General features: G+C 61.4%; 43 protein-coding genes and 4 pseudogenes. 22 read left to right on the forward strand and 25 right to left on the reverse strand.

Going from position 1 to position 42,622, the window contains the following annotated elements:
- Window positions 1-62: 62 nt before the first annotated feature.
- From Q9295_RS16740 to Q9295_RS16750, 3 genes are read right to left on the reverse strand one after another with little or no spacing between them, the layout of a single operon-like run.
- The gene (locus tag Q9295_RS16740; protein WP_306681740.1) at window positions 63-170 is read right to left on the reverse strand and encodes a DUF6079 family protein; all 108 of its coding nucleotides are present in this window, start codon (window positions 168-170) and stop codon (window positions 63-65) included.
- Between the two features lie 14 nt (window positions 171-184).
- Window positions 185-643, reverse strand: coding sequence for a BREX-3 system P-loop-containing protein BrxF (gene brxF / locus Q9295_RS16745; RefSeq protein WP_038069156.1), 459 nt, complete (start codon window positions 641-643; stop codon window positions 185-187).
- Complete coding sequence (locus tag Q9295_RS16750; RefSeq protein WP_306681741.1) at window positions 640-1,536, reverse strand: WYL domain-containing protein; 897 nt, start codon at window positions 1,534-1,536, stop codon at window positions 640-642. The genes brxF and Q9295_RS16750 overlap by 4 nt, the downstream gene beginning before the upstream one ends.
- Window positions 1,537-1,740: 204 nt before the next feature.
- On the opposite strand from Q9295_RS16750, the pseudogene Q9295_RS16755 reads away from it, so the two are divergent.
- Window positions 1,741-2,510: pseudogene (locus Q9295_RS16755) on the forward strand (IS5 family transposase).
- A gap of 177 nt (window positions 2,511-2,687) precedes the next feature.
- On the opposite strand, the gene Q9295_RS16760 reads toward Q9295_RS16755, so the two are convergent.
- The 3 genes from Q9295_RS16760 to Q9295_RS16770 form a co-directional block, all read right to left on the reverse strand.
- Window positions 2,688-3,794 (reverse strand): Fic family protein, encoded by a 1,107-nt coding sequence (locus tag Q9295_RS16760; RefSeq protein WP_306681742.1) that lies wholly within the window; start codon window positions 3,792-3,794, stop codon window positions 2,688-2,690.
- Window positions 3,795-4,057: 263 nt separating this feature from the next.
- Window positions 4,058-4,693 carry an SMC-Scp complex subunit ScpB gene (gene scpB / locus Q9295_RS16765; RefSeq protein WP_306681743.1) on the reverse strand — a complete coding sequence of 212 codons (636 nt, stop codon included), beginning with the start codon at window positions 4,691-4,693 and terminating at the stop codon, window positions 4,058-4,060.
- 2 nt (window positions 4,694-4,695) lie between these two features.
- Complete coding sequence (locus tag Q9295_RS16770) at window positions 4,696-5,613, reverse strand: DUF1403 family protein (RefSeq protein WP_306681744.1); 918 nt, start codon at window positions 5,611-5,613, stop codon at window positions 4,696-4,698.
- 305 nt (window positions 5,614-5,918) lie between these two features.
- Between Q9295_RS16770 and Q9295_RS16775 the strand changes: the two genes are divergently transcribed.
- The 9 genes and pseudogenes from Q9295_RS16775 to Q9295_RS16815 all read left to right on the forward strand — a co-directional run bounded on the left by Q9295_RS16775 (window position 5,919) and on the right by Q9295_RS16815 (window position 16,284).
- On the forward strand, window positions 5,919-6,944 hold the full coding sequence (locus Q9295_RS16775) for a site-specific integrase (protein WP_306681772.1): 1,026 nt from the start codon (window positions 5,919-5,921) through the stop codon (window positions 6,942-6,944).
- Between the two features lie 294 nt (window positions 6,945-7,238).
- Window positions 7,239-8,420 carry a plasmid partitioning protein RepA gene (gene repA, locus Q9295_RS16780; RefSeq protein WP_306681745.1) on the forward strand — a complete coding sequence of 394 codons (1,182 nt, stop codon included), beginning with the start codon at window positions 7,239-7,241 and terminating at the stop codon, window positions 8,418-8,420.
- Window positions 8,410-9,372: a plasmid partitioning protein RepB gene (gene repB / locus Q9295_RS16785; protein ID WP_306681746.1), complete on the forward strand. Its 963-nt coding sequence runs from the start codon at window positions 8,410-8,412 to the stop codon at window positions 9,370-9,372. Before repA ends, repB begins: the two co-directional genes overlap by 11 nt.
- 193 nt (window positions 9,373-9,565) lie before the next feature.
- Complete coding sequence (locus tag Q9295_RS16790; protein WP_306681747.1) at window positions 9,566-10,765, forward strand: helix-turn-helix domain-containing protein; 1,200 nt, start codon at window positions 9,566-9,568, stop codon at window positions 10,763-10,765.
- A gap of 105 nt (window positions 10,766-10,870) precedes the next feature.
- A complete protein-coding gene (locus tag Q9295_RS16795) occupies window positions 10,871-11,551 on the forward strand; it encodes an SOS response-associated peptidase (protein WP_306681748.1) in 681 nt (226 codons plus the stop codon).
- Window positions 11,552-12,059: 508 nt separating this feature from the next.
- Window positions 12,060-13,535: a Y-family DNA polymerase gene (locus Q9295_RS16800; protein WP_306681749.1), complete on the forward strand. Its 1,476-nt coding sequence runs from the start codon at window positions 12,060-12,062 to the stop codon at window positions 13,533-13,535.
- A pseudogene (locus Q9295_RS16805) lies at window positions 13,532-14,752 on the forward strand (PHP domain-containing protein); the annotation flags it as partial. The gene Q9295_RS16800 and the pseudogene Q9295_RS16805, both read left to right, overlap by 4 nt.
- 63 nt (window positions 14,753-14,815) lie before the next feature.
- Window positions 14,816-15,745 carry an IS5 family transposase gene (locus tag Q9295_RS16810; RefSeq protein WP_306681750.1) on the forward strand — a complete coding sequence of 310 codons (930 nt, stop codon included), beginning with the start codon at window positions 14,816-14,818 and terminating at the stop codon, window positions 15,743-15,745.
- A 137-nt stretch (window positions 15,746-15,882) separates the two neighbouring features.
- Entirely contained in the window at window positions 15,883-16,284 is a 402-nt protein-coding gene (locus Q9295_RS16815) for a hypothetical protein (RefSeq protein WP_306681751.1), read from the forward strand.
- On the opposite strand, the gene arsJ is transcribed toward Q9295_RS16815, so the two are convergent.
- Genes arsJ through Q9295_RS16830 form a run of 3 tightly spaced genes read right to left on the reverse strand, consistent with a single transcriptional unit; the run spans window position 16,271 to window position 19,406 of the window.
- Window positions 16,271-17,542, reverse strand: coding sequence for an organoarsenical effux MFS transporter ArsJ (gene arsJ / locus Q9295_RS16820; RefSeq protein ID WP_306681752.1), 1,272 nt, complete (start codon window positions 17,540-17,542; stop codon window positions 16,271-16,273). The two genes, Q9295_RS16815 and arsJ, sit on opposite strands and share 14 nt — an antisense overlap.
- A complete protein-coding gene (locus Q9295_RS16825; RefSeq protein WP_306681753.1) occupies window positions 17,539-18,546 on the reverse strand; it encodes an ArsJ-associated glyceraldehyde-3-phosphate dehydrogenase in 1,008 nt (335 codons plus the stop codon). Before Q9295_RS16825 ends, arsJ begins: the two co-directional genes overlap by 4 nt.
- Window positions 18,547-18,551: 5 nt before the next feature.
- Complete coding sequence (locus Q9295_RS16830) at window positions 18,552-19,406, reverse strand: metalloregulator ArsR/SmtB family transcription factor (RefSeq protein WP_088234153.1); 855 nt, start codon at window positions 19,404-19,406, stop codon at window positions 18,552-18,554.
- 142 nt (window positions 19,407-19,548) lie between these two features.
- On the opposite strand from Q9295_RS16830, the gene Q9295_RS16835 reads away from it, so the two are divergent.
- The 6 genes from Q9295_RS16835 (at window position 19,549) to Q9295_RS16860 (ending at window position 23,339) form a co-directional block, all read left to right on the forward strand.
- Complete coding sequence (locus Q9295_RS16835) at window positions 19,549-19,839, forward strand: ArsR/SmtB family transcription factor (protein ID WP_068767516.1); 291 nt, start codon at window positions 19,549-19,551, stop codon at window positions 19,837-19,839.
- Window positions 19,836-20,834, forward strand: a complete 999-nt coding sequence (locus Q9295_RS16840) for a permease (protein WP_306681754.1) — start codon at window positions 19,836-19,838, stop codon at window positions 20,832-20,834. The genes Q9295_RS16835 and Q9295_RS16840 overlap by 4 nt, the downstream gene beginning before the upstream one ends.
- A gap of 14 nt (window positions 20,835-20,848) precedes the next feature.
- The gene (locus Q9295_RS16845) at window positions 20,849-21,076 is read left to right on the forward strand and encodes a thioredoxin family protein (RefSeq protein WP_198838658.1); all 228 of its coding nucleotides are present in this window, start codon (window positions 20,849-20,851) and stop codon (window positions 21,074-21,076) included.
- A complete protein-coding gene (locus tag Q9295_RS16850; RefSeq protein WP_306681755.1) occupies window positions 21,073-21,477 on the forward strand; it encodes an OsmC family protein in 405 nt (134 codons plus the stop codon). The genes Q9295_RS16845 and Q9295_RS16850 overlap by 4 nt, the downstream gene beginning before the upstream one ends.
- A 4-nt stretch (window positions 21,478-21,481) precedes the next feature.
- On the forward strand, window positions 21,482-22,366 hold the full coding sequence (locus Q9295_RS16855) for a cation diffusion facilitator family transporter (RefSeq protein WP_306681756.1): 885 nt from the start codon (window positions 21,482-21,484) through the stop codon (window positions 22,364-22,366).
- Window positions 22,367-22,556: 190 nt separating this feature from the next.
- The gene (locus tag Q9295_RS16860; RefSeq protein WP_306681757.1) at window positions 22,557-23,339 is read left to right on the forward strand and encodes a sulfite exporter TauE/SafE family protein; all 783 of its coding nucleotides are present in this window, start codon (window positions 22,557-22,559) and stop codon (window positions 23,337-23,339) included.
- A gap of 1 nt (window position 23,340) precedes the next feature.
- Here Q9295_RS16860 and arsH read toward each other — a convergent pair whose 3' ends face one another.
- From arsH to Q9295_RS16875, 3 genes are read right to left on the reverse strand one after another with little or no spacing between them, the layout of a single operon-like run.
- Entirely contained in the window at window positions 23,341-24,057 is a 717-nt protein-coding gene (gene arsH / locus Q9295_RS16865; RefSeq protein WP_123130458.1) for an arsenical resistance protein ArsH, read from the reverse strand.
- Window positions 24,054-25,073: an ACR3 family arsenite efflux transporter gene (gene arsB / locus Q9295_RS16870; RefSeq protein ID WP_306681758.1), complete on the reverse strand. Its 1,020-nt coding sequence runs from the start codon at window positions 25,071-25,073 to the stop codon at window positions 24,054-24,056. Before arsB ends, arsH begins: the two co-directional genes overlap by 4 nt.
- Window positions 25,070-25,393 (reverse strand): ArsR/SmtB family transcription factor, encoded by a 324-nt coding sequence (locus Q9295_RS16875; RefSeq protein WP_123130460.1) that lies wholly within the window; start codon window positions 25,391-25,393, stop codon window positions 25,070-25,072. The genes arsB and Q9295_RS16875 overlap by 4 nt, the downstream gene beginning before the upstream one ends.
- Window positions 25,394-25,767: 374 nt before the next feature.
- Between Q9295_RS16875 and Q9295_RS16880 the strand changes: the two genes are divergently transcribed.
- Window positions 25,768-26,382 (forward strand): PhnD/SsuA/transferrin family substrate-binding protein, encoded by a 615-nt coding sequence (locus Q9295_RS16880; RefSeq protein ID WP_306681759.1) that lies wholly within the window; start codon window positions 25,768-25,770, stop codon window positions 26,380-26,382.
- Between the two features lie 710 nt (window positions 26,383-27,092).
- A pseudogene (locus tag Q9295_RS16885) lies at window positions 27,093-27,293 on the forward strand (sensor histidine kinase); the annotation flags it as partial.
- Window positions 27,294-27,308: 15 nt separating this feature from the next.
- Here Q9295_RS16885 and Q9295_RS16890 read toward each other — a convergent pair.
- The 13 genes from Q9295_RS16890 to Q9295_RS16950 form a co-directional block, all read right to left on the reverse strand.
- Window positions 27,309-27,830 carry a sodium:calcium antiporter gene (locus Q9295_RS16890; RefSeq protein ID WP_306681760.1) on the reverse strand — a complete coding sequence of 174 codons (522 nt, stop codon included), beginning with the start codon at window positions 27,828-27,830 and terminating at the stop codon, window positions 27,309-27,311.
- Between the two features lie 220 nt (window positions 27,831-28,050).
- Window positions 28,051-28,695, reverse strand: a complete 645-nt coding sequence (locus Q9295_RS16895) for a nitroreductase family protein (protein ID WP_306681761.1) — start codon at window positions 28,693-28,695, stop codon at window positions 28,051-28,053.
- Window positions 28,696-28,720: 25 nt separating this feature from the next.
- Window positions 28,721-29,122: a CBS domain-containing protein gene (locus Q9295_RS16900; RefSeq protein WP_020952717.1), complete on the reverse strand. Its 402-nt coding sequence runs from the start codon at window positions 29,120-29,122 to the stop codon at window positions 28,721-28,723.
- Window positions 29,119-29,280 (reverse strand): (Na+)-NQR maturation NqrM, encoded by a 162-nt coding sequence (nqrM, locus tag Q9295_RS16905; protein ID WP_306681762.1) that lies wholly within the window; start codon window positions 29,278-29,280, stop codon window positions 29,119-29,121. The genes Q9295_RS16900 and nqrM overlap by 4 nt, the downstream gene beginning before the upstream one ends.
- Window positions 29,281-29,292: 12 nt before the next feature.
- Window positions 29,293-30,246, reverse strand: coding sequence for an FAD:protein FMN transferase (locus Q9295_RS16910; RefSeq protein WP_306681763.1), 954 nt, complete (start codon window positions 30,244-30,246; stop codon window positions 29,293-29,295).
- A complete protein-coding gene (nqrF, locus tag Q9295_RS16915; RefSeq protein WP_112313380.1) occupies window positions 30,227-31,444 on the reverse strand; it encodes an NADH:ubiquinone reductase (Na(+)-transporting) subunit F in 1,218 nt (405 codons plus the stop codon). Before nqrF ends, Q9295_RS16910 begins: the two co-directional genes overlap by 20 nt.
- Window positions 31,441-32,043 carry an NADH:ubiquinone reductase (Na(+)-transporting) subunit E gene (gene nqrE, locus Q9295_RS16920; RefSeq protein ID WP_112313381.1) on the reverse strand — a complete coding sequence of 201 codons (603 nt, stop codon included), beginning with the start codon at window positions 32,041-32,043 and terminating at the stop codon, window positions 31,441-31,443. Before nqrE ends, nqrF begins: the two co-directional genes overlap by 4 nt.
- Window positions 32,040-32,687, reverse strand: a complete 648-nt coding sequence (locus tag Q9295_RS16925; RefSeq protein ID WP_112313382.1) for an NADH:ubiquinone reductase (Na(+)-transporting) subunit D — start codon at window positions 32,685-32,687, stop codon at window positions 32,040-32,042. Before Q9295_RS16925 ends, nqrE begins: the two co-directional genes overlap by 4 nt.
- Window positions 32,684-33,463 (reverse strand): FMN-binding protein, encoded by a 780-nt coding sequence (locus Q9295_RS16930; protein ID WP_306681764.1) that lies wholly within the window; start codon window positions 33,461-33,463, stop codon window positions 32,684-32,686. The genes Q9295_RS16925 and Q9295_RS16930 overlap by 4 nt, the downstream gene beginning before the upstream one ends.
- Window positions 33,456-34,235: an RnfABCDGE type electron transport complex subunit D gene (locus Q9295_RS16935; RefSeq protein WP_306681765.1), complete on the reverse strand. Its 780-nt coding sequence runs from the start codon at window positions 34,233-34,235 to the stop codon at window positions 33,456-33,458. Before Q9295_RS16935 ends, Q9295_RS16930 begins: the two co-directional genes overlap by 8 nt.
- Window positions 34,232-35,440: a hypothetical protein gene (locus Q9295_RS16940; RefSeq protein ID WP_306681766.1), complete on the reverse strand. Its 1,209-nt coding sequence runs from the start codon at window positions 35,438-35,440 to the stop codon at window positions 34,232-34,234. The genes Q9295_RS16935 and Q9295_RS16940 overlap by 4 nt, the downstream gene beginning before the upstream one ends.
- Window positions 35,441-35,943: 503 nt before the next feature.
- Window positions 35,944-36,396 (reverse strand): universal stress protein, encoded by a 453-nt coding sequence (locus Q9295_RS16945; protein ID WP_306681768.1) that lies wholly within the window; start codon window positions 36,394-36,396, stop codon window positions 35,944-35,946.
- The gene (locus Q9295_RS16950; protein ID WP_306681769.1) at window positions 36,389-38,305 is read right to left on the reverse strand and encodes a heavy metal translocating P-type ATPase; all 1,917 of its coding nucleotides are present in this window, start codon (window positions 38,303-38,305) and stop codon (window positions 36,389-36,391) included. The genes Q9295_RS16945 and Q9295_RS16950 overlap by 8 nt, the downstream gene beginning before the upstream one ends.
- Window positions 38,306-38,598: 293 nt before the next feature.
- On the opposite strand from Q9295_RS16950, the gene Q9295_RS16955 reads away from it, so the two are divergent.
- The 4 genes and pseudogenes from Q9295_RS16955 (at window position 38,599) to Q9295_RS16970 (ending at window position 42,351) form a co-directional block, all read left to right on the forward strand.
- The gene (locus Q9295_RS16955) at window positions 38,599-39,300 is read left to right on the forward strand and encodes a VIT1/CCC1 transporter family protein (protein WP_306681770.1); all 702 of its coding nucleotides are present in this window, start codon (window positions 38,599-38,601) and stop codon (window positions 39,298-39,300) included.
- A 57-nt stretch (window positions 39,301-39,357) separates the two neighbouring features.
- Window positions 39,358-39,957, forward strand: a pseudogene (locus tag Q9295_RS16960) (transposase family protein); the annotation flags it as partial.
- Window positions 39,958-40,047: 90 nt separating this feature from the next.
- Window positions 40,048-41,416, forward strand: a protein-coding gene (locus Q9295_RS16965) for an IS3 family transposase (protein ID WP_306681773.1) whose coding sequence is annotated in 2 segments (ribosomal slippage) — window positions 40,048-40,403 and window positions 40,402-41,416 — 1,371 coding nt in all. Because the reading frame shifts where the segments join, the coding sequence is not laid out codon by codon here.
- Between the two features lie 320 nt (window positions 41,417-41,736).
- Window positions 41,737-42,351 carry a class I SAM-dependent methyltransferase gene (locus Q9295_RS16970; RefSeq protein WP_306681771.1) on the forward strand — a complete coding sequence of 205 codons (615 nt, stop codon included), beginning with the start codon at window positions 41,737-41,739 and terminating at the stop codon, window positions 42,349-42,351.
- Window positions 42,352-42,622: the final 271 nt, after the last annotated feature.

The raw sequence follows: 42,622 nt of genomic DNA on the forward strand, positions 1-42,622 counted from the left end.
TCTGTCAGTCTCCTCGCGGAGCCTGAATCACGCCGCGAGTGGATAATCAATGGGTCCTGACCCTAGGTGGACACAAGCTTCTTGGCTTCATCAGGACGATCAGCATCGAGAAGCTGAATAACCGATTCAATGGGCTCAAATTGAATGAGATCGCCGTAACGCATTGCCATCTCGAGATTTCCTTTCAATTTACTCTGAACGGAACCACGCCATCACAGCTGTAGTCCTGATATTCTGGATGTCCTGTCGTTGCATACGACAGCCTGTTGTCTGTGAGCGTCCCCGGCCAAGCCGCAACAACGCGTCGCGCCTGGGAATGCCGCCGGAGCAAATCGAGCGGACTTAGCTTCAACTCCTGATCGAACAGGAGTTCGAGATTGTCCATGAGGAGAAGCCCTTCCCGCGAAAACTCATCCGCTAACCCTTTCAGAAGGTCGGCTGCTTGAAGGTGTCTCCTGGGGCTCGGGATTGTCAGCAGTTCTCGTCCGAGGGCAGCTCCAATGTTGAGGATGTGCAGCTTTCGACGTCCAGCCAGCTGGCGTAGCAAGTCGCTCTTTCCGGAATTTGGCGCGCCAATCAGCAGCAATAGTTTGCTGTTCACCACAGCAAGATCGTCAACAACGCGTTCAAGTGCCTCGATCATCCGTTTACGCCTCCGCTCACAGGCGCCGAGACCCTCGGTGTCGAGTGCCCGATTTCGGGGGCGTTCATAAGAACAATCTGTTGGTCTTGCGGGCGCCGTGCGGCGGGATCTGTATCCAATCCCAAGCGCCTCAGCGCATAATAGAGCAGCGCGCGGCGCACCTTTATCTTCGCGCTGCCGCCACGCATCCCGTAGTCGAGGGCAATGACTTTAGCCTGCGTTTCTGACAGTTCGGGATGAGGAGCCACTTCGAGTACGACTTCAGAATTCCAGTCGAGATCATCATCGGCCGATGTCCCACTTTCGCGTGAGCCACGAATCTCAATCATCCGGGAAAGAAGGAAATCCTTGAAACACTCGTCGGTTCGACAAAACGCGCGGGCGTGCCAGCGAAATCCATCGAAGGCAATCGCGTGAGGCGCAATCCAACGCCACCGCGGATCTGGGCTGGAAAGGGACTGGTATCGTATCTCTATCTCTTCGGATCGCCTGATCGCTCCCACAACGGACCGAAGCGTCACGGGGTCAACACCACGGACCGGCGTCGGCGCAGAGGCAAAGGACGGAAGATTAGCAATCCAGGAGTCTTCGCGGTCAAGAATGTTTTCGGCCACGGACCGTAGCTGAGCTAAATAGCGACTGGCATCAGGTTCCAGAAATTGTGGTTGGAAAGCACTGCCTCGCACATAACTCCGCGCACTCTTGTCGTAGACCATGTTCGCTGGAGCAAAGCCAATGTAGCGATTCAGGTCAGTGGACGCTTGGTTGACCGAGACACCGAATTGATCCATGAGGTCACTCCGGTTTACATGCCCCTCCCAAAACAAGCGGAACTCTATGAACTCGAGACGTTGCTCGACTCCCCATCGCAGTTCTGACCTGTCGCTATCCACCCTGGCCTCCCGGTATCCCAATGCGCATTGTAACTATGCGCGCCCACTTTCTGGGCCTGCGAAAACATTAGGGAGTGACACCGAGATTATCAATCGAATTTCAAGGCGTTGCCTTGGAAGTTGACCATTCAGGCGTAGGTCGTTTTGACAAAAGGGATTCCGCTGTCAGTCGTGCTATGATTCAAGCTCATCTCTACGTGGGAGATGAACTTGGCAGGCAACCTGATATCCGACGATGAGTGGACCTTCTTCGAGGGCTTCATTCGTGCCGTCCGGCGCCCTAACGTGCGGAAACCTGCGGACCATCGTCTTGTTCTCGATGGGGTTTTCTGGACCGCAAGGACTGGTGCGCCATGGCGTGATCTGCCCGAAGAGTTTGGAAAGTGGTCCTCGGTCTACCGTCAGTTCCGCCGGTGGACTTTGGCGGGACTGTGGGAGGATATCCTGGATGCGCTGAACCACGCTGGGATCGCGCCAGACAAGCTCCAGATAGTTGATAGCACTGTGATCTGCGCTCATCATGCGGCGGGTGCAAAAGGGGGACACCGAAAGAGGCTCTTGGCCGCTCGAGAGGTGGATTCTCGACCAAGATCCATATGCGCGTCAACGGTGCTGGCCTCCCGATGAGGACCGAGATAACGCCGGGGCAGGTTTCCGACTACACCGGCTACGATCTGGTGATGGCCGGCAATCTGCCACAGCCCGCCATCCTGGTGGCCGACAGGGGCTATGACACTGATAAAATTCGGGAAGACATCGAGAGCCGCAACGCCCTGCCCATGATACCGATGCGAAAGAATCTAAGGGTGCGCAAGGTCGTCGACATGAGCATCTACACCCTGCGCAACATGGTCTAGCGCTGCTTCAACAAGCTGAAAAGCAACCGTCGGCTGGCAACCCACTACGACAAAACCGCCGAAAGCTTCGTCTACGTCGCCTTTATCAGGCGACGGCTCCTCCATTTGCCAACATGACCTAGGGGGTGTTATTGCGACAATAAAATGCTCTACTCGGCTGAATGTCAATGATGTATAGCCGACGAGTATTTGTGAACCGTCGTTGGCTCAGCATGGCCTGCCCTGCTCGTTCGGGCCAATCAATGTCGGCGTCTGCGTGGAAGACCACCCTGCCCTTCCCCAATGAACAGCCAGTTATCCCGCATTCAGCAACCAATACCGGGTATGACGCCGCTCGCCTGTTCGCGTCAGGGCACCCATCTCCACGAGGTCCTGAAGGTCTCGGGTCGCTGTCGCCCGTGATGTGCCGGTGATGGAGATATAGTTCTCGGCACTGAGCCCCCCTCGGAAACCTTCCGGCCCTTCACGGAACACGCGCTCGACCACTTTCGCCTGCCGCACGTTCAACCTGCCCCGCAGCCGATCATAGAATCTAGCCTTGGAAATGAAAAACGCGACACGTTCCAGCGTTGCTTGCTGCGCCTTGAGGACTGTCTCGCCAAACCAAAGCAGCCATGGCGTCACGTCCAAAACCTTCTGATGGGTTTCAAGCTGCTCGTAATAGGCCCTTCGATCGCGTTCGATCGTATAGGCGAGCGCGATCAGGCTGGGCTGACCGATGTTCTGAGCCAGCGACTTCTCCGCCAGAGCGCGGCCAAGACGACCGTTGCCATCCTCAAAGGGGTGAATGCTTTCGAACCACAGATGCCCAAGTGCAGCCCGGGTCAGCGCCGCCACAGGCGCGGCGCCCTCCGGCGCGGATGCGTTGAACCAGGCAACGAACCTGTCCATCTCGGCAGGCACCTGAGCGGATGGCGGTGCCTCAAAATGTACGCGCTGCCGGTCGATACGGCCGGACACGATCTGCATCGCGTCGCTGTGTTTGCGATAGGCACCGACGATTTCAAGGTGTCGGTCATGGGACAAGAGCATCCCATGCCAGCGGCAAAGCGTGTCGTGATCCAACAGTTCGGCATAGCGCGAGTAGACATCGACCATCATCTCGGCGATGCCCTCCTCACGTGCCTTAACAAGCGTGCCATCGATCGCCAGCCCAAACTGGCGCCTCAGCGAGGATTGGACGCTTGAACGGTCCAGGACCTCGCCCTCAATCGCGCTTGTCCGCATAGCCTCTTCGCTCAGAAGCTCGATCCGCAGGCGATCCCGATCATCGCCCGTGACATGGCGAACAGCGCCGACGATCTCGCCAGACGAGATCAGGAACTTCTCCTCAAGAGGCTTGACTGCCTCGTCGTCATATCGAAAAAGCGGCCAGTTTTCCTGGGTCCAGTTCCAGCGCATGAGTTATAGATCCTCCATCTATCGCTCACGCTATAGAAATTTTGTGAGTTATAGAAGGATGATCTATGCGTCATCTTACATCACCCGAGCTGCCGCGCGCGTTGCGCAGACACATCAGCTTTGTCTTCTGCGAACCCTGAGCCGGCATCATGTCACAATTCCTCCACTCAATCTCGATGTTCTCAGAGGTATTGCCGCTCGCATTCGCGGGGCACGCCCCCCCCCCCCAAACCTATCACCCATACTAACGTGTGGACGAAGGGTCATTCGACCTCGCCCGAAATCGGCAGATCCAGCGCGATGTCAGCCGCGGGCTTCAGCAGTCCCGCATCTTCGAGCGCCTCAAGGTCCGGCAGGTCACGCAGGGTTACCATACCGAACTGCACCAGAAACCCGGGCGTGGTGACGTAAGTGTAGGGCGCGCCGGGCTCTGGGCTGCGCGGACCTCGGGCGATCAGGTCCTGGCGGTGCAGGCGGGCGATCAGATCTCGGCTGATCTCGCGCCCCGTGAGGCGCGAGATCGCGCCGCGGGTCACCGGCTGCATATAGGCGATGATGGTCAGGACGAGGGCTTCGTTCTGCGTGAATTCTCGGACAGCGTCATCCTCGCCGCGCGCGACGCGGATCGCCACCGCATGGTGCGGCCGCGTGCGGAACTGCCAGCCTCCCGCAACGCGCGCGATCTCATAAGGACGCCCCGTAAGCTCAGCGGAAATGTCCTCGATCAACAGATCAAGCGCGCAATCCTTACCGACCACTCGGGCGAGCACCTCCCGCCCCACCGGCTCGGAGGCGGCGAACAGCACCGCCTCGACCCGCGCCATCCATTCGCGCCAGCGCAACCCCCACGGCAGGTCGGCGAGTTCGGTGTCCAGCGGCTCGGCGGTTTTCGGGGCCATGGTCACAACCCATAGAGGCGAAAGGTCGCCCGCCCGGTCAGTTCACGCACCAGACCGAGCGAGATCAACCGATCAAACAACCGCCTCGCAGCGCGGTCGCTAGCCTCGGCCCCCGCCTGGGCCGCCAGCGCATCCTCAGTCAGGAGCCCGGTGATAATAGAGGCGGCGTCCTTTCCCGGCCGCCGCAGATGTGCCGCGCGCAGGGCATCGGCCCGGCGGGTCAGATCGACGTGAATATCAACGGCAGCAATCGCGCCCCTGCCCCAGGCGCTCGCGCAGGCCGCAAGCCATGCCTCGCCCTCCAGTCGGAAGGCTGCCCGCGGAAGATGGGCGGCGAGCAGTGGCACCGGTCGATCCCAGCCGAGAGCGCGCGCCAAAAGCGCATCCGCCAGCCAGAGCGCCAGGCCGCGATGGGCTGGTCCAAGGGCGAGCACTTCCCGCGCGGCCTCCGCCGCGAAGCGTAGAGGCGAGGAGCGGCCGACAAATCGAGCACCGAGGTCGCGCAAAATCTCCGCGCTCGGCTCGGGTGGCAGGTCAAAGAAGCCGGGCAGACTCGCGGGCCACTCCGCCGATCTCAGCGCCCGTGCCTCGCCCAGGGCACGCCAGCCGATCAGCATCCGCCCGGCGGGTCCGGGATCATCACCGGGTTTCCGAAGGGCGAAATTATCTCGGAGCTGCGCCTCACCCTCCCGGCGCCCTTCCAACTGGGAAACTGCCACTGCGCTCGAGAGCGCCAACCGCTTGCGCCAGAGGATGCCGACCGGATCCTCGGACCGGGCTATCGGGTCCAGCACAGCAAGGACTGCTCCGGCGGAAAACATCGCTGTTTCATGATCATCGCGACCAGCGCCCTGCCGCATCCATCGCGGCAGGGCCGGAGGATTTGAGGGAGGCAGGGGAGATTTTGTGCCAACTTTCATGGCGGAACGCTAGCAAGTATCGGCGCTTTATACTAGATAGGTTCTCATTATCCGCCGCGCCTGTCACTCCCACATAATGTCCAATAAGATTGCATTATCGGTCATTATGTTCTTCTATAGAAAAATGCGCTCCAGGACCCAGAAAATGCCCCGAAATCCCACCCAAGACGCGCCAGCGAGGCCGTGCAGAACGCGAGCTTCTGTCTGGGATTCTGCGGCGGCATCACGCTTCAGCGCGCACACGCCGGCACGTGCCGCCCGTGGAGATCGCCATGACAGATGAGGCATCCGCTCTGGAGGGCGCGATGCAGGACGCCCCCTACCCTGCCCCGCTCGGCCACCAGCCCCCTGCGCTGCGGGATCTGGCCGAACGGGCGCGCGGCTATGCCGAGGCCGCAAGCTCAGCCAACACCCGTAAGGCCTATGCCGCCGACTGGAAGCATTTTGCCGGTTGGTGTCGGCGCGAGGGGTTGGATGCGGCTCAGCCCGATCCGCAGGTCGTGGGCCTCTACATCACGGCCTGTGCTTCCGGCGCGAAATCTGTCGGCGGACGCAAGAACGTGGTCTCGACCATCGAGCGGCGGCTCTCGGCACTGGTCTGGGCCTATAATCAACGCGGCCTGGCCCTCGACCGGCGCGACCGCCACATCGCCACCGTCCTGGCTGGCATCCGCAACAGCCATGCCGCGCCACCGCGTCAGAAGGAGGCGATCCTGCCTGAAGATCTGCTGGCCATGCTGGAGACCTGCGACCGGGGCTCACTGCGGGGCCTGCGCGACCGGGCCATGCTGTTGATCGGCTTCGCCGGCGGGTTGCGGCGGTCCGAGATCACCGGGCTGGATGCGGGCCAGGATCAGACCGAGGACGGGCGCGGCTGGATCGAAGTTTTACCCGGCGGGTTGCTCGTCACTCTGCGCGGCAAGACCGGCTGGCGGGAAGTCGAGATCGGACGCGGATCCTCGTCCGCCACCTGCCCGGTCGAAGCGCTGGAACTCTGGCTGAAGCTCGGCCGCATCAGCCAGGGACCGCTGTTCCGTCGTGTCACCGGCGGGGGAAAGGAACCGGGGCCGTTTCGCCTCAATGACCGCGAGGTCGCAAGGCTGGTCAAGCGGGCCGCTCAGACCGCCGGACTGCGGGGTGATCTGCCCGAGAAGGACCGCCCTGCCCTCTTCTCCGGCCACTCGCTTCGCGCCGGTCTCGCCTCCTCGGCCGAGGTCGATGAGCGGCATGTCCAGAAGCAACTCGGCCATGCCAGCGCCGAGATGACCCGCAGGTATCAGCGCCGCCGCGACAGGTTCAGGGTGAACCTGACCAAAGCTGCTGGATTGTAAGCCAAACCTGTTCGCCACGATCAAAGCGCGCGTTCCTCTCTGGGGAAGCAAGATTCGGCCAAAGCCAGAAGCCGCTGCCAGGCGACTTATCCACAGAAGCCACCGGACGCTGGCAGCTGCGTTGTCACCTCTTAAGGTGAAGCGCGAGCTTTTCTCGTTAAGCTGGTGATTTATATAATTATTTTTTCACCAGAAAATCACTCTCTAAACGCAATTTTAGGCATCAACGGTTTTGGCTGGATTAATCGAGCAAAACTGTTAAAGTGACGGAAAATAACAACATCGAGGGCAGCCATGAGTGCGATACAGGCATCTCAGCGGTTCGAAACCATGTCTACGCGGCTCGGCAACCGTTTGCGAGAGCATGCCGAAGAGACGTTCCCCCCGGATGCTCAAAAGGGCCTTCGGCGCTTCGCCATGCGCGAAGCCGCTGATCTGTTGCGCATCAATCAAAATACCTTTCGCCATCATGTGTCAAACTTGGAAGGTTTTCCGGAGGGCATACTGGAGGGTGGCAATCGGCGATCTTTTACTGCCAGCGAACTGGTTGAGGCGCAGCGTATACTTCTGGACACGGGGCGCATTCGCCGTGACGACCACCCCCATCGAACGGACGGTGAAGCCTGCCAGGTTGTCACTGTCTTCAATCTGAAGGGTGGTTCTGCCAAGACCTCGACGGTGACCCACCTCGGGCAGCTTCTTGGCTTGCGCGGCTATCGTGTGCTTCTCATCGATCTAGACAGTCAGGCCAGCCTGACCAATCTCTTCGGTATCACACCCGAGCTCGCACCTGACATGCCGACCTCCTACGATCTTATTCGTGCGGAGAACCCCCTGCCCGCTACAGAGATCATCAGGAAGACCAACTTCCCGACCGTGGACCTCATCCCCGCGTCGATGGACATTATGGAGTATGAGTTCGAGGTTGCGCTAAGCTTCCGAAGCGGGACGACGACGTTCCACACCCAGCTCAAGGAAGCGCTCGAGCCCGTTCTCGGCAACTACGATATCGTCCTCATCGACACGCCACCACAGCTCAACTTCTCGGTGATCTCTTCCATCTTTGCGTCAACGGGCGTCCTGATCCCGCTCAATGCCTCCATGCTGGATGTGATGTCTCTTGCCAGCTTTCTCAAAATGGCAAGCAGCCTGATGGGCGTGGTCGAGAGCCACGCCCCCGAGCATGGGCTGAACTTCGTTCGTCTTCTCTTGACCCGTTATGAACCGACAGACGGACCACAGGTGCAGATCTCGTCTCTTCTGCGCACAGTGCTCGGGGATTCGGTCCTGCCTGCCGAGTTTCTCAAGTCGACCGCCGTCGGCGATGCTGCGAACACGCAGCAGAGCATCTTCGAGGTAGAGCCGAAGGACGTGAACCGTCGGACATACGAGCGTGCAATCGAATCCGTCTCTCGAATTACCGACGAGATCGAACGGGAAATCCGTAAGGCATGGGGACGGACTGATGGCGCGTAAGGTATTCGGCTCCACGCTCAAAAAAGCGATGGACCAAGGTGTTTCTCTCGATGCCATTGAGGCCCAGGCGGTGCAGACCCGCACCAGTCCGACTGTTACACGGGCCCAGGCTTCGGTCATCGAGGAAGACAAGCATGCCACCCGGCTGCTCGACCCAAATCTGATCCGCATGTCCGCTGTTCAGGATCGCCTCGATCCGTCAGACGGTCTCGAAGAGCTGGTGGAGTCTATCAAGGAGCACGGCCAGAAGGTCGCCATCCTTGTCCGCCGCCTGGCAGACGGGGCCTATGAGATCGTCTATGGCAGGCGACGCCTTCTCGCCTGCCGAGAGCTGGGACAAAAAGTCCGTGCTACGGTCATGGAGCTTTCGGACGAAGAAGCGCTGATCGCCCAAGGCGTAGAAAACAATGCGCGCCAAGACCCTTCGTTTATCGAGCGGGCGGTTTTCGTTTCAGGCATCATCGCAGAACTCGGCAAGACCGAGGAGACCCGGAAGAACGCCCAGACGGTTGCCTATCGTGCCTTGCAAATCGATGAGTCTCTGGTTTCGCGGATGCACCGGATCGCATCAGCAATCCCGATGGTCCTGATCCGGGCCATTGGACCTGCGCATGGCTCCGGGCGGCGGGTCTGGGAGAAGCTCGCAAAGCTTTGCGAAGCAACCCCCGATCTCGCAGGTGCGGTGGCAAATGGTTTACCGAAGGACCTTGCCAGTGCCGAGCGGCTGGAGTTGGCCATAAACCGCATGAGTCCTCCCCCTGCCCCCGCCACAAAACCGGCGAGTTCAGATCGGATCACGATCAAGCGGAAGGGCAACAAAATCACTCTCGAAGCCGATCCCATGATGCTGCCTAAGCTTGAAGACGCAGTTCGCAATCTGGTCGCCGAGCTTCTTGACCGCGGTCAAGAAGAAGCGCCGGAACCCGCCACAAGCACAGCCACACCGTCTTGACCGCGGTCAAGACGGACAACTCATAACAACGATAACGAGCAGAAAGGAGGACAGGACCGAAAAAGAAAGACCCCCCGAAAGCGGTGCTTCCGAAGGGCCTCAATTAGTCTCGACACCTGATTGATACCCTACATACGAATCGGCATCAACATCGCTTGCGGTGATCGGGGATACTTTTTCTTCCTAAATCACAATGAAACACATCACATCCACGGCCCTTGCGGCCGAGGCACAGGAGACTTGTGCCAAATCCGCGGAGCACTCGCTCCCCGGCATGGGTTCAATCACCCTGCAGCCAGCATTCCGACCGATTTCGCGTCGTGACATCATGGCTGCGGTCAACACATGCAGCCGCGATCTCGGCATCCGGCAAGGGGCCGTGGTCGTTCTTGACGCTCTCCTGAGCTGCCTGCCCTGCCAGGGCGTGGATGGTCGCGAGACACCGGTCTCGCCGACCACCCTGCTCACGGTCTATGCCAGCAACGAAACCCTGTGCTTCCGCGCCAAGGGCCTCACCGACCGTCAACTGCGTCGGCATCTGGAGACACTCGAAGCCGCTGGCCTGATCCGGCGCCGTGACAGTGCAAATGGCAAGCGCTTCCCTGTGATGCAGCACGGCAAACCGATCGGCGCTTTCGGGCTGGACCTGTCCCCTCTCTTCGCGCAGTCCGACGGGCTTCTCGCCCTTGCCCTACGTCGCCGCGAGGAAGCAGACGAGTTGCGCGGGCTGCGGGCCCAGATCCTCAGACTGCGCGCGGCATGTGCTGAACTCCAGCTGAGCGACACTGTCGCCACCTTCATCGACGGGCTACGCAACCTCGTGCGGCGCACATCTCTGACCCTCATTGAAGCTCGAGCAGCTCTCTCGCAACTGACCGCGGTCCTCTCTTCTCATGCAGCCATTCAGGTGCCGGCTGTTTGCGAAGCCGAACAGGTTAAGCAACGCATGCCTACCAAGGCGGAAGCCGCCCATACTGCCTCCTGCCCCGAGCCCGCCACCGACGAAGCAGTCCCTGAAGCGTTTCAATCCCTCACCACAGAAACCTGCGACATCGCGCAAACCAATCAAAAGCCCGCCTCTGACGGACGGAATGTCCGCCACATAAAGCAAGACTCATATACAAAAAAAAGAAAGCAAGAAGCAGAGGAACTTCCTAGTTGGGCAGCCCTGACCGAGGTCAACGCCTTTTATAAAGAGCCCACCAGCGCCCAAGAGGCCACACGGATCGCTTTCGAATTCGGAAAGATGCTGAGAATAAGCCAGGAAATCCTCGCCAGCGCTGCGAGCAAGCTAGGGCTTTGGGAACTTCTCAAGCTTGAAAACCGCATGGCAAAGCAGATCGGAACCATCCTCAACCCTGATGCCTATGTGAGATCCGTACTACGAGCGTAATCCCTGACCGCGGTCGCATGGCTCTGAAACGCCCGATAGACCGCTCAAGAGGAATCAGATAGGTTCGTTGATTGTTCTCATATCGGAACTCTGCGAGGCGAGATCATGTGCAACCTTTACGCCCAGACGAAAAGCCAGGACGCGATGCGTCAGGTCTTTCGTGACGTGCTGGAACAGGATGAGGAACTGATCGATGCCGCAGGTAACCTCGCGCCCGCAGCCTGCATCTTTCCCGACTATGCCGCGCCAATCATTCGCCGCAGTGAAGGACGCAACTGGACGCTGACCACGGCCCGTTGGGGGATGCCAACCCCTCCCGTCTATCTTACGGCCAAGCGCACAGACCCCGGCGTAACGAACATCCGCAATGTCAGCTCGCCCCATTGGCGCAGATGGCTCGGGATCGAACACCGCTGTCTCGTCCCGTTCACAAGCTTCTCCGAACTCGATGCCCGACCCGGCGCGCCTCGCAACAACCCGGTCTGGTTCGCCCTCGGCCAGGATCGCCCGCTCGCTTTCTTCGCCGGCATCCGCACCGAATGGACCTCGGTCAGAAAACTGAAGGAGGGCGAAGTGACAGCTGAGATATTCGGCTTCCTGACCTGTGAGCCAAATGATGCAGTTCACCCGGTGCATCCAAAAGCCATGCCAGTGATCCTCACGCACCCAGATGAATGGCGCTGCTGGCTGACCGCGGACACGAGCGAAGCTTTGAAGCTCCAACGGCCACTGGCGAATGGGCTTCTCGATATTGTCGCGGAGGGCACACGTGCGGACCCTGCGTGAACAGCTGAAGGCCGGAAGTGATCAACCGTTTCATCTGGTGAAGGGCCGCGTCCACGAAGTCGAAGGACGGGGGCGAAACGGCTTTGCACTGTTCCAGACCACGAGATTGCCAGGGCCGGTTTTCTGGATCGTGCTGGCGCATGATCGCGATCGGCCAATGCCGGGATCCCTGTCAGACGGCGTCAGCGAGCGGTTGCACTTCATAAGGCGAGGGGCGAGACCGATCTGCTCTGGACGGTCGAGGAAGCGCTACGGGCGCGGCCGGTCTCTCTGGTCATAGCGGCTCCGGAAAAGCCGATCTCACTGACCGCGGGCAGGCGGCTCCAACTCGCGGCCGAGGCTGGGGACACTACGGGCCTGATGCTGATCCAGGAGGGCAGGGGAAGCAATGCCGCCGAGACCCGCTGGAAATGTGATCCGCTGCCGTCACCTCTGGACTCGACTCGTCATCGCTGGATCCTTAATAAGAACAAAAGAGGAACAATCGGAATCTATGATGTGAGCTGGAATGGCACGACGGCTGCTGTCCATCTGGTTCCCCAGGCTGGCGAGCGACATCAGCCTGAGGGCCCGCCCCGTTGAGGGGCCTTTCGCGTTGACGCTCCGGGCGTCGAACGCGGAACATCTGCATTGTCTGAACAGCATCGCAAGCGCGGCAGGGCTTCATCGCGGCATGGCACTTGCCGATGCACGCGCCGTCTGTCCAGTGCTCTCGACACGGCCCGCTGATCTGATCCGCGAGGGTAGGGCGCTTGAAGGTCTGCGCAGATGGGCCAGCCGCCATGGACCGCATGCGGCGAAAAACGGATCGGACGGGCTGATTGTCGATGTTTCGGGCGTGCCGCATCTCTTTGGCGGTGAAGTCGAGCTTCTGGCCGATCTCGAGGCGCGACTCGAGAGGGCAGGAGTGTACTCGAAAAGTGCCATTGCCGAAACCCGTGGGGGTGCCTGGGCACTTGCCCGCCGCGGTGGTGGCGTGATCCCCGAGGGCGGGCTTCTGGCCCGGCTCGGGCCGATGCCGATCAGCGCGCTTCGGATAGAGGTATCGGTCGCTGAAGGTTTGACACGTCTCGGGCTGCACAAGATCGCCGATCTGACCACGGTTGCACGGGCACCACTGGCGCGCCGGTTTGGCGCGGAGCTTCTGCGCCGTCTCGATCAGGCGCTCGGGATGCAGGCCGAGCCGGTGGCCGCCGAGGCCGATGCGCCGCATTTCGGGGTGCGGATTACCTTGCCCGAGCCGATCGGGCTCACGGCCGATGTGATGGGAGTGCTGGACCGTCTTCTGATCCGGCTTTGCGACAAGCTGACATCCGCCCAGATGGGGGCCCGGGCTGTCCGGCTGGAACTGCAGCGGGTGGATCACTCGGCCGCCGTGGTCGATGTGGGTCTCGCTCGTGCAATGCGTGACCCGGTCCGGATCTCGCCCTTGTTCCTCAAAGGCGTGGATGAGGTGGATTCCGGTTTCGGGATCGACGGTCTGCGCCTGACCGCCACGGTGACAGAGCCGCTGGCGCCCGAACAGATCGGCAACGCAGAGACCCGGGCCGAGGATGAGCTTTCCGACCTAATCTCCCGGATCGGCAACAGGCTCGGGTTCGATGCGGTGCAGCGTTACCTGCCGGCAAGCAGCCGCATACCAGAGCGCAGCTTCCTGACCGTCCCTGCCGCCTATGCCGCACCGGAGCCGTTTCCGCCAAAGCGCCGTCCCCGCCGTCCCATCACCCTCTTCCCGGCGGAAGCCCTGGCCCAGGTCTCGGGTAGCCCTCCCGCCCGCTTCACCTGGCGCCGGATGGGTTTTACCACCCTTCGGGCACATGGCCCCGAGCGGATCACCCCGGAATGGTGGTTCGATGATCCGGCATGGCGCAGCGGCGTTCGCGACTATTGGCGGATCGAGACCAATGAGGGGCCCCGGCTTTGGCTCTTTCGCACCCCACAGTCGGGATCTCGGGACTGGTATGCGCAGGGAGTGTTCCTGTGATTCCTCACGCCGAGCTTTGCGTGACCTCGAACTTCACCTTTTTGCGCGGTGCTTCGCATCCCGAGGAGCTGGTGAAGCGGGCGGCCGAGCTTGGCCTCACGGCCATAGCCATCACTGACCGGAACTCCGTTGCCGGAGTGGTGCGGGCGTTTTCTGCGCTGAAGGAACTGGCACGGATCGCGGAGGAAGCGGGGCAGGGGTCGCCCTTGCCCCGGCTGATCCCGGGCGCGCGCCTCGTGCTGACCGACAGCCCTGTGGAATGGGTGGCGCTGCCGACCGATCTGGCAGCCTGGTCGCGGTTGACCCGGCTTCTGTCGCTCGGCAAGCGGCGCGCCGAAAAGGGCAGCTGCCATATCGGCCTCGCCGATCTGGAGGAATGGGGCAGGGGGATGGTGCTGATCGCTCTGCCGTCCGACCCGCTGGAAGCGACGGGCTTCGAGCGCGATCTGCGCCGGATCGCAGCCCGCTTCGCGGGTCAGTGCTTCCTTGGCGCGGCCCCCCTCTATGACGGACAGGATCAGGAGCGCCTGGACCGGCTGGCGGAGATTTCTCAGGCAACCGGCATGCCCAAAGTCGCTGTAGGTGATGTGCTGATGCACCGATCAAACCGGCGGCCGCTTGCGGATGTCCTGACCTGCATCCGTGAGGGATGCACCATCGACAGCATTGGCGACCGGAGGCTTGCCAATGGCGAGCATCGGCTCAAATCCGGCGAGGAACTCGCCCGTATCTTTCACCGCTATCCGGCTGCCCTTCGCCGCACGGTCGAGATCGCCGACCGCTGTGCGTTCCGCATGGATCAGCTGTGCTACCAATATCCCGACGAGGCCCGGGACGGGGAAACGGCCCAGATCCGGCTCGAGCGGCTGGCACGCGAAGGGCTGCACTGGCGCTATCCCGGCGGCCCGCCACCTAAGATCGTCTCTCGTGTCGAGAAGGAGCTGCACCTGATCGCCGAGGTGGAATACGCTCCCTATTTCCTGACCGTCTATGACATCGTCAGCTTCGCGCGCTCGAAAGGCATCCTGTGTCAGGGCCGGGGATCGGCGGCGAACTCGGTGGTCTGTTACCTGCTCGGCATCACCGAGGTGCCGCCCGAGAGCATCACCCTCATCTTCGAGCGCTTCATCTCGAAGGAACGCGGCGAGCCGCCGGATATCGACGTGGACTTCGAGCACGAGCGCCGCGAGGAGGTGATCCAGTGGATCTATGAGCGCTAGGCCTTGTTGCATAAAATTCGGTGGATTCAGTATCTTGTCTGATCATGCTACGTTGGCTGCATGAGCTCCCCATCCAAACCCCGCTACAAGACCAGCAACTGGCGTTCCTACAATCAGGCGCTCAAACATCGAGGTCCTCTGACCGTATGGTTTGATGAGAGGATGGCGTGGGATGCAAGACCCTCCGGCAAGCGGGGCCGTCAGCAGATCTACAGTGACGCTGCCATTCAAGCCTGCCTTACCTTGAAGGTTCTTTTCGGATTGCCGCTGCGTCAGACCACGGGGTTCATGGAGAGCCTTTTGGCTTTATCGGGTCTGTCCTGGTCGGTGCCCGACTTCAGCACATTGAGCCGACGACAAAACACGCTGAATGTGGCGATACCCTACCGTGCAAAAGAGGGCCTGCACCTCTTGATTGACAGCACGGGGATCAAGGTTGAGGGCGAAGGTGAGTGGCTACGCCGCAAGCATGGCAGCTCTAAACGCCGCATCTGGCGGAAGATCCATATCGCCGTTGATGAGCAAACATTGGAGATCCGTGCCATTGAAGTCACTTCCAGTGCCATCGGCGACGCGCCAGTTTTGCCTGATCTGCTCAATCAGATTGCCCCGCAAGAGCAGATCACATCCGTGACAGCAGACGGCGCCTACGACACCCGGTCTTGCCACGATGCAATTGCCGCCAGAGGTGCTGCCGCGGTCATACCGCCCCGCAAAAATGCTCGCTTATGGAAACCCACAACCGACGGTGCCAAGGCTCGCAATGACGCCCTCCAGGCGTCTAAGCGTCTTGGGCGTGCACTCTGGCGCAAATGGAGCGGATATCATCGCCGAAGCCGCGTAGAAGCCAAGATGAACTGTATCAAACTGCTCGGTCAAAGACTCATGGCCCGAGCCTTCGACAGGCAAGTCGCAGAAGTTCAGATCCGTGCGGCCATCCTAAACCGGTTTACGGCGCTCGGCACGCCAGTAACCGCTGCTGTGGCATGAAACGCGGCTGGCCGAGCGAACCTCTAACCGAAACACGATTTACGCAACAAACCCCGGGTGGATCGCGCCGGTCCAGCTGATGGTCAAATCGCTGCTGGCCCGGGGCCAGCACGGCGGTTGCCATTGCGGCAGGGGCGATGATCGGTCCCGCACAGGTCGCGGCCCGGGTCCTGGAGTTCGGGCTGTTGCGCAGGGTGCATCCCCTGATTTCGACGCGGATCGCCGCGACGGCGCATCCGGTTGCGGCGGTGGTGTTGGTGGGTTTTGGCGCGCCTGCGGCCTATGCATTCACGCTCCTGCACGGGGCGGAGAACGGCATCCTGACCATTGCCAAGGGAACACTGCCGCTCGCTCTGTTTGGCCCAGCGGGATACGGGCGTCGGATCGGCTGGCTCAACGCGCCCGCCCGCATCTTGCAGGCGGCCGCCCCGCTGATCTTTGGCGCTGCCCTGACTGCATGGGGCCTGCACGCCATCTGGTTGACTGCAGCAGTTGGTCTGCTGGCAACGATTGCGCTGCTCGTGCTCAGACGGACCTGAGCCGCCGGGCGGCCAGCCAACTGGCCAAAGCCATCAGGCCCGCCGTGGCAAGGCACAGCGTCAGCCCCCCGATCTGGTAGCTGAGGCCCGAGAGCAGCGTGCCGATCAGCCGACCCGCCGCATTGGCCATGTAGTAGAACCCCACATCCCGTGTGATCCTCTCTGCCGATCCGAAAGCCAGGATCAGGTAGGAATGAACCGAAGAGTTGATCGCGAAGACGAAGCCGAAAACCAAAAGTCCCCCTATGAGCGTCGCCGTCAGCCATTCCGCTGGGTCGCCGGCTACCCAGGTTGCTGCAGCAAGAGCAAACGGGATCGGGACGAGCAGCCCTGCCCAAAGGATCGCCTTTCGGGTGGTCTCGGCCTCGGGCTGACCCTTGCCACCCAAAAGTCGGGGGGCAAAGGCCTGCACTGCGCCGTAGGCGATGATCCAGAGCGCGAGGAAACTGCCGATAAGAAAGAATGCCTCTCGCCGGCCTTCGGGTGTGCCATCGGACAGGACCGCTTGGAAATAGACCGGGATGCCGACCACGAACCACACGTCGCGGGCGCCGAACAGGAACATACGTGCCAGCGAAAGCCGATTCACGCGCGGTTCCTTTGACCGCCAGCCACCCCAGGCCTCTTCGGATTTCATCCGCCCTGGTAGGCCTGCGGGCAGAAACAGCACTACGGCGATCAGGATCACCGCCAGCACGGCCGCCATGCCCCAGACCGCCGCCTGAAATCCCGCCAGCGCGAGCAGCGCCGCGCCGAGGAAGAAGCCCAGCCCCTTTACCGCGTTCTTCGACCCTGTAAGGAGCGCCACCCAGCGGAACAATCCGCCGTCCTCTTTGGGGGCTAGAAGCTTGACAGCGGATTTCGAGGACATCTTGGCAAGGTCCTTGGCCACGCCCGACACGCCCTGAACGGCCATCACGAAGGCGACCGATGCGGCGACACCCCATGTCGGATCAAGCTGTGCCAGCGCCACCAAAGCCCCGATCTGCAACGCGAGCCCGCCGTAAAGCGTGGCCGCCAAGCCAAAGCGCGCCGCCAGCCAGCCCGCAGCCAGGTTGGTGACGATGCCCGCGACTTCGTAGAGCAGGAACAGCCAGGCAAGCTGGATCGGCGTGAAGCCTAGGCTGTTGAAGTGCAAAAGCACCAGCATCCGCAGCGCGCCGTCCGACAGCATGAAGGCCCAGTAAGCCGCTGTCACGGCGGCATAGGCGCGGAGAGGATTCGGCGGCGGGGCGACGGGGCTTGCGGCGTCCGTCACAGCGAGCCTGCGACCATCCGCGCGATATCTGCAAGTCGGCAGGCATAGCCCCATTCATTGTCATACCAGGCGTAGATCTTCACTTGGGTGCCATTGATGACCATGGTGGACGGCCCATCGACGATGGAGGAGCGCGGATCGTTGGTGAAGTCGCAGGACACCAAAGGACGGGTTTCGAACCCAAGGATCCCCTTCAACGGCCCGTCAGCCGCGGCGGCGAACAGGGCATTTACCTCCTCGGCCGTGGTCGCCCGCTCCACCTCGAACACGCAATCCGTGAGGGACGCATTCAAGAGCGGGACGCGCACGGCATGGCCGTTCAGGCGGCCCTTGAGTTCGGGATAGATCAGCGTGATTGCCGTGGCGCTGCCCGTTGTCGTCGGGATGAGGTTCATCAGCGCCGACCGCGCGCGGCGCATGTCCTTGGCCGGACGATCCACGATGGTCTGGGTGTTGGTCACATCATGGATCGTGGTAATCGACCCGTGCCGGATCCCAAGACTTTCGTGGATAACCTTGACCACCGGTGCAAGGCAGTTCGTCGTGCAAGACGCGGCGGTCACAAGGGTCTGCGTGCCGTCATAAAGGCGATGGTTCACCCCATAGACGAGGTTCAGCGCGCCCCCATCCTTGACCGGGGCCGAAACGACCACCTTCTTCGCCCCTGCGGCGTAGTAGGGCGCCACCTTCGCGGCTGTCTTGAAGACGCCCGTGCAGTCGATCAGCAGATCGACGCCCAGTTCCGCCAAGGGCAGCGCTTCGATGGACTTTTCATGCGTCAGACGGATGGTCTGGCCGTTCAGGATCAGTGCGCCATCGCCTGCCGCGACCGGCGTGCGCCAGCGGCCATGGACGCTGTCGAATTCCATCAGCAGCGCATGCTGATCAGCATCGCCGACGGGATCGTTCAGGAGAACGATCTCGCCACCCGCGCCGGTATCGATCAAATCTCGCAGGACAAGCTTTCCGATCCGGCCGAGGCCGTTAAGAGCGATACGGGTCATGAAGATCAGGCCTTTGCGTGTGCGTCAGTGCCGATAGAGTCGACACGGGATTGGAGGGACATCCGGCTCAGCGACTCGAATGGCAGCTCGACGAAAGTCATGATCCGCCGGCGCAACGCCGCGTAGGTCTGGGCGAAAACCAGAGCCTTCTCTGCATCTGTTCCTGTTGCTTTCACCGGGTCGGGCAAACCCCAATGGCCAGTGATGGGCTGGCCGGGCCAGGGCGGGCATTCCTCGGCCGCTGCCGTGTCGCAGACGGTGAAGACGAAATCCATCACGATGCTGCCCGGCTGCTGGAACTCCGAAATATGCTTGGACCGCAGACCGGCGATGTCATGTCCGTTTCGCTTCAGGATTTCCAAAGCGAAGGGGTTCAATTCGCTGTTGGGCCGAGTGCCAGCAGAGAAAGCCTGAAACTTGCCCTTGCCCAGATCGCGCAGAAGCGCTTCAGCAAAGATCGAACGGGCAGAATTGCCCGAGCAGATGAAAAGCACGTCGAAGTCGGTGTCGGGGATATTCGGATCCATTTGGGTGGCGTCCTTTGGGGCGGAGAGTAAGGGGGCAAGGAGATCGGGTCGCGCACGGCCCACATCGAGGGCGAGGTAGCCGATCAATCCTTCCGTCGTGTCGAGATCGACAGCGTAGTAGAGCGACCGACCGGCCCGTGTGACCTGGACAAGACCCGACGCCGCAAGGTCAGCGAGGTGATGCGACAGCGTGTTCTGTTTCAGACCCAAAGCCTCGGCGATCTCGGTCGGCCGCACGCCTTGCGGCGCAAAGCGCATCAGCAAGCGGAAGACCGCCATCCGGCCGGGGTGGCCGAGCGTGGCGAAAGCGTGGATGGCGCGATTCTGTTCCATATTTCCCGATTAACGGAAATAAAAAACTGCGTCCAATGAAGGTTTCATGACATCAGACGCTCAGGCACCTGCGCTGATTGATCCAGATCACGGCAGTGATCGCCCGCCCATGCGCAGATGCGCATGAAGTGGAGCGCCGCCGATGATCCTAGCCGTTCTGTCTGCCCTTGCCGAACCGACCCGTCTTGAAGCCATGCGCTTGCTGGCGGATGGGTCGGAACACTGTGTCTGCGAGCTGATGCGAAAGCTGGGAGCCACCCAAAGCCGGATGTCGCGGCACATGCAGGTGCTGAAGCAGGCGGGGCTGGTGCTGGACCGTCGCGACGCGCAATGGGTGCGCTACCGGATCAGCCCGGAACTGTCGCCATCCCTCGCCCGTCTGGTCGAAGCTGCGCTCGAGCGGCCAATCATGGTCACGGAACGGGCAGCATGAGCGTGTTTGGCTGGCTGAACGACCAACTGCTGCGGATGACCTGGCTCAACGATCTGGTCGGCGCGGGCGTGGCGGCCGTCGGGCTGGACCCCGCCTCGCGCATTGGCGGGTCGGTGCAGTTCTTCGTCTATGACGTGATCAAGATCTTCATCCTGCTCTCGGTGCTGATCTTTGCGATCTCCTATGTGCAAAGCCATTTTCCGCCCGAACGCACGCGCGCCATGCTGGGCGGACGGTCCGGCCTTGGCGCCAATACGCTCGCGGCCCTTCTGGGCACGCTGACGCCCTTCTGTTCCTGTTCGTCAATCCCCTTGTTCATCGGCTTCACCGCCGCGGGCCTGCCTCTGGCAGTGACGTTCTCTTTCCTGATCTCCTCGCCGCTGGTGGATCTGGCCTCGGTCATCCTGCTGGCCTCGATCTTCAGCTGGCCCATCGCCCTCGCCTATGTGGCGGTCGGGCTGGTGGTAGCCATCGTGGGCGGGACGATCATCGGACGCTTGGGTATGGAGGGTCAGGTCGCGGATTTCGTCCGCACGGTCCCTGTCTCGGGCGAGGTGGCGACCATGACGCGGGGCGAGCGCTTGGCCTATGCGCGCGATCAGGTGATGGAGATTGTCCATCGGGTTTGGCCCTATGTGCTTGTCGGTGTGGGCATTGGTGCCGCGATCCACAACTGGGTGCCCGCAGACGTCATTTCGGCCATGCTCGGGCAAGACAAGTGGTGGTCGGTTCCCGTGGCGGTGCTGGTGGGCATCCCCATGTATGCCGATATCTTCGGCACCTTGCCGATCGCCGAGGCGCTGGTCGGCAAGGGCGTGGGTCTTGGCACGGTGCTGGCCTTCATGATGGCGGTGACGGCCCTGTCGTTGCCCTCGCTCATCATGCTAAAGCGGGTGGTGAAGATGCCGCTCCTCGTCACCTTCACCGGCGTCGTCACCCTTGGCATCCTGTCCATCGGGCTGATCTTCAACGCGATTTCCAACTGGTTCGTCTGAGAAAGGACCGCATCATGATCATCAAGATACTTGGCTCGGGCTGCAAGAAATGCGTCACCTTGGGCGAAAACGCCAAAGCCGCTGCGGCGGCTGCGGGCAAGCAGGCCGAGATCGTTAAGGTCACCGATTTCGCTGAAATCGCCGCCTATGGGGTGATGTCGACGCCGGGGCTGGTGGTGGACGAGAAGGTCGTCTCGACCGGCAAGGTGCTGACGGTGGAAGAAATCGGACGGCTCATATGATGGAATATCGCGTCCACGCCCGCCGGATCGATGCGCATGGGAGCCTCGCCGTGGCCAAGGAGGCCGAAGTCACGCTCGACACCGATTTGGCGGGGCGGCGCGATGCGATGAACCCCGTGGAATTGCTGCTGGCGGCGCTGGCCGCTTGCATGCTGAAGGGTATGGAGCGGGTGACGCCGATGCTTAACTTCCAGATCAATGGCGCAGAGATTGCGCTGGAGGCGATCCGGCAGGACGCCCCGCCCAAGCTGACGCTGATCCGCTATGAGATTACAGTCGACAGTGCCGAGACGGACCAGCGGCTGGACCTTCTTCATCGCAACATCCTCAAATACGGCACGATCTCGAACACGCTGTCCGGCGCAGTGCCGATGGAAGGGACGCTGACCCGGAAGGTCTGACATCATGGCTCACGACCACACCCAAGATCATCGCCCGCCCACGGACCTTGGCCCCGCGTTCCGCTGGGCCGTAGGCCTGAACACGGGCTACGTGATCGTGGAAGGTGCAGCGGGCTGGATCACCGGATCGCTGGCCCTGCTGGCGGATGCCGCGCACAACCTGACCGACGTAGCCGGTCTGCTGATCGCCTGGGGGGCAGCGGTGCTGGCCAAGCGAGCGGTGACGGCACGGCATACCTGGGGTCTGGGGCGGGCCACGATCCTTGCCGCGCTGTTCAACGCCATCGCCATTCTGGTGGGTGTCGGTGCGGTAACGTGGGAGGCGGTGCAGCGGCTTTCTGACCCAGTCGCCGTGCCCGGCCTGACGGTGATGTTGGTCGCGCTGGTCGGGATCGGGGTGAACACGGGCTCTGCGCTCTTGTTCATGTCTTCACGCAAGGGCGATCTGAACGCGAAGGGCGCGTTCCTGCACATGGCGGCAGATGCAGCGGTTTCGGGCGCGGTTGTTCTGGCGGCGGTGGGAATCATGGTCACTGGCTGGGATTGGCTTGACCCCGCCGTGGCCATCGCGGTCAGCCTGCTGATCGCCGTTACCGCCGCCGGATTATTCCGCGAGGCGCTGCACCTGAGCCTTGATGGTGTGCCGTTCGAGATTGATCGTGCTGCCATTGCAGACTGGCTGGAGAGACAGGATGGCGTGCAGGGCCTGCACGACCTGCACATCTGGCCGCTGTCCACGATGCGCACCGCGCTGGCTGTGCATCTGGTCTGGCAGGGGGCCGACCCCGACGCCTTCATCGACCGGGTGACCGATGCCTTGGCCGAGGCGCATGGCATCGCCAATGTCACGCTGCAACTAGAGCGCCGCCCCTGCGACAGGGCGGCTTGATTCTGTCGCGGTCGAAGGGTTCACCCGCTTCATCAGGGCCTCAGCGAATTCCTAGCGGTCGAAATATCGGCTGGGCCGTTCTCACCGCAACATCTTGAAATACTGGACCATCTCGAACACCCTGTCATGAGCCGTGCCGCTGGAGGGAAGCCTGCGCCGCAAGGTGTGACAGGTTCATTTGGGGGCAGGCATGGTCGGATGGCCGCGGATTGTATTGGCTGGCGCGATCGTTGGCATTGTTGGCGGGCTGATCGGGCTTGGCGGGGCAGAGTTCCGTCTTCCGCTCTTGATCGGCATGTTCGGATTTGCAGCCCTTGATGCGGTGATCCTGAACAAGGCGACCAGTCTGATCGTGGTGGCCACAGCGCTGCCGTTCCGGGCGGGGACCGTGCCCCTTGATCAGGTGCTGGCCGAATGGCCGATCATCCTGAACCTACTGGCGGGAAGCTTTCTTGGCGCATGGATCGGCGCGGGGCTGGCCGTGCGGATGAAGTCCCGTACCCTTTATCGAGTACTGGCCGGGCTTCTGGTGCTGATCGCGGCAGTCCTGGCGCTCAGCCACAGCATGAGCCTTGCGCCCGCTGCCCTTATCACCGGACCTGCGCAGATCGTCGCGGGCCTTGTCGCAGGGTTCGGCATCGGCATCGTGGCTTCACTGATGGGCGTCGCGGGGGGTGAATTGCTGATCCCCACGCTGGTCCTTCTGTTCGGGATCGACCTGAAACTCGCAGGCAGCCTGTCGCTGGCGATCAGCCTGCCCACCATGCTGGTCGGGTTCGCCCGATACAGTCGCGACGACAGCTTCACGGTTCTAGCGCGCAATCAGGGCTTCGTGCTGTTCATGGCCTTGGGGTCAGTGATCGGCGTCGCTATCGGCGGCCAGCTTCTGGGGATCGTGTCCGAGGTCGTGCTGCTGCCGGTGCTGGTCTCCATCCTGCTGGTATCCTCGGTCAAAGTATGGCGTCACGGCTGAGTCAGGTCGCGGCAGACAGATTCACACGCTTCATCAAGGCCTCGGCGGATTCCTTGCGTTCGGAATAGCGGTCCACAAGGTAGTCAGCCCGGTCGCGCGTCAGCAGGGTGAACTTCATCAGTTCCTCCATCACGTCCACGATCCGGTCATACAGGGACGACGGACGCATCCGCCCGTATTCGTCGAACTCCTGAAACGCCTTCGGGATCGAGGACTGGTTGGGGATCGTCAGCATCCGCATCCAGCGGCCAAGGACGCGCATCTGGTTCACCGCGTTGAAGCTCTGCGATCCGCCCGAGACTTGCATGATGGCCAGCGTCTTGCCCTGCGTCGGCCGCACCGCGCCGTCGGAGAGCGGGATCCAGTCGATCTGCGTCTTCATCAGCCCGGTCATGGCGCCGTGGCGCTCTGGCGACGACCAGACCATCCCCTCGCACCAGGATGCAAGATTGCGCAGCTCCCGCACCTTCGGGTGGGTCGCATCGACCCCGTCATCGACCAGCGGCAGGCCAGAGGGATTGAAGAAACGCACCTCGGCTCCAAGCCGGGTCAGGATCCTGGCCGCCTCCTCGGCTGCCAGCCTTGAAAAGCTGCGGGTGCGCAGCGAGCCGTATAAGATCAGGATCTTCGGAGGGTGGGCGGCGATTGGAGGAGATAAAAGCCGATTGCCGTCGATGCCGGGGAACAGTGCGTCGTCTATGTTGGGTGTATCGGTCATGAAGGAAACCTGTTGCGTGTGCGGTTAGAGAAGGCGACCAGCGTCAGCATCACCGGCACCTCGACCAGCACGCCCACGACCGTGGCGAGCGCGGCGCCCGAGTTCAGACCAAAGAGGCCGATGGCCACAGCCACCGCCAGTTCGAAGAAGTTCGACGTGCCGATCAGGGCGCAGGGGGCTGCCACCTTGTGGGGCAGCTTCCAAGCAAAGGCCCAGGCATAGCCGAGTGCGAAGATGCCATAGGACTGGATGATGATCGGCACGGCAATGAGCGCGATCAGCAGAGGCTGCGCGATGATCACTTGGCCCTGGAAGCCGAAGAGCAGCACAACGGTCAGCAAGAGGCCGAAGACCGAGGCGGGCTTGATCCGCGCCGTGAAGTCCGACACCGCCACTTCACCCCCGCGCGCCATCAAGGCTCGCCGTGTCAGTGCCCCGGCGATCAGCGGGATCACGATGTAGAGCACGACCGACAGGATCAGCGTCTCCCATGGCACCGAGATGTCGGTAACGCCCAACAAGAAGGCGACGATCGGCGCGAAGGCCACGACCATGATCAGGTCGTTCACGCTGACCTGCACCAGCGTGTAGTTCGGATCGCCCTTGGTCAGCCGCGACCAGACGAAGACCATCGCCGTGCAGGGCGCGGCACCCAGCAGGATAAGCCCCGCGATGTATTCCGGTGCCTTGGTCGGATCGATCAGCCCCGCGAACAGGTGGTTGAAGAACAGCACCGCCAGCGCGGCCATCGTAAAGGGCTTGATCAGCCAGTTGATGACCAGCGTGATGATGAGGCCCTTCGGTCGCCGCCCCACATCCTTCAGCGAACCGAAGTCGATGGCGATCATCATCGGATAGACCATTGCCCAGATCAGCACGGCCACGACCAAATTGACCGAGGCATATTCCAGCCCTGCGAGCGCAGTGAACAGGCCGGGCATAAGGTTGCCAAGCACAAGCCCCACAAGGATGCAAAGGGCGACCCAGAGGGTCAGCCAGCGTTCGAACAGGCTCATGCAGATTTCTTCTTTCCAGGAATGCAGCAGGCCCCTTCGGGCGGAGGGGTGAGACCCATGATCAAATCGGCGAGCGGTGCCAATGACGCCGGGTTCAGCGCATAGCAAATCCGGGGTCCGTCGATCTCGCCAGTGATCACGCCCGCGGACTTGAGGATACGGAGGTGTTCCGACACTGTTGACTGAGCAAGGCCGACTGCGCCCACGATATCGCCTCCGATGCAGCCTGGCGTGGCCTGAAGCAATCGTAGGATCCGGATCCGCGCCGGATGTGCGAGGGCCTTTGCCAAGGCGGCCGTCGTTGTCTCGTCCGTTGCCATCTGCGCGCTTTCCAAACCGCTAAGATTCCGTATATCGTCGATTTACGATTTCATCCGCCATTGGACAAGCAAGTTTGTGGCGCTTGAGATCGTAGGCGGCGCGCGGGAGACGCGCCCCGGGAGGAAAAGGATGAAAAGCAGGCGTCGCGCTTTGCTGATGGGGCTGGCGGCCGCGGCCGCGCCCTTCGTCGTGACTCGAGGCTGGGCCCAGGGCCCGGCACCCTTCAGATTTGCTCTGACGCCAGTCTTTCTCGACAACGACGCGGCAGTCATTTCTGCCCTTCGCGCTGCTTTGGCCGAAGGCATGGGCCAAGACATCGAGCTCGTCCAGAGACGGACGTATCAGGATCTCGGGCGCGCTTCTCGACGGCTCCGTGGATGCCGCCTGGACATGCGGCTATCCCTATCTTCAGCACAAGACCGAACTTTCGCTGCTCGGCGTACCCGTCTGGCGAGGGCAGCCGCTTTACCAGTCCTATCTCATCGTCGCCCAGGATGATCCCGCGACCGCGCTATCGGACCTGCGTGGCGGCGCTCACGCCTTTTCGGACCCCGACAGCAACTCCGGTTTCCTCGTCACTGCGTCTGACCTCGCGCGGGATGGCCAAACCCCGGACCAGTTCTTTTCACGCGTCATCTTCACCTATGGCCACCGCAACGTGGTCCGGTCGGTGGCAGGCGGCCTGACGCGATCAGGCAGCGTGGATGGTTACGTCTGGGAGGCACTCAGTTCCGCGGAACCGGATCTGACAGCACGGACAAAGGTCATTGTGCGCTCGGAGTGGTTGGGCTTCCCCCCTATGGTTGCCCGGGCAGATCGCATGGATGAGCCATCTGTGATGGCCTGCAAGGCAGCGCTACTGGGTCTTTCGGCCACAGCGCAGGGGACGGAGGCACTCAAACTCTTGAGCCTGGATGCGATCGAGCCGGGGGAGGACGCCCTCTTCGACGGGATCGCCGCCCGCATTGCTGTCTTGTCGGGCGGATGAGACCTTTGCCGCGCTTTCGCAACTTGCCCGTGACCCTGCGTGTGCCGCTGGTGATGGCGGGCCTGATGATCCTGCTTGGATTTCTGGCCAGCCAGAGTGTCCTGTCGGCCTTGGGCAAGGTACAGGACGCCCGCCTGTCCGAAACCGCGCGGCTGCATGTCGAAGGCTTGTCCGTCGCTCTTGGCCCATCTGTACTTCGGCAGGATGTCTGGGAGGTCTACGACATTCTGGACCGAGCCCGCTCAGCCTACGATGGACAGAGATTGCTCCTGTCGATCGTCGCCGACGAACGCGGGCGCATCCTCGCCGCTACGGACCCGCGTCGCGCGCCTGTGGGCGAAGCCGTCGCAGAGTTCGAGGAGGGCGCCGCGCCACCTGATGCCGTTCGCATGACCGGTGACCCTGTGCTGCGGGTCGCGGCACCGCTGCTTTTTCAGGGCCGTCAGATCGGTCAGATCGTGACCGAACTGGATGTGACCGATCTTCTCGCCGAGCGCCGGAATGTCTCGATGTGGCTCTTGTTCGGAAATGCGGCGGCCACGGCGCTCCTCGCCTTCGGTGGCTGGCTGGCCGTTGCGCGAATCCTTCGACCCGTCGGCGCTTTGGTATCGGCCATGGACGAGTCCAAGGGCGCGCCGAGGCCTATCGCTGAGTCAGATATTCCGCGTGGCGACCCGGGGCTGTCACGGCTGATCTCCAGCTACAACCGCATGACAACGGCTGTCGAAAGCCGCGCCGAGGCCGAGCGTCGGCTTGCCGAGCGCGAACGATTTGTCAGCCTAGGAAGGCTGTCCTCATCGCTTGCACATGAGGTAAACAACCCCTTGGGCGGTCTGCTCAATGCGACCGACACCATCCTCTCCTATTCAGACCGGCCCGAAGTCGTGCGGCAATCGGCAGAGCTGATGCAGCGAGGCCTCTCGCATCTACGGGATGTGACCCGGGCCATTCTGGATGAAAACCGCCTTGACCGCGTTGGCCGCACCGTCCACATCCTCGTCCGCCGCATCGCCCGGTTGCAGATAGGCCCAAACCAGATACCCAATCAGCCCTGCAAGAAGAATAAACCCGGTCAGCCGCCCCATCTGCCCGGTCATAAAGATCGGGACCAGCACCGCGGCGGCAGCGATCATCACAGCGGTATCGCGCTTCAGCGTGGCCCCCGAAACACGGATCGGCCAAACAAGGCAGGTCAGCCCACCGATCAGGAGGATGTTGGCGATGTTTGATCCGACTATATTGCCGATGGCGATGGCCGGCACATCAGCCAAGGCCGCCTGCACCGACACTAGCAGCTCTGGCGTTGATGTGCCAAAGCCGACGACCGTCAGGCCGATCAGCAGGGACGACATGCCCAGCCGCTTCGCAATCCCAACGCTGCCGCGAACCAAAGCTTCGCCGCCGAAAAAGAGGCCGATCAATCCGACTATGATGAAGATGTAATCCAAGACGATGTCGCTTTCCTAAGATCCGCCAGCGTGATCCCTGAGCGTTAGGCATTATGGAACATACTCCATCGGTTTCATCGCAGGCTTTAGGGGATAATAACACTCAAAGGGCGCAGGTAATGTAGCCCTGCACCCCTTGTATGACATCGCAATCTACTTAGGCAGATCTTAAGTTCTGACTCAATGGGCCTGCTAATAGGACATTCTCTAGAAAATAGTCCTACCGGGGCGCGCCAATTGGCTGGATATAGGTCACGATCGAGTTTGAGGGCAGTTCCAACGCCTCTGCGATGGCCTGCCGGTTGGCTGCGCCACCAATCAGGCAGGTGCCCAGGGCTTCGGCAACGCAGGCCAGATAGACATTTTGCGCTGCGACTGCTGCATTGACATGCGCACCCACAGCCAGAGCCTGATCGTCAGCACCTTCTGCGGCTGCGCGCAACTTTTCGCCGTCCGAGACGTAAATCAGCAGGGCGGGTGCACGCGATACAAAGGCGCTGTCCGAGGAAATCGCCCGGATATCCGTATCGCTTACCTTGTCCAGGGTGTTCGTCTCATGGGCATGTCTGAACAGCCCCTCGGCGGTCGCGAGGTAGATCACTGTATCATGCGCCGACCGCCAGGAAGGCGCGGTCTGGCCGCCGCTGTCCGGTCGGTTCACGCCGTTTGCTGCCCAAAGCAGCCGCAACAGGGCATCCTGCGCCACAGGGGCCGAGCCGAAACGTCGCACGGATTGGCGGCCCTCAAGCGCTGCTTGAAGTGTCACATCCCCGATGGCGGCGGATGCTGGAACGACGGTGGCGGCCAGCGCCACTGGGGCTGCGGCGGATGTCGCCAGAAAGCGACGGCGGTTCAGGTCATTCATGGCTTTCTCTCCTCTTTGAAACTGTTCAGCGCCACTGCAGTGACAGCGCACGCAGCACATCGGTACGGCTGACCTGTCCGAGTAGCCTGCCTTCTTCGACCACCGGGAAGCGGCGGAAGGCGGACTTGACGAACCGCTCCGCGGCAGAAACGAGATCCAGATTTGCGTCAAAGACCTCAAGTTCAGTCGACATCAGATCGGCAACCGTGCCGCCCCATTCTTTGTAATAGGCGGCGGAAAGCGCAGCTTTCAGACCATCGCGCTTTGAGAGTACCCCCACGAGATTGCCTTCGTCGTCCAGGACGCAGGCGCCGGAAACTCCGGCATCGAGCAGGGTCGTGATTGCACGGATGATCTCAGTCTCCGGGCTCAGGGTCACCAGGTCGGTCACCATGTAATCCCTGACGCGGGCGATCGTGTCACTCATGCTTGTCCCCCTTTCTTTTTCGGGCAGGCGTGACAGGCGTTCTGACAGGCAAGCCCGCCGCACGATCCCTTGATCGGCGTACGCCGGAACATGACGCCCAAGCTCAGCCCCAACATGGCAAGAGCAAAGATCAGCAATGTGAACACCAGTGTCTGCATCGCCGGCTCCTATCATATCAGACGTGCGGCGAATGCCGCGTTATGGCGTGCGCGTAACCCATTGCCGTCGCGGATCAGGAAAAGCGCCCCAAGGTTCTGGGCCTCTGCAAAGGCGATCCCTTGGTTTTCGCCCATCACCATCAGCGCGGTCGCCATCGCATCGGCGCGCATCGCATCGGGGGCAATGACGGAAACCGAGGCGATGCCGTTCGACACCGGTTGCCCGGTGGCAGGGTCAATCACATGCGACCAGCGCCGCCCGCCATGATCGAACCCGTTGATGGCATCGCCCGAGGTCGCCACGGCATTTGAGGACAGGCGGATGCGGCTATGCACACTGCCCGTCAGCGGATTGAGGATACCAACGGGCCAATTGCCATAGGCACGGATTTCGCCGCCGATTTCGACGATGAAATCATCTGTTTCCTGCGCCAGTATGTCCGTCAGTTTGTCCACTGCAAAGCCTTTAGCGATGCCGCAAAGATCAAGCGTTACCGGCGCGTCGGCTGTCAGCTGGCCCCCCTCGCAGCGGATGGCCTGCCACGCGCCTGCGCGGAATGTGCCCCGGATTGGGCCAAAGCCATAGCGATGCACGGCGGGACCCACGCTGGGGTCGCAGGCTCCGCCGCTCGTAGCAGCCACCGCTAGTGCGGCCCGCGTCACATGTTCGAAATCCACAGAAACCGAAATCGTCCGTAATCCGGTATTGAAGCGTGACAGGACGCTATCCGGGAGAAAGGGGCTCATCTCGGTATCTATGGCGGTAAGAGCGGTGCGAATGCGGTCGGTAATGGCAACCGGATCGCGTAGCACTGCAGAAATGACGGTCCAGGTGGTGCCGAATGCACGCCCCGAAAGACGGGTTCGGCTGCCTGCGAATGCCGGCAGCGGCAGGCCAGCAAGGGCGATCCCGAACAATACGCTGCGGCGGGTCGGTCGCATCGGCTCAGATCCCGAAATCGTCATTGTGAATGTCCTCCGGTTCGACACCGCAATCGTCCAGCACGGCTCGCACCGCTTGGATCATCAGGGGAGGGCCGCAAAGATAGTATTCGCAATCCTCGGGGGCAGAGTGATCCTTCAGATAACTGACATAGGCCACGTCATGCACGAATCCGGTGGCGCCTTGCCAGTCGTCACCTCTTGCGGGTTGCGACAGTGCGGGCGTCCAGCGGAAATTCGGATGTTGCCGGGCGAGTTCTTCGAATTCATCGGCATAGAACAGCTCTGCCTTTGAGCGAGCCCCATACCAGAAGCTGATCTGACGCCCGGTCCCGGCGCTAAGCTGTTCATGGATCATCGCCCGCAATGGTGCCATGCCGACGCCGCCGCCGATAAAGACCATCTCTTTTTCCGTGTCTTGCACGCGGAATTCGCCGTAGGGACCAGCGATTTCGACCACATCCCCCGGCTTCAAACCGAACAGCCATGACGAAACAATCCCGGGCGGCACATCTGGATTTCCGGGTGGCGGCGTCGCCAGCCGGATGTTCAGTACGACCAAACCCTCGTCCTGCGGACGTGAGGCGACCGAATAGGCGCGCGAGACCGGCGCTGCGGACTGTGCCACAAGATCAAGGATGCCCAGCCGTTCCCATTCCTCACGGAACGCTGCGGGCTGGTTGATATCGGAATAGGCGCGACGATAGGTAGGGGCGGTCACCTGAACGAAGTTTCCCGCTTGGAAATCGAATGAGGCACCTTCGGGCAGAGCCAGGGCGATTTCGCGGATCAGGGGCGTCAGACTGGTAATGCTAGTTACGCGGCAGATATGGCTGACCGAACCCAGCACGTCCTCGGGTACGTTTACGGCCATATCTCCGCGCACCGTAACCTGACAAGCCAGCCGCACGCCTGCTCGCAGATCTGCAGGGGAAAGCCGCGCAGTCTCGGTCGCCAGCGGCCCCTGCGTGCCGGTGACGCCCGAGACCCGGCATAGGCCACAGGTGCCCTGTCCGGCACAGCCAGATGGGACAGGCACGCCGGCCCCGTTCAGCAGGTCTAGCAGTTTCTCGTTACTTTGCCCGTCGATCCGGCGCTGGCCGTTCAAGGTGAGCACCACTGGGCGTGAGGGCAGCAGCTGGGCGCGGGCTTTCTGTAAGGCCCAGGCCAGCAGGATGGTCAGCCCGGTCAGAAATATCAGGGCGAACAGGATCTCGGTCATGGCAGACTGACCCCCACGAATGCGGAAAAGCCCATCGACATGATCCCGGCGACTATGAAGGCGGCGCCAAGCCCTTCGAGCCCACGCGGCATATCAGCATAGCGCAGCCGCTCGCGAATGGCGGCAAATGCGGTGATCGCCAGCGCCCAACCAATGCCGGTGCCGATACCGTACACCGTGCTTTGCGCCAGATCGTAGTCACGCTCGACCATGAAAAGACTACCGCCAATGATCGCGCAGTTGATGGCCAGCAGCGGTAGATAGATCCCCATGGCGGCATGCAGCGCGGGCGCATAACGGTCCAGAACCATTTCCAGCACCTGTACCATAGCGGCGACGATGCCCAGAAAGGTAATCAGTCGCAGGAAGTTCAGATCGAGATCGCCAAATCCGACCCATGCCAGCGCGCCGGGTGCCAGTACCCACGCGTAAAGCAGGTGATTGAGAGGCACCGACAGACCCTGCACCACGATCAGCGAGATGCCGACGCCAAAGGCAGTCTTCACCTGCCGTGACACCGCAAGAAAGGTGCACATGCCTAGGAAGAACGATAGTGCGAGGTTTTCCTCAAAAATGGAACGCTGGAAGAGGTCGATCATGACGATGCCTCCGATCCGGTATCGCGTGGGGCGAAATCAGGTTTTTCGGCCAGTCGCCCGCGCCAGCTGCGCAGGGCCCAGACCAGGAGGCCAAGTATGATGAACGCCGAAGGGGCCAGCAGCATTAGTCGCAGCGGCACGAACCAGCCGCCCTGCGCCTGAGTGATCAGGATCTGTATGCCGAACAGGCTGCCTGCGCCGAACAGCTCGCGGATGAAGGCCACGCTCATCAGCACGAGCGAATAACCAAGCCCATTGCCAAGCGCGTCGATCATCGAGGGCAACGGCGGGTTATGCATAGCATAGGCCTCTGTCCGACCCAGAACTATGCAGTTGGTCGCGATCAGCGACACGAAAACCGTCAGCCGCTGGCTCATGTCATGGGCGAATCCCTGCAACAGCAGATCGGCCAATATCACCAGTGTTGCGATGATCGTCAGTTGCACGATGATCCGGATCTGGTTCGGAATATGGCTGCGCAGGGCCGAGATGAGGCCCGCCGCCAGAGTCACCACCACGGTCAACGCGACCGACATGGTCAGCGCCGTCGCCATCGAGGTCGTCACCGCCAGCGCCGAGCAGATGCCGAGGATATGGACGGCGACCGGATTCTTGTCGATCAGCGGATCGGTCAGTTGCTTCACAGCCCGGCCTCCCCTTTGCGCAGATTGTCCATGAAGGGACCGAAACCATCGGGGCCCAGCCAGAAATGCACCATGTCGATGGTGCCGTAGCTGGTGACGGAGGCCCCCGAGATCATTTCGACCTCAAAATCCCCGGATGCACCTGAAACTGTGTCGATCTGGATCACGTCCCCCTCGAAAATGCGACGCCCGGTCCAGCCGTTGCGAAACTCGGCCTCGGTCACGCGCGATCCCAAGCCCGGGGTCTCGCCCTGTTCATAGACCGTGAAAGCGGCGACGGTGTTCAGGTCGCCCTCCAGCGCCAGATAGGCGCGGATGGTGGATTGATAGCCCGCACCGCGCACCGGCAGAACCAGAAGCCGGATTTCGTCCCCCTCGCGCACCAGCCAGATTAGCGATTCATTCTCGCGCCGGCTGATCGCGGCAAGATCGGCCGCCGGAGGCAGCGCGGTGCTGCGATCAGGATCTGCTGCCGCTGCGGTTTGGTCGAAATCGGTGGGGTCTGTCTGCGAAATCCGACCCGTTGCCAGATCGACGATCAGGGTTTCGATCCCGCCACCATCGAGCAGATCGGAGATACCTGGTACGCTTTCCAGCATTGCCGCCATCTGACCGGCGCGCGCAGCGAGGCGGTTTTCTTCGATCAGCGGGCGCAAGGTGACGGCGGTCCCGGCAACGATCAAGGCACAGATGGCGGCGACCAGCGCCGCCATGCCGATGGATTTCACCGGATCGCTGTTGGGACGGGCCAGGAAGCGTTGGAAAGCCTTAGCCATTGCGCAGCCTCCGAGCACGGTGATGCATCCATGCGGAATGGATTACGATTGCGATATGGTCCAGCAGCGGCGCAAATATCTGCGCCAGCAATGTGGCAAAAACCACTGCGCCAAAGACAGGACCGGAGGCCGCGAACAAGGCGGTCAACCCACCAGCCAGCACTCCATATGCCAGGCGGCCTAGGGATGTCGCACCCGATACAGCCGGATCGGCGGTCAGGAAGAGCAGCGCCAGCAGCAACGTGCCCGTGATCAACATGGTCATCTGCTCCGGCGCGATCAGCGCGCTGACTCCGGCAAGCCCGGCTGCAAAACCGGCCAACACTGTGAGGCGCGCCTGCCCTGTGATCACCAGCAAAGCCAAGGCAGGCAGGATGGCGATCAGCGGCAGATCCGGGCCTTGACGCCAGGGCTGATCGGCAAAGGAAAAGGCCATGAAGGCGAATGTCAGCGCCACTGGCTGCACGAAGTTGCGGCCTCTCCCGCCAAAGATCGCCTCACCCAGCACCATGCCGAAACTGACGCCCAAGGCCAATTGCCAGAAGGGTACGCCCATGGGCGCAAACAGGGCGACCAGCAGGGCTGCGACAGCACCGTGCAACCCCATCCCTTGGCGTCTGACCTGCGCGAACAGAGCCTGCCAGCCAAAGATCAGTACCGCGCAGAACAGCAGCCGCGATGCGACCCAATGGTCCTGCGACCATAGCCAGGCAAGAGGCGGCAGCAGGGCGAGGATAGCCGCAAGATCATCCCTCAGCAGTCCCGGCCTCATATCGTAGCCTCCAACTCATGAAGGGTCTGGCGCAGCAGAACGCGGTAATCGGGGTGCCCTCGCAGGCGGGCATTCAATGCCATGAGGTCCTCCTCGATCAGGCCAAGAACACCCAGATCTCGCGCCGCTGTGAGATCTCCCGAGGCGAGTGCGCGTAAAAGCGGAACCGCGAGTATCCCCGGGGGCATCGTAACCTCGTCCCATGGGTTTGGGATGAGGGCGGCTATGCGCGGCGCCGTCAGCCGCATGAACCAGCCCTTTCGGTGATCGGCCCTTTCGTGCGGGACGGCTGAGATCTGACGGATGCCTGGCCGCAGAAAGGTGGCCGGGCTGCCATTTTCTCCGCCCGCCAGCAGGCGTAGGGTTGTATCCTTCAGCCTTCCAGCGGCAAGATCATGCAGGCGCGCACCGATCGGGGCGGCAATCAGGCCGGGACGGGCCATTGCGGACCCGGTAAGCGCGACGATGCGGCGCGGCCAGATCGTTCCGGTCTTCAGTAGATGGCCAAGCGCCGCGACCTCTTGCCAGTGGATCTGCCAGACCATCCCACCATGGGCGACCGGATGCAGGGTATGGATATGCGCCGAGGCCAGACCTCCGCGGAATGGGTGGGTGCGGATGCCTAAGACTTCTGGCAGGGCTAGATCGGGGGGATGGCAGAGGTTGACCGGCCCATCTGAAAGCATCGTCAAAGCACTCAGCCCGCGCGTGAACCAATCCATGAGATCAGGCAGGATCGCCGCAGGATCAGGCATGCCCGGAGCGCCCTCTGTCAACGTGACGAACAGGGCCTCGGGCTGTGTCGATGGATCGGGGATCCGCCCGAAAGGGCGCGTTCGCAACGCGGTCCAGAGCCCCGAGGCGATCATGAGATCAATCAGCTGCGCGCGATCCGCGACATCTGTCGTGAACTGCCGCACGGCATCGCCCTCGGGAAGGATTTCCAGCTCAGAAAGGCTGCGACGAGCGCCAAGTTCAAGCTTTGATACCCGCCCGGCTGCAGGGGCGATTGCGGTGATCCATGACCGCTTGCGATCACGAAAGAGGATATCGCCCGCGGCAACTTTCTGGTTCGCTTTGACCATCAGCGCGGGCCTTAGCTGTTGCAGATCGGATCCCGTGATACCGAGAGGACTATCCGAAGATACGTTTTCGACCAGACCGCCAGTCAGTCTCGGGCACCAAGCCCCTATCATGGGGATCATTCAGTCTCCGATCCGTGTGCGTAGGGCAGCAGATTCTCCGCCAATCTCAGACTATACTCCATGGTATGTTCCAGCTTTGATTCAGGTCAAGTTTGCTAAGTCGACGTTTTTTGGCCTCCTGACAGAATTCTGATTGATGAAATCATTACCTAATCAATGGGTCCTAACCATAGGCCGCCGATCGCAGCGATAGTTCGCAGTGAACACGACAAGGAGACTTTTGGCGCAACGGTCGCGGACAGATCAGGAGAAGCAGATGTGCACCACGAACAATCGAGCTCGCGGCGTTGACTTGGCCTTACCGCGAACACCATGCGGGCTCGTAGCATCTGATAGCCACGCATCGCTCATTTGCTTTTCCGCAGGCTTCAGAGCTCAATGCGACCTCTCTTTCCCCCCGAAAGGAAGGAAAATCTAATGCTCTCGCCAGAATTCTGCAGGTGTTCGGGTCATCCCAACCTTCTGTATTCGGCCCGGCCCGCTTCGCAGCGGGCCAAGGGGTGTCAGGCCCGCACGACCAAGACGGGGATTGCGGAACGGGTGACAACCTCGGTTGCCTGACTGCCAAGTAGCATCCGCTTCAGCCCGCGCCGCCCGTGAGAGCCCATACAGATGAGATCGCAACCGAGTGCCTCGGCGCGCTCTAAGATAGTATCAGCAGGCGTGGCATCAGGCACATGCAGGGCGGTTGCAGAAACGCCCGCATGTCTCGCACGCTCTGCGGCGGCCTCAAGGATCCGCTCTGCCGTTTCGCGCTGCGCCTGATCATAGCCCTCGAGAACCGCCGCTGGCGTGTATGCCCCGGCCCCCATCGCCGCTGCTGCAATCGGGAAGGGCGGCGTCACAGTCAGGATCGTCACCGCAGCGCCGATGCTGGATGCAAGTGCAATGCCATGCTCAAGGCCGAGGCCCGCGTTCTCAGAGCCATCGGTGGTGATAAGGATGTGGTTATACATGAGAAACCTCTTGAGGTTGGGAGGAGGGATGCGAGGGCGCTTTTCGCGCCGCACCGAGATCATTGCGGATCGGATCAGCAAGGAGCCGTAAGCCGTTTAGGACCACGAGAACGGTGCCCCCCTCATGACCGATGACGGCAAGCGGCAAGGGTAGGTCGAAGAAGAGCGCTGAGATCATCAAAAGCACCATCATCGCCAGAGCAAAGCCAAGGTTCTGCCGGATGATCCGGCGTGTGCGCAAAGCGAGCTTCCGCGCGGCGGCAAGGCGCGTCATGTCCTCGGACAGCAGGGCGACATCCGCGGCCTGCAGCGCCACCTCGCTGCCCGCGACCCCCATAGCGACGCCGACATCCGCCCGGGCAAGGGCTGCGGCATCGTTCACCCCGTCGCCGACGAAGGCCGTTCGGCCTTTTTCCGCAAGCGCGGCAACCAGCCTCACTTTGTCCTCAGGCAAGAGCTCGGCGTTGATTTCCGCATCTGAAAAGCCAAGCTCCCGTCCGATCCGCTCGGCGACCGGGCGGCGATCCCCGGTCATCAGGGCCAGATGCGCCACCCCCGCCGCACGCAGTTGCGAAAGCCCGGCGGCAGAGCTTGGCCGCGGGCGGTCTGCCACCGTAACACCACCGATCAGCTGCGCGCCGCGGCCGATCCAGGTGACGGTTTGGGCAGAGGCCTTCAGCCGCTGAGCCCCGGCGGTATCGGCACGTGCCCCCATCCGCTCCAGCATCCGCTGGTTTCCGGCCCAGATCGGCCCCTCTTCGTCGATCCCGGTGATGCCTTCACTCGGATGGGTCACCACATCCCGAATGGCGGCGGGGGCAAGCCCCTCGGCCTCTGCCCGGCGCCGGATCGCGGCGGCGATCGGATGCTCGGACTGCGCCTCCAAACCCGAGAGCAGCGCCAGCATGCGCCCCTCGGGGGTCTCTGAGGTGAGGTCGGTGACCTCTGCAACTCCGGTGGTCAGGGTGCCGGTTTTGTCAAAGGAAAAGCTCTTCACTTCTGCCAAGGCTTCAAGCGCCGCGCCACCTTTGAACAACACGCCGCCCCGTGCCGCAGCCGCCAGCGCCGACAGCATGGCGGCGGGCACCGAGATCACCACGGCGCAAGGGCTTGCTGCCACCAACAGCACCGCAGCGCGGTAGAGGGCGTCGGAGGCGGAAGCCCCCATCCCCCAGAGAACAACAAACGCCAGCGTGGCCCCCAAAAGCACGGCCACGGTGTAGCGCTGCCCGAACCAGGCGCTGAAGGTCTCGGACGGCGCGCGGGCGGCTTGGGCCTCGGTCACCATGTCGATCATCCGCGCCACGGTGCTGCTTTCGACGGTGGCGCTTGCGCGCATGGTCAGCACGGAATTGAGGTTGACCGTCGCCTCGAAAAGCTTCGCGCCGGGCGCCTTCGAGACGGGCATCGACTCTCCGGTGATCGTCGCCTCGTCGACCGTGCCTTCGCCGGTGACAAGCACGCCATCCACGGGCACGCGCGAGCCCGGACGCAGGACAAGCAAATCCCCCTCGCGAAGCGCCACGACGGGGATTTCCTCTGTCGCGCCCGTGGCGCTCAGCCGCAGCGCAGTCTCGGGGCGCAGCGCCATCAGCGCCTCGATCGCGCGGCGGGCGCGGCCCATAGCGCGATGCTCCAGCGTGCCCGAAATACTGAAGAGCGTGAGGAGAACCGCCCCCTCCAGCGGGGCGCCGACGGCAAGCGCGGCCAAAGCCGCGATGATCATCAACAGGTCGATGTCGAGCACGCGGTCCTTGAAAAGTGCACCAAGCGCGCGCAGCCCCGTCGGAAGCCCGGCCGCAAGATAGACAAGTGCAAGCCCTGCCGTGAGCCAGATCCCCGGCAGCACGAAGGTGCCGAAGAAGGCGGCCGCCATGCCGAAACTCGCCGCGAGCGTGAGGGGAAGCATGAGGCGTTCTTCAAGACTTACAGGGGCGGTGCTGGGCATAGGAAGCTTCCTGTGTTGACACGCATGCGGCGGGTTCGGCGCATGAGGAGCCGATCATTCATTCCGTCCAACGTCGGCTATGACCCAGATCAATTGCAATGATCCGGTTCACCCTACATTGTTACCGGAAGTTTAAGGAAGTCGATTGCCTCGTCAGCGTTTCGATCCATCGAGCGCGGATGAGCGGTGAAGCCTTGGCGCGGCCTGGAACCTACAGGGTCAGATCGACAGTATGAAATTGGAGCGGGACGGCCATGACCTATCAGTCAGCCCATGAAGAAGTGCATTTCGTCAACCGCAGCGGTTGGTTGCGGGCCGCGGTGCTCGGCGCCAACGATGGGATCGTCTCGATCTCGGCGCTCATCGTGGGCGTGGCGGTCGCCAATCCTTCCGCAGAGGCGGTGTTGATTGCAGGCGCCGCGGGATTGGCCGCCGGGGCGATGTCGATGGCGGCGGGGGAATATGTCTCGGTCAGCTCACAATCGGATATTGAAGGTGCTGACATCGCCCGTGAGGCGCAGGCTCTGCGCGAGACACCCGCGGAGGAGGAGGCGGAACTGGCTTCTATCTGGGAGAGCCGAGGGCTCTCGACCGCGACGGCAGCGCTTGTCGCGCGCGAGTTGACCGAAGCTGACGCGCTTGGTGCCCATGTGCGCGATGAACTCGGCCTCTCTGAGGTGCATAGCGCCAATCCCTTACAGGCTGCCTTTGCCTCTGGGCTCACGTTCACTTTGGCCGGGGCTGTGCCGATGGTCGCTGCGCTCGTCTCACCCGCAGAAACTGTCGCCGTCGTGGTTACTGTGACAACGCTGCTGGCACTTGCCGTTCTCGGGGCTCTCGGGGCTTGGGCCGGCGGAGCCAAGTTGTTGCGACCAACACTGCGTGTGGTCTTCTGGGGCGGTGCCGCGATGGCAGTGACCGCCGCTATCGGGAAACTCTTTGGGGTCGCGGTCTAGGTGTTTGATCCCACGGTTTGATGGTGCGATCCTTTCTCTGGAATGGAAGGATGCCCTATGGGACAAATTCGTCATGGCAGCGCCACGACCACGCACGCCGTCAGAGCAGCAATACAGCGATCGCAAGCTTCGCTCGCGCAGTTGAGCCGTGAGCTGGGTATCAATCCCAAGACCGTTGCGAAGTGGCGCAAGCGCGCGACGGTCGAGGATATGAAGACCGGGCCGTCGGAGCCGCGTTCGACGATCCTGACGGAGGCCGAGGAGGCGGCCGTCGTTGCTTTTCGGCGCCATACGCTGCTGCCGCTGGACGACTGCCTTTATGCCCTGCAGCCGTCCATCCCGCACCTGACACGCTCGGCGCTGCATCGGTGCCTTCAGCGCCACGGCATCTCTCGACTGCCCGAAGTGGATGGCGACAAACCGAAACGGTCGAAGTTCAAGCGCTATCCTATCGGCTTCTTTCACATCGATATTGCCGAGATGCAGACCGCCGAAGGGAAGCTCTATCTCTTTGTCGCAATTGACAGAACCAGCAAGTTTGCCTTCATTCGCCTCGTCCAAAAGGCAGGGAAGATGGCTGCAGCCCAGTTTCTGCGCGACCTGATCGCAGCTGCGCCATACCCGATCCACACGGTGTTAACCGACAATGGAGTGCAGTGTCCGCCATCAGCACCCTTGGAACAGTTTGGCGTGATTGCTTAGCGGAGGGTTTGCGGCTCATCTTTATCCCAGTTGGAGTTGAAGATGATGAAGAGCCGAAGGGCCGCGCCAGCGAAACCCGTGACGATCAAGGCCCCTGCCCAGCAAGTCGTGAAGGACATCCGGCGTGCGACGCGCAAGTTGCATTCTTCTGAGGAGAAGATCCGGATCGTGCTGTCCGGCCTTCGTGGCGAAGACAGCATTGCCGATTTGTGCCGCAAGGAAGGGCTCGCCCAAAGCCTGTATTACAGTTGGTCGAAGGAATTCCTCGAGGCCGGCAAGAAGCGGCTGGCCGGTGATACGGCCCGCCAGGCGAATACAGGCGAGGTGAAGGATCTACGCGCCGAGGCTTTGGCACTGAAGGAACTTGTGGCCGATCTCAGCCTTGAAAACCGTCTGCTCAAAAAAACATGACCGGGGCTGGGGGAGACCCAGAATGAGATACCCCGCCGCTGAAAAGCTCGAAATCATCCGGCTGGTGGAGCAGTCGCATCTGTCAGTCAGGCGCACCCTGGCCAAGATCGGCATCCCACCCACCACGTTTTACCGGTGGTATGACCGCTTCGTCGAACATGGGCCCGAGGGGTTGGAGGACAGGCCTTCTTCCCCTTCCCGGGTCTGGAACCGCATCCCCGATGCGGTGCGGGATCGGATCTTGGCGCTGGCGTTTGAGGAGCCCGAGCTGTCGCCGCGCGAACTGGCGGTCCGGTTCACTGACACAGAAAAGTATTTTGTCTCAGAGGCTTCTGTCTACCGGCTGCTCAAATCGCACGACCTCATCACCAGCCCGGCCTACATCGTCATCAGGGCGGCCGATGAGTTCAAAGACAAGACCACGGCGCCAAACCAGATGTGGCAGACTGACTTCACCTATCTGAAAGTCATAGGCTGGGGCTGGTTTTACCTGTCCACGATCCTCGACGACTACTCCCGCTATGTCATCGGCTGGAAGCTCTGCGGCAACATGCGGGCCGAGGATGTCACCGACACGCTCGACATCGCTTTGGCAGCGTCAGGCTGCGACAGTGCCAAGGTTGTGCACAAACCCAGGCTGCTCAGCGATAATGGCTCGTCTTACATCGCTGCCGATCTGGCAGAATATCTCGAAGACAAAGGCATGAAGCACATTCGCGGCGCACCAATGCACCCCCAGACACAGGGAAAGATCGAAAGATGGCACCAGACCCTGAAGAACCGCATCTTGCTGGAAAACTACTTCCTCGAGGGCGAACTCGAAGCAGCCATCGCCGCCTTCATCGATCACTACAACAACCATCGCTACCACGAGAGCATCAGCAACCTAACCCCGGCTGACGTCTACTTTGGTCGCGGTGAAACCATCCTAGCTGAAAGGAGACGCATCAAACAGCAGACCATCCAAAACCGCCGCTTGAACCACCAGCGTCAAGCAGCATAGCCTGAAACCGATGAGCCCACGCCATCCGCTACAAAATCACCGCAGCTGTTCCAAATCATCCGACGACGGACAGCCGGCAGGCGGAACTGATTCTTTTGCTCGTGCAACGACTGCAATCGTAGGCTACTCTCTTGCCTATCACAGATAAGCATATCGACCATATGATTGTTAATTATAAGCACCACCGGCTCAGTTCCGGGTGATAATTACCGCACCACTGACGGAGTACGGTAGTCCAGTCTGCGGCAGTGTCAATGAAGCATCTGGCGGCGAGGCTTATGAGACGGAAATTATGGAGAATTTATATAAATGACACAGGCATGAACAAGCTACGCGTTGATTTTTTAAGTGGAGCCATGACATATCGATTGAAATATGGCGGCGGTCGCCGTCAGGCGTTGGGCCGTGCACTTGGCTTTAATGGTCGCGAAAAGATGAACGTCATTGACGCGACGGCAGGATTGGGTCGGGATGCCTTTGTCATGGCTGCGCTCGGGGCCAGTGTCACTCTTATTGAACGTTCGGAGCAGATGCAGGCCATGCTCCACGAAGGGATTGAGCAATGCCGCCGTGTTGGCGGTGAATATGCTGAGATTGCCGAGCGTATGACGCTTCTTTGTGGTGATGCAATGGATCTGCTGCCTCAGCTTTCGCCGGATGTCATTTACGTCGATCCGATGCATCCAGAGCGTAAAAACTCTGCCCTCGTAAAGCTTAATTTACGACAACTGCGCGAAATTGTGGGCAAGGATGACGATTCCGCTGACTTGATGCGAGTGGCTCTTTCTTGCGCCCGTAAACGCGTGGTGCTGAAATGGCCTCTTAAGGGAAAGTCCATGGGTGGCATCGGTAAGCCGACACATCAGATACTGGGGAAGTCTACGCGGTATGATGTCTTCATCTCTGCAACTTCGACCGTTGCAAATATTTTTTAATTTCAAGAAAAACGCTCGATTCTGACTTTCGTATCTCGTTTTGCGCTTAGGCGCTGGTGTCTTTCGAGGGTATGGGCGGTTATATCACCAGAGTCCGGCAGAGGAGCAGTTGTCTTATCTTGCGGCTGTTCGTAGTGATGATGGGGGCCAAGATGGCACTGGCCAGATCATCAACACCAACTGGCAAAACCAGAGCGCATCGGTTATTAGGGTCAGGACTCGTTCTTGTGTCATAGCCAGAAGATGACGGTTGCGGCGAGGGCGACGACGG

It is taken from the genome of Pseudogemmobacter lacusdianii, from assembly GCF_030848395.1.
In the GTDB taxonomy this organism is placed as follows: Bacteria; Pseudomonadota; Alphaproteobacteria; order Rhodobacterales; family Rhodobacteraceae; genus Pseudogemmobacter; species Pseudogemmobacter lacusdianii.

Coding starts and splice junctions, on each gene's coding strand:
- brxF (WP_038069156.1), bottom strand. CDS start 643: ATGATCGAGGCACTTGAACGCGTTGTTGACGATCTTGCTGTGGTGAAC.
- Q9295_RS16825 (WP_306681753.1), bottom strand. CDS start 18,546: ATGACCCGTATCGCTCTTAACGGCCTCGGCCGGATCGGAAAGCTTGTC.
- Q9295_RS16970 (WP_306681771.1), top strand. CDS start 41,737: ATGAACAAGCTACGCGTTGATTTTTTAAGTGGAGCCATGACATATCGA.
- Q9295_RS16855 (WP_306681756.1), top strand. CDS start 21,482: ATGGCTCACGACCACACCCAAGATCATCGCCCGCCCACGGACCTTGGC.
- nqrF (WP_112313380.1), bottom strand. CDS start 31,444: ATGACCGAGATCCTGTTCGCCCTGATATTTCTGACCGGGCTGACCATC.
- Q9295_RS16930 (WP_306681764.1), bottom strand. CDS start 33,463: ATGGCTAAGGCTTTCCAACGCTTCCTGGCCCGTCCCAACAGCGATCCG.
- Q9295_RS16845 (WP_198838658.1), top strand. CDS start 20,849: ATGATCATCAAGATACTTGGCTCGGGCTGCAAGAAATGCGTCACCTTG.
- arsH (WP_123130458.1), bottom strand. CDS start 24,057: ATGACCGATACACCCAACATAGACGACGCACTGTTCCCCGGCATCGAC.
- Q9295_RS16940 (WP_306681766.1), bottom strand. CDS start 35,440: ATGATCCCCATGATAGGGGCTTGGTGCCCGAGACTGACTGGCGGTCTG.
- Q9295_RS16830 (WP_088234153.1), bottom strand. CDS start 19,406: ATGGAACAGAATCGCGCCATCCACGCTTTCGCCACGCTCGGCCACCCC.
- repB (WP_306681746.1), top strand. CDS start 8,410: ATGGCGCGTAAGGTATTCGGCTCCACGCTCAAAAAAGCGATGGACCAA.
- Q9295_RS16840 (WP_306681754.1), top strand. CDS start 19,836: ATGAGCGTGTTTGGCTGGCTGAACGACCAACTGCTGCGGATGACCTGG.
- Q9295_RS16790 (WP_306681747.1), top strand. CDS start 9,566: ATGAAACACATCACATCCACGGCCCTTGCGGCCGAGGCACAGGAGACT.
- Q9295_RS16800 (WP_306681749.1), top strand. CDS start 12,060: ATGGCACGACGGCTGCTGTCCATCTGGTTCCCCAGGCTGGCGAGCGAC.
- Q9295_RS16910 (WP_306681763.1), bottom strand. CDS start 30,246: ATGACGATTTCGGGATCTGAGCCGATGCGACCGACCCGCCGCAGCGTA.
- Q9295_RS16945 (WP_306681768.1), bottom strand. CDS start 36,396: ATGTATAACCACATCCTTATCACCACCGATGGCTCTGAGAACGCGGGC.
- Q9295_RS16815 (WP_306681751.1), top strand. CDS start 15,883: ATGATCGGTCCCGCACAGGTCGCGGCCCGGGTCCTGGAGTTCGGGCTG.
- nqrM (WP_306681762.1), bottom strand. CDS start 29,280: ATGCAGACACTGGTGTTCACATTGCTGATCTTTGCTCTTGCCATGTTG.
- Q9295_RS16955 (WP_306681770.1), top strand. CDS start 38,599: ATGACCTATCAGTCAGCCCATGAAGAAGTGCATTTCGTCAACCGCAGC.
- Q9295_RS16770 (WP_306681744.1), bottom strand. CDS start 5,613: ATGAAAGTTGGCACAAAATCTCCCCTGCCTCCCTCAAATCCTCCGGCC.
- Q9295_RS16895 (WP_306681761.1), bottom strand. CDS start 28,695: ATGAATGACCTGAACCGCCGTCGCTTTCTGGCGACATCCGCCGCAGCC.
- repA (WP_306681745.1), top strand. CDS start 7,239: ATGAGTGCGATACAGGCATCTCAGCGGTTCGAAACCATGTCTACGCGG.
- Q9295_RS16740 (WP_306681740.1), bottom strand. CDS start 170: ATGGCAATGCGTTACGGCGATCTCATTCAATTTGAGCCCATTGAATCG.
- Q9295_RS16850 (WP_306681755.1), top strand. CDS start 21,073: ATGATGGAATATCGCGTCCACGCCCGCCGGATCGATGCGCATGGGAGC.
- Q9295_RS16775 (WP_306681772.1), top strand. CDS start 5,919: ATGCAGGACGCCCCCTACCCTGCCCCGCTCGGCCACCAGCCCCCTGCG.
- nqrE (WP_112313381.1), bottom strand. CDS start 32,043: ATGATCGACCTCTTCCAGCGTTCCATTTTTGAGGAAAACCTCGCACTA.
- Q9295_RS16795 (WP_306681748.1), top strand. CDS start 10,871: ATGTGCAACCTTTACGCCCAGACGAAAAGCCAGGACGCGATGCGTCAG.
- Q9295_RS16810 (WP_306681750.1), top strand. CDS start 14,816: ATGAGCTCCCCATCCAAACCCCGCTACAAGACCAGCAACTGGCGTTCC.
- scpB (WP_306681743.1), bottom strand. CDS start 4,693: ATGGCCCCGAAAACCGCCGAGCCGCTGGACACCGAACTCGCCGACCTG.
- Q9295_RS16835 (WP_068767516.1), top strand. CDS start 19,549: ATGATCCTAGCCGTTCTGTCTGCCCTTGCCGAACCGACCCGTCTTGAA.
- Q9295_RS16935 (WP_306681765.1), bottom strand. CDS start 34,235: ATGAGGCCGGGACTGCTGAGGGATGATCTTGCGGCTATCCTCGCCCTG.
- Q9295_RS16860 (WP_306681757.1), top strand. CDS start 22,557: ATGGTCGGATGGCCGCGGATTGTATTGGCTGGCGCGATCGTTGGCATT.
- Q9295_RS16875 (WP_123130460.1), bottom strand. CDS start 25,393: ATGGCAACGGACGAGACAACGACGGCCGCCTTGGCAAAGGCCCTCGCA.
- Q9295_RS16760 (WP_306681742.1), bottom strand. CDS start 3,794: ATGCGCTGGAACTGGACCCAGGAAAACTGGCCGCTTTTTCGATATGAC.
- arsB (WP_306681758.1), bottom strand. CDS start 25,073: ATGAGCCTGTTCGAACGCTGGCTGACCCTCTGGGTCGCCCTTTGCATC.
- Q9295_RS16900 (WP_020952717.1), bottom strand. CDS start 29,122: ATGAGTGACACGATCGCCCGCGTCAGGGATTACATGGTGACCGACCTG.
- Q9295_RS16950 (WP_306681769.1), bottom strand. CDS start 38,305: ATGCTTCCCCTCACGCTCGCGGCGAGTTTCGGCATGGCGGCCGCCTTC.